49 protein-coding genes, 7 tRNA genes and 1 other RNA gene (2 of these 57 only partly in view) are annotated in these 57,671 nt (G+C 34.2%); 44 read left to right on the top strand and 13 right to left on the bottom strand.

Translation table 11 applies throughout. From position 1 onward, the window contains the following. Together MKS83_RS10740 and MKS83_RS10735 are read left to right on the top strand one after the other, a co-directional pair. Positions 1–3,106, top strand: the 3' portion of a protein-coding gene (locus MKS83_RS10740) for a GEVED domain-containing protein (protein WP_240583157.1). 1,391 nt of this gene lie to the left of the window's left edge; 3,106 of the gene's 4,497 nt are visible here — the last part of the coding sequence; its start codon lies beyond the left edge, outside the window; it ends in the stop codon at positions 3,104–3,106. A 509-nt stretch (positions 3,107–3,615) separates the two neighbouring features. Continuing rightward, the gene (locus MKS83_RS10735) at positions 3,616–7,578 is read left to right on the top strand and encodes a fibronectin type III domain-containing protein (protein WP_240583156.1); all 3,963 of its coding nucleotides are present in this window, start codon (positions 3,616–3,618) and stop codon (positions 7,576–7,578) included. 116 nt (positions 7,579–7,694) lie between these two features. On the opposite strand, the gene coaE is transcribed toward MKS83_RS10735, so the two are convergent. The 4 genes from coaE to ruvB are packed head-to-tail and all read right to left on the bottom strand — an operon-like array spanning position 7,695 to position 10,863. After that, a complete protein-coding gene (gene coaE / locus MKS83_RS10730) occupies positions 7,695–8,327 on the bottom strand; it encodes a dephospho-CoA kinase (RefSeq protein ID WP_240583155.1) in 633 nt (210 codons plus the stop codon). Positions 8,328–8,336: 9 nt separating this feature from the next. Then, a complete protein-coding gene (locus MKS83_RS10725; protein WP_240583154.1) occupies positions 8,337–9,203 on the bottom strand; it encodes an MBL fold metallo-hydrolase in 867 nt (288 codons plus the stop codon). Between the two features lie 13 nt (positions 9,204–9,216). Further along, positions 9,217–9,837 carry an FMN-binding negative transcriptional regulator gene (locus MKS83_RS10720; RefSeq protein WP_240583153.1) on the bottom strand — a complete coding sequence of 207 codons (621 nt, stop codon included), beginning with the start codon at positions 9,835–9,837 and terminating at the stop codon, positions 9,217–9,219. A 3-nt stretch (positions 9,838–9,840) separates the two neighbouring features. Next, positions 9,841–10,863 carry a Holliday junction branch migration DNA helicase RuvB gene (gene ruvB / locus MKS83_RS10715; RefSeq protein ID WP_240583152.1) on the bottom strand — a complete coding sequence of 341 codons (1,023 nt, stop codon included), beginning with the start codon at positions 10,861–10,863 and terminating at the stop codon, positions 9,841–9,843. 174 nt (positions 10,864–11,037) lie between these two features. On the opposite strand from ruvB, the gene MKS83_RS10710 reads away from it, so the two are divergent. From MKS83_RS10710 to MKS83_RS10695, 4 genes are all read left to right on the top strand, one after another. Then, positions 11,038–11,403 carry a four helix bundle protein gene (locus MKS83_RS10710; protein WP_240583151.1) on the top strand — a complete coding sequence of 122 codons (366 nt, stop codon included), beginning with the start codon at positions 11,038–11,040 and terminating at the stop codon, positions 11,401–11,403. Between the two features lie 29 nt (positions 11,404–11,432). Next, positions 11,433–12,656 (top strand): imidazolonepropionase, encoded by a 1,224-nt coding sequence (hutI, locus tag MKS83_RS10705; RefSeq protein ID WP_240583150.1) that lies wholly within the window; start codon positions 11,433–11,435, stop codon positions 12,654–12,656. Between the two features lie 24 nt (positions 12,657–12,680). Next, positions 12,681–13,601, top strand: coding sequence for a formimidoylglutamase (hutG, locus tag MKS83_RS10700; protein WP_240583149.1), 921 nt, complete (start codon positions 12,681–12,683; stop codon positions 13,599–13,601). 138 nt (positions 13,602–13,739) lie between these two features. Continuing rightward, positions 13,740–15,032 (top strand): aldehyde dehydrogenase family protein, encoded by a 1,293-nt coding sequence (locus tag MKS83_RS10695; RefSeq protein WP_240583148.1) that lies wholly within the window; start codon positions 13,740–13,742, stop codon positions 15,030–15,032. A 74-nt stretch (positions 15,033–15,106) separates the two neighbouring features. Here the strand turns inward: MKS83_RS10695 and pyk are convergent, their stop codons facing one another. Genes pyk through MKS83_RS10670 form a run of 5 tightly spaced genes read right to left on the bottom strand, consistent with a single transcriptional unit; the run spans position 15,107 to position 19,287 of the window. Beyond that, positions 15,107–16,552 (bottom strand): pyruvate kinase, encoded by a 1,446-nt coding sequence (gene pyk, locus MKS83_RS10690; RefSeq protein ID WP_100376799.1) that lies wholly within the window; start codon positions 16,550–16,552, stop codon positions 15,107–15,109. Then, positions 16,545–17,018 carry an IPExxxVDY family protein gene (locus tag MKS83_RS10685; RefSeq protein WP_100376798.1) on the bottom strand — a complete coding sequence of 158 codons (474 nt, stop codon included), beginning with the start codon at positions 17,016–17,018 and terminating at the stop codon, positions 16,545–16,547. The genes pyk and MKS83_RS10685 overlap by 8 nt, the downstream gene beginning before the upstream one ends. Continuing rightward, positions 16,996–17,760, bottom strand: a complete 765-nt coding sequence (gene rnc, locus MKS83_RS10680; RefSeq protein WP_240583147.1) for a ribonuclease III — start codon at positions 17,758–17,760, stop codon at positions 16,996–16,998. The genes MKS83_RS10685 and rnc overlap by 23 nt, the downstream gene beginning before the upstream one ends. 9 nt (positions 17,761–17,769) lie before the next feature. Beyond that, positions 17,770–19,014: a beta-ketoacyl-ACP synthase II gene (fabF, locus tag MKS83_RS10675; RefSeq protein ID WP_240583146.1), complete on the bottom strand. Its 1,245-nt coding sequence runs from the start codon at positions 19,012–19,014 to the stop codon at positions 17,770–17,772. Between the two features lie 33 nt (positions 19,015–19,047). Next, positions 19,048–19,287 carry an acyl carrier protein gene (locus MKS83_RS10670; RefSeq protein WP_002976354.1) on the bottom strand — a complete coding sequence of 80 codons (240 nt, stop codon included), beginning with the start codon at positions 19,285–19,287 and terminating at the stop codon, positions 19,048–19,050. A 330-nt stretch (positions 19,288–19,617) separates the two neighbouring features. On the opposite strand from MKS83_RS10670, the gene MKS83_RS10665 reads away from it, so the two are divergent. The 15 genes from MKS83_RS10665 (at position 19,618) to MKS83_RS10595 (ending at position 34,135) form a co-directional block, all read left to right on the top strand. Further along, positions 19,618–20,505 carry an oxidoreductase gene (locus MKS83_RS10665; RefSeq protein WP_240583145.1) on the top strand — a complete coding sequence of 296 codons (888 nt, stop codon included), beginning with the start codon at positions 19,618–19,620 and terminating at the stop codon, positions 20,503–20,505. 56 nt (positions 20,506–20,561) lie between these two features. Next, positions 20,562–21,074: a hypothetical protein gene (locus MKS83_RS10660; protein WP_240583144.1), complete on the top strand. Its 513-nt coding sequence runs from the start codon at positions 20,562–20,564 to the stop codon at positions 21,072–21,074. Between the two features lie 14 nt (positions 21,075–21,088). Continuing rightward, the gene (locus MKS83_RS10655; protein ID WP_240583143.1) at positions 21,089–21,367 is read left to right on the top strand and encodes a helix-turn-helix domain-containing protein; all 279 of its coding nucleotides are present in this window, start codon (positions 21,089–21,091) and stop codon (positions 21,365–21,367) included. A gap of 14 nt (positions 21,368–21,381) precedes the next feature. Further along, on the top strand, positions 21,382–21,867 hold the full coding sequence (locus tag MKS83_RS10650) for a thermonuclease family protein (RefSeq protein WP_240583142.1): 486 nt from the start codon (positions 21,382–21,384) through the stop codon (positions 21,865–21,867). Positions 21,868–22,039: 172 nt separating this feature from the next. Next, positions 22,040–23,281 carry a tyrosine-type recombinase/integrase gene (locus MKS83_RS10645; RefSeq protein WP_240583141.1) on the top strand — a complete coding sequence of 414 codons (1,242 nt, stop codon included), beginning with the start codon at positions 22,040–22,042 and terminating at the stop codon, positions 23,279–23,281. 10 nt (positions 23,282–23,291) lie between these two features. Beyond that, a complete protein-coding gene (locus MKS83_RS10640; RefSeq protein WP_240583140.1) occupies positions 23,292–24,026 on the top strand; it encodes a hypothetical protein in 735 nt (244 codons plus the stop codon). 89 nt (positions 24,027–24,115) lie between these two features. Then, positions 24,116–24,871, top strand: coding sequence for a DUF2321 domain-containing protein (locus MKS83_RS10635; RefSeq protein ID WP_240583139.1), 756 nt, complete (start codon positions 24,116–24,118; stop codon positions 24,869–24,871). Positions 24,872–25,014: 143 nt separating this feature from the next. Next, the gene (locus MKS83_RS10630) at positions 25,015–25,755 is read left to right on the top strand and encodes a hypothetical protein (protein WP_240583138.1); all 741 of its coding nucleotides are present in this window, start codon (positions 25,015–25,017) and stop codon (positions 25,753–25,755) included. A 195-nt stretch (positions 25,756–25,950) separates the two neighbouring features. After that, a complete protein-coding gene (locus tag MKS83_RS10625) occupies positions 25,951–26,229 on the top strand; it encodes a helix-turn-helix domain-containing protein (RefSeq protein WP_240583137.1) in 279 nt (92 codons plus the stop codon). A gap of 71 nt (positions 26,230–26,300) precedes the next feature. After that, positions 26,301–27,539, top strand: a complete 1,239-nt coding sequence (locus tag MKS83_RS10620; protein ID WP_240583136.1) for a primase-helicase family protein — start codon at positions 26,301–26,303, stop codon at positions 27,537–27,539. A gap of 265 nt (positions 27,540–27,804) precedes the next feature. Then, complete coding sequence (locus MKS83_RS10615) at positions 27,805–28,788, top strand: toprim domain-containing protein (protein WP_240583135.1); 984 nt, start codon at positions 27,805–27,807, stop codon at positions 28,786–28,788. Positions 28,789–29,063: 275 nt separating this feature from the next. Continuing rightward, positions 29,064–30,224, top strand: coding sequence for a plasmid recombination protein (locus MKS83_RS10610; protein ID WP_240583134.1), 1,161 nt, complete (start codon positions 29,064–29,066; stop codon positions 30,222–30,224). 282 nt (positions 30,225–30,506) lie between these two features. Further along, positions 30,507–31,313, top strand: a complete 807-nt coding sequence (locus MKS83_RS10605) for a hypothetical protein (RefSeq protein WP_240583133.1) — start codon at positions 30,507–30,509, stop codon at positions 31,311–31,313. Continuing rightward, entirely contained in the window at positions 31,313–33,136 is a 1,824-nt protein-coding gene (locus MKS83_RS10600; RefSeq protein WP_240583132.1) for a DUF262 domain-containing protein, read from the top strand. The genes MKS83_RS10605 and MKS83_RS10600 overlap by 1 nt, the downstream gene beginning before the upstream one ends. Before the next feature lie 177 nt (positions 33,137–33,313). Further along, the gene (locus tag MKS83_RS10595; protein ID WP_240583131.1) at positions 33,314–34,135 is read left to right on the top strand and encodes a hypothetical protein; all 822 of its coding nucleotides are present in this window, start codon (positions 33,314–33,316) and stop codon (positions 34,133–34,135) included. Between the two features lie 248 nt (positions 34,136–34,383). On the opposite strand, the gene MKS83_RS10590 is transcribed toward MKS83_RS10595, so the two are convergent. Both MKS83_RS10590 and MKS83_RS10585 read right to left on the bottom strand, forming a co-directional pair. Then, positions 34,384–35,478, bottom strand: coding sequence for a hypothetical protein (locus MKS83_RS10590; protein WP_240583130.1), 1,095 nt, complete (start codon positions 35,476–35,478; stop codon positions 34,384–34,386). A 1-nt stretch (position 35,479) separates the two neighbouring features. Then, on the bottom strand, positions 35,480–36,295 hold the full coding sequence (locus tag MKS83_RS10585; RefSeq protein WP_240583129.1) for an RNA polymerase sigma factor: 816 nt from the start codon (positions 36,293–36,295) through the stop codon (positions 35,480–35,482). Positions 36,296–36,674: 379 nt separating this feature from the next. Between MKS83_RS10585 and MKS83_RS10580 the strand changes: the two genes are divergently transcribed. From MKS83_RS10580 to MKS83_RS10545, 8 genes are all read left to right on the top strand, one after another. Next, positions 36,675–36,908: a helix-turn-helix domain-containing protein gene (locus MKS83_RS10580; protein WP_065720411.1), complete on the top strand. Its 234-nt coding sequence runs from the start codon at positions 36,675–36,677 to the stop codon at positions 36,906–36,908. Positions 36,909–37,200: 292 nt separating this feature from the next. Next, positions 37,201–38,058, top strand: a complete 858-nt coding sequence (locus tag MKS83_RS10575) for an ATP-binding protein (protein WP_240583128.1) — start codon at positions 37,201–37,203, stop codon at positions 38,056–38,058. Between the two features lie 3 nt (positions 38,059–38,061). Next, positions 38,062–38,409 (top strand): STAS-like domain-containing protein, encoded by a 348-nt coding sequence (locus MKS83_RS10570; RefSeq protein WP_065720409.1) that lies wholly within the window; start codon positions 38,062–38,064, stop codon positions 38,407–38,409. A 5-nt stretch (positions 38,410–38,414) separates the two neighbouring features. Further along, positions 38,415–38,933, top strand: coding sequence for a type II toxin-antitoxin system VapC family toxin (locus MKS83_RS10565; protein ID WP_240583127.1), 519 nt, complete (start codon positions 38,415–38,417; stop codon positions 38,931–38,933). Positions 38,934–39,105: 172 nt separating this feature from the next. Further along, positions 39,106–40,158, top strand: a complete 1,053-nt coding sequence (locus MKS83_RS10560) for a ComEC/Rec2 family competence protein (protein WP_240583126.1) — start codon at positions 39,106–39,108, stop codon at positions 40,156–40,158. A gap of 2 nt (positions 40,159–40,160) precedes the next feature. Continuing rightward, a complete protein-coding gene (locus tag MKS83_RS10555) occupies positions 40,161–41,432 on the top strand; it encodes an ABC-three component system protein (protein ID WP_240583125.1) in 1,272 nt (423 codons plus the stop codon). Continuing rightward, positions 41,419–41,976, top strand: a complete 558-nt coding sequence (locus MKS83_RS10550) for an ABC-three component system middle component 1 (RefSeq protein ID WP_240583124.1) — start codon at positions 41,419–41,421, stop codon at positions 41,974–41,976. Before MKS83_RS10555 ends, MKS83_RS10550 begins: the two co-directional genes overlap by 14 nt. After that, positions 41,966–45,103, top strand: a complete 3,138-nt coding sequence (locus MKS83_RS10545; protein ID WP_240583123.1) for an AAA family ATPase — start codon at positions 41,966–41,968, stop codon at positions 45,101–45,103. The genes MKS83_RS10550 and MKS83_RS10545 overlap by 11 nt, the downstream gene beginning before the upstream one ends. Positions 45,104–45,227: 124 nt before the next feature. On the opposite strand, the gene ssrA is transcribed toward MKS83_RS10545, so the two are convergent. After that, positions 45,228–45,629, bottom strand: a transfer-messenger RNA (tmRNA) gene (gene ssrA, locus MKS83_RS10540). Between the two features lie 245 nt (positions 45,630–45,874). On the opposite strand from ssrA, the gene rpsU reads away from it, so the two are divergent. The 15 genes from rpsU (at position 45,875) to MKS83_RS10465 (ending at position 56,481) form a co-directional block, all read left to right on the top strand. Then, positions 45,875–46,072 (top strand): 30S ribosomal protein S21, encoded by a 198-nt coding sequence (gene rpsU, locus MKS83_RS10535; RefSeq protein ID WP_062697349.1) that lies wholly within the window; start codon positions 45,875–45,877, stop codon positions 46,070–46,072. A gap of 82 nt (positions 46,073–46,154) precedes the next feature. Continuing rightward, the gene (locus MKS83_RS10530; protein WP_240583184.1) at positions 46,155–47,042 is read left to right on the top strand and encodes a tyrosine-type recombinase/integrase; all 888 of its coding nucleotides are present in this window, start codon (positions 46,155–46,157) and stop codon (positions 47,040–47,042) included. Beyond that, complete coding sequence (locus MKS83_RS10525) at positions 47,039–47,329, top strand: HPF/RaiA family ribosome-associated protein (RefSeq protein WP_100376782.1); 291 nt, start codon at positions 47,039–47,041, stop codon at positions 47,327–47,329. The genes MKS83_RS10530 and MKS83_RS10525 overlap by 4 nt, the downstream gene beginning before the upstream one ends. Positions 47,330–47,440: 111 nt before the next feature. Next, positions 47,441–47,514 (top strand) — tRNA-Thr (locus MKS83_RS10520). 20 nt (positions 47,515–47,534) lie between these two features. Further along, positions 47,535–47,615, top strand: a tRNA-Tyr gene (locus MKS83_RS10515). Between the two features lie 85 nt (positions 47,616–47,700). After that, positions 47,701–47,773, top strand: a tRNA-Gly gene (locus tag MKS83_RS10510). 90 nt (positions 47,774–47,863) lie between these two features. Next, positions 47,864–47,937 (top strand) — tRNA-Thr (locus tag MKS83_RS10505). A 20-nt stretch (positions 47,938–47,957) separates the two neighbouring features. Beyond that, positions 47,958–48,038 (top strand) — tRNA-Tyr (locus MKS83_RS10500). Between the two features lie 85 nt (positions 48,039–48,123). Beyond that, positions 48,124–48,196 (top strand) — tRNA-Gly (locus tag MKS83_RS10495). Between the two features lie 40 nt (positions 48,197–48,236). After that, positions 48,237–48,308, top strand: a tRNA-Thr gene (locus tag MKS83_RS10490). A gap of 283 nt (positions 48,309–48,591) precedes the next feature. Beyond that, on the top strand, positions 48,592–49,272 hold the full coding sequence (locus tag MKS83_RS10485; RefSeq protein ID WP_240583122.1) for a response regulator transcription factor: 681 nt from the start codon (positions 48,592–48,594) through the stop codon (positions 49,270–49,272). A gap of 1 nt (position 49,273) precedes the next feature. Beyond that, a complete protein-coding gene (locus MKS83_RS10480) occupies positions 49,274–50,638 on the top strand; it encodes an ATP-binding protein (RefSeq protein WP_240583121.1) in 1,365 nt (454 codons plus the stop codon). A gap of 159 nt (positions 50,639–50,797) precedes the next feature. Beyond that, positions 50,798–52,039 carry a TolC family protein gene (locus tag MKS83_RS10475; RefSeq protein ID WP_240583120.1) on the top strand — a complete coding sequence of 414 codons (1,242 nt, stop codon included), beginning with the start codon at positions 50,798–50,800 and terminating at the stop codon, positions 52,037–52,039. Positions 52,040–52,042: 3 nt separating this feature from the next. Then, positions 52,043–53,128, top strand: a complete 1,086-nt coding sequence (locus MKS83_RS10470) for an efflux RND transporter periplasmic adaptor subunit (RefSeq protein ID WP_240583119.1) — start codon at positions 52,043–52,045, stop codon at positions 53,126–53,128. Positions 53,129–53,382: 254 nt separating this feature from the next. Further along, positions 53,383–56,481 carry an efflux RND transporter permease subunit gene (locus MKS83_RS10465; protein ID WP_240583118.1) on the top strand — a complete coding sequence of 1,033 codons (3,099 nt, stop codon included), beginning with the start codon at positions 53,383–53,385 and terminating at the stop codon, positions 56,479–56,481. 83 nt (positions 56,482–56,564) lie between these two features. Here the strand turns inward: MKS83_RS10465 and MKS83_RS10460 are convergent, their stop codons facing one another. Further along, a protein-coding gene (locus MKS83_RS10460; protein ID WP_240583117.1) for a DUF4394 domain-containing protein crosses the window boundary here: on the bottom strand, positions 56,565–57,671 show its 3' portion. 396 nt of this gene lie beyond the right edge of the window; only the last 1,107 of its 1,503 coding nucleotides appear in the window; the start codon falls outside the window, past its right edge — the gene reads right to left on this strand; its stop codon occupies positions 56,565–56,567.

The following is a 57,671-nucleotide window of genomic DNA, read 5'->3' as shown; positions in this document are numbered from 1 at the left end:
GCCATCAGCATTAACTCTTACTTCTGCTACGACGTCTTCTGCATCAATAAGCTGGACGGCTTCTACAACGAATCCTCTAGGTTATGAAATTTATTATAATACAACAGGTATTGCACCGGGAGCAGCAACTACTCCTCAGATTACAGGAGTAACAGGTACAACTGCTACAATTCCTGGTTTAACAATTAATACCACTTATTATATATGGGTACGAGCAAGATGTAGTTCTACAGATGCAAGCCCTTGGTCTGGACCAATTACTGTATTTACTAATTATTGTGCTCCAACAGGAGGAAGTAGTTCAACAACATACTATTTAAACAATATTACGACTACAGGAGGATGGACAAACCTTGGATATACGGCATCATCTTATACGGCTTATGTTAATTCTAATATGTCTTTCCTTAGTTCTCCGGGAAATAGTGTTGTGATGAACTTGGCGACTTCTGGTGGTTCTACATATTACTATTATGTTTGGATTGACTGGAATAATGACATGGACTTTAATGATCCGGGAGAAACTATCCTGGCAACAACTTCTTATGCGTCTACAGGAACTGCAACAATTAATATTCCTGCAGCACAAGCGTTAGGAAATTATAGGGTAAGAGCTTCTTCATCTTTTATTGGAGCAGTTACTCCTTGTGGACCTGCACCATACGGAAATTATGTAGACTTTACCTTGGCTGTAGTTGCGCCACCAACATGTTTACCACCAACAGGTTTAGCAGTAAGCGGTTTAACGGGTAATGGGGCAATTATAAGCTGGGCAACTCCAGCAACGCCACCGGCAAACGGATATGCATATTATGTTTCTACAACTCCAACGCAGCCGGCAACCCCTACAGGGACAACAACGGCAACATCAGTGAACCTTGCACCGACTTTAGCTCCGAACACAACCTATTACTGGTGGGTAAAAGCTATTTGCTCCCCTACAGATAACAGTTATGTAGCTCAGGGGCCAAACTTTATGACTACGCAGATTCCGGCTCAGCTTCCTTATATTCAGAGTTTTGAAGCTGCAAATGATTTAGGATTATTGAACGGAACACAAGCTAATAAATGGTTCTATGGCTCTGCAACCGGAAATACTGGAAAATCCATCTATATTTCTAATGATAATGGAGTAACAAATGCTTATACAATTTCTTCTGCGGCAAGTACGGTACAGGCTTATAGAGATATACAGATTCCGGCAGGAACCAGCCTTGCTACCTTCTCTTTTGACTGGAAAGCACAGGGTGAAAGTATTTATGATTACTTAAGAGTATGGTTGGTGCCATCCAACTTTATGCCTACACCGGGAACTCAGATTACAACTGGTGCTGGAAGAGTGCAGGTAGGACAGTATAATTTAAATGGAACGACTTGGCAGTCTTACTCCAATGCAAATTTAAATTTAACCAGCTTTGCAGGAAGTGTAATGCGTTTGGTATTCGAATGGAGAAATGATGGTACCGGAGGAGCTCAGCCACCGGCAGCTGTTGACAATATTGTATTGAGAGTTTGTAGTACAGCTACTCCTGTCGTTACAGTAACTCCGGCTTCTATTACACATAATTCAGCGACGATTACCTGGCCACAGGATATCGGAGGAGCTTCTTATAAAGTAAGATACAGACCGGTAGGTTCTACACAATGGTTACCAACAGCAGGTCCAATTGATATAGCTGCAGTAACGGGAACTACACAGACGTTTACGTTAAACCCGCCAACTTATCCATTAACTCCGGCAACGGATTATGAAGTAGAAGTAGCGGCTGTGTGTAATACCGTGAACGTAGGAACATATTCACATAATGTGTTTACCACAAGATGTGACCCAACTCCACCGAATGTAACGTTTACTAATATTACAGCTACTACAGCAGTTGTGAACTGGTCACCATTGGCAGCAAGTGCTACCTATCAGTTGCAATGGAGAAAAGTAGGAGATCCTACATGGATTGGACCAATTAATTTACCAAACCCTCCGGCGAATAGCTTCTCACTTCCTTCAACAGGATATACTCTAACACCGTATACCCAGTATGAAGTACAGGTAAGAAATATATGTGTAAATTCAACAACACCTAACCCATGGTCAAGCTTGGCAAGATTTACTACGGAGAGAACTTGTGAGATTCCGCCACCAGGATTAACAATTCTGGAATTGAAACCAACAAGTGCTAAGGTTCAGTGGGATCCTTATGTAGGTCCGGATGCAACAGGTAAATATATTTTAAGATACAGAAAAGTGGGAATCCCAGGATGGACTACTGTTCAGGTGTCGAATAATATATATACTCTTACCGGTTTAACGGAGCTGACTAAGTATGAAATGGAGGTAGCTAACGTTTGTAGTGGTACTCCTGGTAATTTTACTTTACCATACTATTTTACCACTCCAACAGTAATTTATTGCCAGATGGGAGCGTTGAATACCTCAGGAGAATATATCTCTAAAGTGACAGTGGTTCCTAATGGAAAACCGCAGATGGTCAATACTTCTGTAGGATCGAAGTATACTGATTATACGGCTGTAGTACCTGCGCAAATTGAATTGATTCAGGGATCAACCAATAACCAGTTAACAATTGATAAAGTAGTAAGTGGGGACGCAGGTGTTGTGGCATGGATTGATTTCGACAGAAACGGAGAATTTGACATCAATGAAAGAATCTTGGTATCTAATCCAAGTACTGCAGCAACAGCAACGACGACATTCAGTGTACCATCCGATGCTTTTGTAAGCAATGTAGATTACATGTATGTAGTGATGAGAGTTGCCTTAATGAAAGGAGGAATTCCGGTAAACTGTACTAACTTCGACAGTGGAGAAGTGGAAGATTACTCGATAAGAATCTCTAAGAAACCTGCAAATAGTTTATTGAATCAAGATGATATCTTAATTTATCCTAACCCTGTAAGTACAGTATTGAATGTTAAGAATATCAGCAAGAGAGCTAACTATAAGATTTATAGTTCTGCAGGTCAACTAATCACGAGTGGAATCATCTTAAACAACAAAGTAGATGTTCATACGTTGATTAATGGAGTTTATATGATCGATATTCAGGATGGTTCAACTTCGGTACAGAAGAAATTCATCAAAGAATAAGAATTACTAATTGATTACTTTTTAAATAGAATAAGCTCTCAGAAATGGGAGCTTATTTTTTTATTATAAATATATAAGCGGTTGTAATATTTAAGAATGAATTTTATGCTTGATGATATTAAAATTTGATAGAGGTAAAAATGAAGTTTTCGAGAAGAATTATTTTTTTTGTTTCCATATGACCGATTTAATAGATATTTGATAGTTAAAGGTTGTTGTTTTTAAAATTTAAATCTTTTTTTTTGTTTTTATTTATTTCCAATAAAAAATGAGAATTTGTGTTATTTATTTAAAATAAATAAGTGTAAGGTATTTGTGAGATAAAAGTATTAGTTTTGCAACCAATTTAAAATAATACAGCCTATGATAAAAATTTTTACATTTTACTATTTTCTATAATAACTAATGGTTTTAAACGTTAAAGATATTTTTAGGACCATCCATTTAATTCTAATTTAATTTATGTATAATTCTCAAAATCCTAATAATGGATTTAATATTTTGATGATATGAAGAAGATTTTACTACTTTTTTCATTTGTAATTGCATTTCTCGTGAATGCACAAGTGAGTTCTTACAGTTTTGTGAAGTCCTCAGGAGTTTATACCCCGATAACGGGAGCAACATTAATAGCTGCTGCTACTAGTTCAAATTCTCTTGATGATAATATTTATCCTGTAACCCTTCCATTTCAATTTTCATTTAATGGTGTTAATTACTCATCATTAAATGTTTCAACAAACGGTTTTTTAACTTTTGGAACAACGGCTCCGTCAACGTCTGAATATTCACCTATTTCCGGTACAACAGCCTATTCTGGTGCTATTTCTGCATTTGGTGGAGACCTTAATTCAGTGTTCAATCTTGGTGGTACTACAGGTAGCATCAGCTGGGGAGTTGTGGGAACAGCTCCAAACAGAGAAATAGTGGTACAATGGGCTGACTTCAGACCTGCTTATACCACTTCTACTACAAATGCTTATTCTTTTTCTTTTCAAATACGATTAAGAGAAACTACGAATACAATTGCTGTGGTTTATAAGAACGGGTCTTATCTTGTAGGAAGTACATCTATTAGTGGGAGCAGACAAATTGGTTTAAGAGGTACAACCAATGCTGATTTTAATAACAGAACTAATTCAAGCTCAGTTCTTTTCACAAACTCTACTGCTGGTACTGCAAATAGTAATACTCAGGCATATAATACGACTGCTGCTACACCAGGGATGCCAACTGCCGGATTGACCTATACATGGACTCCGCCAACCTGTTTTGCACCTACGAATTTAACGTCATCAGCAATAACGTCTACAAGTGGATCAGTTAGCTGGACGGCTCCTTCATCGGCTCCAGGAAGTGGATATGATATTTATTATACCACTTCTACAACAGCACCAACATCTGCAACGGTACCATCACAGACAGTACCAACAGGAACTTCCGTAACACTTTCACCTTTATCTCCCAATACAACATATTATGTATGGGTAAGATCAAGATGTAGTGGAACAGATCAAAGTGGATGGACGTCTATATCTTTTACAACACCATGTGCAGCGATCACAGCTTTACCATGGACTGAAAATTTTGATTCCATGTCAAGTATTGGTTCAGGAATTGTTCCTTCTTGCTGGAAACAAGTTACAGGTACTAATGCGTGGACTTCTTCCAATACGGGCTCTACGACATATAATACACCTAGATCTACTCCTAATTATATGAGGATTACGTATGGTAATACTACTCCAAGCCAGTTATGGACACCTGGATTTGCATTAACAGCAGGTACTGCCTATGAGTTTTCATTCTATTATAACACAGGAGGGCAAGGCTCTTCTTACCAAGGATTTACTGGTAATGTATTGGTAAATTCTGCCACTTCTACTACAGGGGCTACCAATTTAGGGACATTTATCACGGCTACACAAGATACACCGGGGTATGTCAAGTATAAAGTATACTATACTCCAGCTACATCCGGAACGTATTATTTTGCTGCAAATGTATCTGCAACGAGTGCTCCTTGGTATTTGGGGCTTGACGACTTCAAATTGAGAGTTGCTCCTACGTGTATTGAACCGATAGGAGTAACAGTAGTTGGTTCAACATCTTCTACGGCTACAATTTCTTGGACACCTCCTGCTACTGCACCTGCTGGCGGATACCAAATATATTACAGTACTATAACTACACCACCTGCAACACCTAATATTACAGGTATCCCAAGTGGAAGTACAGGGTATACAATTCCGGGACTTGCACAAAGTACTACCTATTATATATGGGTAAAAGCATTGTGTAGCTCTACAGATCAAAGTGATTTGTCAGACGCGGTTTCTGTTATGACGACACAGATACCTGCAACTCTTCCTTATATTCAGAATTTTGAAACAGCGAATGATTTAGGATTGATTAATGCGACCCAAACCAATAAATGGTTCTATGGTTCTGCAACCGGAAATATCGGAAAGTCCATCTATATTACAAATGATAACGGGGTAACAAATGCTTATACTACTGGTACCGGAAGTGTTGTACAAGCGTATAGAGATATACAGATTCCTGCTGGAACTACTTTGGCTTCTTTCTCTTTTGATTGGAAAGGACAGGGTGAAAGTATTTATGATTACTTAAGAGTATGGTTGGTGCCGTCCAATTTTATGCCTACGCCGGGAGCTCAGATTACAGCTGCAACCGGAACACCTGGAGCGCCGGGAAGAGTTCAGGTAGGACAGTATAACTTAAATGGAACTTGGAGTAATTATTCCAATCCAAACCTGAATCTTACCAATTATGCAGGTACTACTATGCGTTTGGTATTCGAATGGAGAAATGATACTTCAGGAGGAACACAGCCACCGATTGCGGTTGATAATATTGTATTGAGAGTTTGTAGTACAGCTACTCCTGTCGTTACAGTAGTTCCAACTTCTATTACACATAATTCAGTTCAGATTACCTGGCCACAGGATGTCGGAGGTGCTTCTTACAAAGTAAGATACCGTCCGGTTAATTCTGGTCAATGGTTGCCAATAACAGGTCCGATTGATGTAGCTGCTATAACAGGAACAACGCAAACATTTACATTAAACCCACCAACTTATCCATTAACTCCGGCAACGGATTATGAAATAGAAGTGGCGGCTGTTTGTAATACCGTGAACGTAGGAACATATTCACATAATGTGTTTACTACATTATGCGATCCGACTCCACCGAATGTAACCTTTACCAATATTACAGCTACTTCGGCAGTTGTGAACTGGTCACCATTGGCAGCAAGTGCAACTTATCAGTTACAATGGAGAAAAGTTGGAGATCCTACATGGTCATCTACGATCAATTTGCCTAATCCGCCAACTACTACTTATTTGCTTTCAGGTTTAACACCATATACACAGTATGAAGTTCAGGTAAGAAATATGTGTGTTAATTCAACAACACCTAACCCATGGTCAAGCTTAGCAAGATTTACTACGGAGAGAACTTGTGAGATTGCACCTCCGGGATTGACTATTCTTGAGCTAAAACCAACAAGTGCTAAAGTTCAGTGGGATCCTTATGTAGGTCCGGATGCAACAGGTAAATATATTTTAAGATACAGAAAAGTGGGAATCCCAGGATGGACTACTGTTCAGGTGTCGAACAATATCTATACTCTTACCGGTTTAACGGAACTGACGAAGTATGAAATGGAGGTAGCTAACGTTTGTAGTGGTACTCCGGGTAACTTCACTTTACCATATTACTTTACAACCCCAACAGTGATTTATTGTCAGATGGGAGCAGTGAATACTTCAGGTGAATATATCTCTAAAGTGACAGTGGTTCCTAATGGAAAACCGCAGATGATAAAAGCTTCTGCAGGTTCAACATATACCGATTATACGACCGATCCTCTTGCTCAGATCGAATTGATCCAAGGTTCAGTGAACAACCAGTTAACGATTGATAAAGTAGTAAGTGCAGATGCAGGTGTTGTGGCATGGATCGATTTCGACAGAAACGGAGAATTTGATATCAATGAAAGAATTTTGGTATCTAATCCAAGTACTGCAGCAACAGCAACTACGACATTCAGTGTACCATCAGATGCTTTTGTAAGCAATGTAGATTACATGTATGTAGTGATGAGAGTAGCATTAATGAAAGGAGGAATTCCGGTAAACTGTACCAACTTTGACAGTGGAGAAGTGGAAGATTACACGGTGAGAATCTCTAAGAAACCGGCTACAAACTTACTGAATCAGAATGATATCTTAATTTACCCTAACCCTGTAAGTACAGTATTGAATGTTAAGAATATCAGCAAGAGAGCTAACTATAAGATTTATAGTGCAGCAGGTCAGTTAATCGCGAGTGGAATTATCTTAAACAACAAAGTAGATGTTCATACGTTGATTAATGGGGTTTATATGATCGATATTCAGGATGGTTCAACTTCGGTACAGAAGAAATTCATCAAGGAATAAAAATCATACAACGATTACTTTTTAAAATAGAATCAGCTCTCAGAAATGAGAGCTGATTTTTTTATATTATTATAAAAGAAATAAAAAGCTCGCTGAAAATTCCAACGAGCTGTATTTTATTCAATACTAAAAATAATTTTTTCGGTTTGTTCTTTTAGATCCTCCAAATTTGTATTGTTGTAGATGACATAATCTGCCAATTTTATTTTATCTTTTTCAGGCATCTGCTTTTCCATAACAGCTTCTACTTCCCGGTAGGTTTTGTTGTCTCTGTCCATTACTCTTTTGGCTCTGATATTATCTTCGGCAGTTACCAAGACAGACTGATAACATTGTCTGTTGAGTTTCAGTTCAAATAATAAGGCTGTCTCTTTAAAAACCAGATATTTGGTCTGCTTCTTTACCCATTCTTCAAAATCAATCCGGACAGCAGGATGAATAATTTCATTTAAGCTTTGAAGCAAATCTTTATTATTAAAAACTTTTTCAGCAACAAACTTTCTGTTATAGACACCATTTTCATAAGCTTCATTACCTAAAAGTTCGATGATTTTACCTTTCAGTTCATCATTGTCATTTACGATATCTTTTGCTCTGTCATCCGAGTAATATACAGGAAATCCAAATTCTTCAATAAATTTTGCAACCGTAGTTTTTCCGGAACCTATTCCTCCTGTTAAACCAATTATTTTTGAGGCAGATAACGGTTCTGGTTCTGCTTTCTGAGTTTCTGATTGTAATTCTTCCATACTTAAAAATTAATATCCGAAAACATCATTAAAACTAAACGTCTCATCCAATCTTACTCCTTTTTCAGTCATTTTAAGACTGGCTAATTCATTGTGTGCATCATGTTCAAAGAACAACAGGTATTCATTATCTACACACTGCTTCAGGAATTTTCCTTTTTCTTCCAATGTCAAAAGAGGTCTTGTATCATATCCCATTACATATACCTGATTGATATGTCCTACCGTAGGAATCAAATCGGCAGCAAAAACTATTGTTTTATCCTGGTATTGAATGACAGGTAGCATTTGTTTCTCTGTGTGCCCATCAACAAATATAACATCCATCTTCAAATCGGGTGCGAAGCCGTAATTTCCGGTTGTTGGAAGCGGTAAAAAGTTTAATTGTCCGCTTTCCTGCATTGGGATAATATTTTCCTTTAGAAAACTTGCTTTTTCTCTTGCGTTAGGCTCTGTTGCCCATTGCCAGTGGTTTTCGTTAGTCCAGAACTGTGCGTTTTTGAAAGCCGGTCTGTAACCCGTTCTGTCATCGTTCCATTCAATAGCTCCACCACAATGGTCAAAATGAAGGTGAGTTAAGAAAACATCGGTGATATCTTCTCTTACGAAACCATATTTTTTTAAATTTTTATCTAAATTATCATCTCCCCAAAGAGAATAATGTCCAAAGAATTTATCATCTTGTTTATTTCCAAGACCGCAATCAATTAAAATTAATTTCTTTCCGTCTTCCACAAGAAGTGAGCGCGTTCCAAGCTCGATCAGGTTTTTTTCGTCTGCAGGATTCGTCTTTTCCCACAAACTCTTTGGGACGACTCCAAACATGGCACCGCCATCCAATTTAAATTTTCCACACTGTATTGGATATAGTTTCATATAATATTAAGTTTTATAATGTATTATTTTTTAACAGTTTCATTTTCTCAGCAATCTTTTTTCCATTTTCATCGCTGTTTTCAAGATTTGAAATGATATTTTTAAAATCGTTCTCTTTTCTGTTTTGAGAAAGCTTCTGTTTAATGAAAATTTCAGTAGGAATAATTTTTAATCCGAAAGCTCCTTTCATCTCTTTCTCAACAAATTCCTTTCCCATATTTTCCACCATCATCGGACACCGCTGAAACTTCTCATATTTGGAAGTCAGTTTATCCAGATGATGATACAATTCTTCAGGATTCATCAGTTCCACTTTTCCATAGATCTGCACCGCTTCATAATTCCAGGTCGAAACATTCACATGGTCGTACCAGCTGCTTGAAATATATGTATGGGCTCCTAAAAAATCACAAAGAACTTCATCTCCGTTTTTTAGTGTTTTCGCTTGCGGATTAGCTTTTGAAATATGAGTTTCAATATAAACATTTTCTGTGTCATCTTCGTTTAGCATCATCATCGAATGGGTGGCACGAATTTTATCTACGGAAGAAATTAATAAAGCAAAAGAATGTTCTCTGATGATTTCTTTCATCAGGTTGTAATCTTCGCTTTTGTATAATTTAGGTATAAACATTATCTAAAATAATTCCCCGGGATTTTTAGGTCTTGCAATATTTAAATGTTTATATGCTTTCTCAGTCACTTCGCGGCCTCTCGGAGTTCTAATGATAAATCCCTCCTGAATTAAAAACGGTTCATAAACCTCTTCCAATGTTTCAGGATTTTCGGCAATAGATGTTGCCAGTGCTGAAATTCCTACCGGTTTTCCTTTGAAATTCTCAATCATCACACGCATAATCTTATTATCCATTTCATCCAATCCGAATTCATCTACATTTAATGAATCAAGAGCGTATTTGGTGATGTTAATTTCAATTTCACCATTACCTTTTATCTCTGCAAAATCCCGGACTCTTCTCAATAGAGCATTGGCAATTCTCGGAGTTCCGCGGCTTCTTCTTGCAATTTCGATGGCTGCATCTTCATAAATTTTCACACCTAAAACCCTTGCACTTCTGATGATAATCATTGATAAAAGTTCGATCGTGTAATATTCAAGCCTGCTTTGAATCCCGAATCTGGCAAGCATCGGTTTTGTCAGCATTCCACTTCTTGTCGTTGCTCCAACTAAAGTAAAAGGATTCAGGCCAATCTGAACACTTCTCGCGTTCGGACCGGTTTCCAGCATAATATCTATTTTATAATCTTCCATCGCGGAATATAAGTATTCTTCTACGACAGGAGACAGGCGATGAATTTCATCAATGAAAAGAACGTCGTTTTCCTCTAGGTTTGTCAAGAGTCCGGCTAAACTTCCCGGCTTATCCAGAACTGGTCCGGATGTAATTTTACAATTTACACCCAATTCGTTGGCAATAATATTCGCTAAAGTGGTTTTACCCAAACCGGGAGGACCATGCAATAAAACATGGTCAAGAGCGCCACCACGCTTCTTGGCGGCAGTCACGAAGACTTCAAGATTTTCCAAAGTTTTCCTCTGTCCCGCAAAATCTTTAAAGCTTTGAGGACGAATCTGTTCTTCCTGCATCAGCTCTTCACGGGAGTAGTTGTCTTTGTCTGGATGTAAAAAATCAGGCATTAATTCAATTTCATTTACCGTAAAGATAGGAAAATTGAGGTTAAGATGAAGACTGAGTTGAGATTAATTTCAGGCTGAGGTTGAGGTTTAGGCTGAGATTGTAAACCTGTCTGTTTATCACTTACAGGATTGATATATTTTAAGTACTTTTGAGAGGAAAATTATTAATAACAAATGATAAAAGATTTTACTGAAATGTCCGTTTGGCAAAAGGCAATGGATATTGCTGAAAAATGTTTCAATATATCTGAGAGCTTACCTAAAAAAGAAGATTATGCGCTCACTTCACAATTAAGAAGATCTGCGGAAAGTATTTCAGCCAATATTGCTGAAGGTTTTGGGAGAAGAACAACAAAAGATAAAAGTAGATTTTATGATATTTCCAGAGGATCTGCATTTGAAACAAAAAGCCATTTAATATATGGAAACAGGGTAAAATATTTTTCAGAAAATGAGTGTTTAGAAATACAGAATTTGATTGGTGAAGTTATTCACGATTTAAATAAAATAACAAGTCGTTTAAATACCATCCAGCCTTAATATAAACCTCAACCTTAACCTTAAAACTAATGAAACTTATTGGTCCTTTTAAGCAGGTTATAACACTTGCGAATCTTCCTTTAAGAGGAAAGCTTTCTGATGAGCAACTTGAAATTATTACTGATGGAGGTATTTTAGTCAATAATGACAAAATCCGGCAACTTGGAAATTTTGAAACATTAAAATCTGAAAATCAAAATATAGAGATTGAAACTGTAGAGGGTGAACAGATCGTTCTTCCCGCTTTTGTAGATTCTCACACTCATATTTGCTTTGGTGGAAACCGTGCGAATGATTTTGCAATGCGTAATGCGGGGAAAACTTATCTTGAGATTGCAGAAAGTGGAGGTGGAATCTGGAGCTCTGTTCAGCATACAAGAAATGCTTCAGAAGAAGAATTATTAATAACTTTACTGGAGAGAATTGATTTTCTGGTTTCTCTGGGAATCACAACCATTGAAGTAAAAAGTGGTTACGGTTTAGACGTAGAAAATGAATTGAAAATGCTTCGAATCATTAAAAAAGCTCAGGAAAAAACAAAAGCTACTTTGGTTCCTACCTGTCTTTCTGCACATCTTAAACCAAGAGATTTTGAAGGAAGCAACAAAGAATATTTACAATATATCTTAACTGAGATTTTACCTAAAGTAAAAGAAGAAAATCTGGCAAAACGTGTGGATATTTTCATTGAAAAGTCTGCATTCCAACCTGAAGAAAGTAAAGAATTTTTGCTTAAAACGAAAGACTTAGGTTTTCAAATTACCGTTCATGCAGATCAGTTCACACCTGGAAGTTCAAGAATTGCGGTGGAAGTGGGAGCAAAATCTGCAGATCATTTGGAAGCAACGATTGATGAAGATATTGAATTTTTAGCACAATCAGAAACTGTGGCAACGGCTTTACCGGGAGCAAGTTTAGGATTAGGAGAAAAATTTACTCCGGCAAGAAAATTATTGGATGCAGGAGCAATTTTAGCCATCGCAAGTGACTGGAATCCTGGCTCTGCTCCGATGGGAAACCTGATTACACAAGCTTCCATTTTAGCAACATTTGAAAAACTGACAACAGCAGAAGTTTTGGCTGGAATTACTTTCCGTTCGGCATTTGCGCTTGGTTTGGAAGACCGGGGAAAATTAGCTGAAGGTTTGAAAGCAAATTTCGTAACTTTTAAAACCAATAATTTCCAAAATATTCTTTATAATCAGGGAAGCTTAAAAGTTGAAAGTGTTTACATTGACGGACAAAAAGTTTAGATTAAATACAAAATTATCAAGGTAATGAACAAAATCTGGCAGGGTAGATTAGACGGTGAAGAGCTTCTTTATCACAGACTATTTCAAAGAGTAAAAGAAGAAACGAATTATGATATGATTTCAACGAATGATTTCGTTTTACACGGATTTGCTGTAGATGAAGGGGTTCGGAGGAATAAAGGAAGACAGGGCGCAAAAGATGCTCCATGCATTATAAGGAAAAATATGTCCAACTTTCCGGTGATTCTTCCTGATTTTTCGTTGTTGGATTTTGGTAATGTTACCTGTGAAGATGGGAAATTAGAAAATGCTCAAAATAGCCTTGCCAAAAACGTTTCCAAAGTTTTATTAAAAGGAGGAAAGTCAATGGTTTTAGGAGGTGGTCATGAAGTGACTTATGCTCATTATTTAGGGGTTAAAACAGCTTTTCCTGAACAGAAAATAGGAATTATTAATATTGATGCCCATTTTGATAACAGACAGCCGGAAAATGGAGTAGGAGCAAGCTCAGGGACGGGATTTTGGCAAATTGCTCAGGAAGGAGAAATTCATTCCTTGCATATCGGTATTCAAAGAAATTCCAATACATTAAAATTATTCGATACGGCACACCAGTACGGAATGAAATACATTCTGGCAGATGAGCTGTTTTTTGAAAACTTACCGTCCATTTATCAAAGAATAGACGAACTTTTGGAAAGTGTAGATTATGTTTACCTAACGATATGTATGGATGTTTTTAATGCTTCCATTGCTCCGGGAGTTTCGGCTTCAGCTTATAATGGAATTTTTGCAGATGCTACATTTATGCATTTTTACAGACACATTTTAAAAAGTAAAAAACTCTTGGCGCTGGACGTGGCAGAAGTTAATCCGTTATTTGATATTCAGGAAAGAACAGCAAGACTGGCGGCATGTCTTATGAATGAGTGGTTTATGATATAAACGGTTAATCATATTTTTCCGATAGAGAAAATCTCTATTTTATTTATCCTTAAGGAACAAAATTTGTTGCTTTCATGGTGCTTTGAGAAAGAGCGCTAATAAATTCATTCAGTTGAATTTAAAAACAGAAATTAAAGTATGGAACAATTAATTGAAAATAAACTTATTACAGCAGATAAGGTATTTTCTGAATGGAAAAAAGTACCATTCGAAGAGAAACAAAAGCTCATTGCAAAAGCTGCAGAAATTTTAAAAAATAATGCTGAAAGATATGGTAAAATCATTACCACGGAGATGAATAAGCCAATTTCACAGTCGATTGCAGAAGTTGAGAAATCTGCTTTAATGATGAATTATTATGCGGATGCTGAAAATATTTTAAAACCAGAAAAAGTAGATTCCGAATATAAATACTCTGAAATTCATTACGTTCCGAAAGGAGTAATCTTAGGAGTAATGCCTTGGAATTTTCCTTTCTGGCAGGTATTAAGGTTTGCTATTCCTGCAATTTTGGCGGGAAATACAGTTGTTCTTAAACACGCGTCCATTTGCTTCGGAAGCGGAAATACAATTGAAGATATGTTTTTAGAAGCGGGCTTTCCGAAAGGTATTTTTCAAAATCTGGAAGTAGGGCATAAAGAAGTAAAAGAAATTCTAGAGTACAATACTGTAAAAGGAGTAAGCTTAACAGGAAGTGGAAGAGCTGGTGGAGAAGTAGCCTCAATTGCAGGACTTAATATTAAAAAATCTCTTCTTGAGCTGGGCGGTAGCGATGCTTTTATTGTTTTGGATGATGCCGATTTGGATAAAGCTGCCAAAGTAGGAGCACAGGCAAGACTTCAAAACTGTGGCCAAACCTGTGTAGCAGCGAAAAGATTTATTATTGATGAGAAGATAGAAGATACTTTTCTTCCGAAGTTTATTGAAGAATATAAAAAATTTGTCCCGGCAGATCCAATGGATAAGGAAACCAAAATTTCAGGTATGGCTAGACCTGATTTAGCAGATGATCTTGAAAAGCAGTTTCAAAAGGCTTTGGAGAACGGAGCGGAAATTATCATCCCATTGGAAAGGATTTCAGATATTGAATTCAATCCTGGATTAATCCGGGTGAAAGTGGATAATCCAATTTTGCAGGAAGAACTTTTCGGGCCACTTGGAATGGTGATGATTGCTAAAAATGACGAGGAAGCTTTACAGATGGCGAATGATATTCCTTTCGGGCTTTCAAACTCTGTCTGGACAGCTGATAAAGACCGTCAGTTATTCTTTATCGAAAACCTTGAATCCGGAACCGTAAATATCAACAGAATGACGAGTTCTGATCCACGTTTTCCTTTTGGGGGAACAAAAACTTCAGGTTATGGTACGGAGCTTTCTTTGCTGGCTTTAAAAGAATTTGTGACGGCAAAGACGATTGTTGGAAATTAATTATATACAATTTTACTTAAAATAAAAGACTCTCAATATTTTGAGAGTCTTTTATTTTATTTTTATATTTTTGATTAAACCGTTGTTAATCTCAACGTATTCGTTTTTCCGCCTTCGTACGATGGAGTAGCGTTGATGTTGATTACAAAATCTCCGGTTTCGATATAACCGTGGTTGTGAGTCAGCATATTTACCTGGATAATCGTTTCATCCGTAGGTTTCTTCATATCATAGTAATAAGCATGAACTCCCCAAAGCAGGTTAAGCATGGTAATTACTCTTTTATTTCCACTGTAAACGATAATATGTGAATTTGGTCTGTGCGCTGCAAGCTGGAAAGCTGTATATCCTGAATGCGTTAATGTAACGATTGCAGAAACATTAGTCGTTTTTGCAATTCTTACGGCTGCAAGACAAACTCTGTTGGTAATGAACCTTTCATCGATGCAGTTGTAGTCTTTTTCAATCGGCTCGTTTTTATGTTGGTAAAAATGTGTCATTTCAATGTTCTTCACAATTTTAGCCATATTTTCAACCACTTGAACAGGATATCTACCCACGGAAGTTTCTCCGGAAAGCATTACTGCATCAGCTCCATCCAATACAGAATTGGCAACGTCATTTACCTCTGCTCTTGTTGGAGTTAAGCTGTTAATCATGGTTTCCATCATCTGAGTAGCAATGATTACCGGCTTAGAATAGAATCTTGCTTTCTCTACCAATGTTTTCTGAATAGCAGGAACTTCTTCCATTGGAACTTCTACCCCTAAGTCACCACGAGCAACCATTAATCCATCGCATTCCAATAGGATTTCATCAATATTTTTTACGCCTTCAGGCTTCTCAATTTTCGCGATAATCGGAGTTTTGAATTTACCTTTAGGGTGTTTATCGATTAATTCTTTGAGATCGATAATATCCTGTGCATGACGCACGAAAGAAAGAGCAACCCAGTCTACTTCCTGATCAAGCATGAAATTAGCGTCCTGAATATCTTTTTCCGTTAAAGCAGGAAGAGAAACGTTTGTATTCGGAAGATTTACTCCTTTTTTAGAGCTTAAAGGTCCCCCTTGAATCGTTTTTGCTTTTACCGTATCAGTCAGGTTAGTTTCAGTAACTTCCAAAACCAGTTTACCATCATCGATCAGAATTCTTTCCCCAACCTTTACATCCTGTGGAAACTGTTGGTAAGTCATATATACTTTTGTAGAATCTCCTTCAATTTTTTCATTAGTGAAAGTAAGAATGTCTCCAGGATTTAGATAAGAACCCTCTTTTACTACACCTACTCTCAATTTTGGACCTTGCAAATCCCCCAAAATACCTACAGAGTACCCATATTCTTTATTAAGCTCTCTGATTATTTTGATATTTGCTTTAACTAGATCGTAGTCTGCGTGTGAAAAATTGATTCTAAAAATATCAACTCCCGCTTTCATTAATCCTAACATTACTTCCTTCGACGATGAAGCCGGTCCAAGTGTTGCGATAATTTTGGTCTTCTTTAAATACTTATTCATAATACTGGATAATTTGATATAGTTCTTCCTCAGAACTCAATGTGTAATCTTGAATTGGAAATACAAGATTTTCAGGGAGCAAAATTACGGAAAAATCAGGAAACTGTTCCGAACTATGCAGAATATATTCTACATCTACCTGATTATTTAATAAAAATTTAATGTTTTCTTCTTCTGAGAAGAGTTCTGTTTGTATTTTTTTTTGCTTACTTTCTGAAGATTTATTCGAAATGAAAGTAAAACATGTTTTTGTAAACTTGTGATAAGCTTCAAATCTTGGAAAATAATAATCATAATAATCACCGTGAAAGACCATATCTTGCTTTCTGGAGAATGTTAAATTGTTATTTTGATTTATTTTGTAAAAAAACTCATGAGCAGGTATATTTTTTGCTAATCTTACCAATCCTATGGCAATATCTTCAAATTCTATATCGTCTAGATCATAAAGTTTTTGGATTTCCAAGTATATTTTCTTTTTTGTTTAAAATATAAAATGCTCTCTGTGCTGCTTTTTCTTCTGCTTTCTTTTTGGAGGTTTCTGTAGCGTTGGCTATTTTTTCTTCTCCTAACCAGACATGACAACGAAAAACAACAGCTTTATTTACCTGAATTTCTTCGCAGGTCTCATATTTTATATTTACTTTTTTCTTCTGGCTCCATTCCAGCAAAAGACCTTTATAGCTTACAATTTTATTCTCAAGTTTATTGATCTCAGATGGTGTTAAAAGTCTTTCCAAAATGATTTTCTTACAGGTGTCATATTGAAAATCCAGATAAACGGCTCCTATTAAGGCTTCAAATAAATTTCCGGAGATATTTTCCCCTAAAGCCACAGAATTTTGCTTTTGCAGAAGATCTGTCAGTCTTAAATCTTCTCCGAGCTTATTAAGGTTTTTCCTGTTGACAATCTTAGATTTCATTTGGGTCAGATATCCTTCATTAGCCTTAGGATAGGTCTGAAACAAATGACAGGAGATAATTGTACCCAAAACAGAATCTCCCAAAAATTCAAGTCTTTCGTAATTACTGCTGTCTTGATTTTTAGAAGAGCTTTTTAAAGAGAAAGCTTCACGGTAGAGCGCAACATTTTGCACCTCGGTACCCAACATTTTATTAAGTTCAGTACTGAGGAAATAATCTCTCTCCGTTAATTTTCTTTTTCTTTGTTTGAGAAGGAATTTAGAAAAGTATTTCTGTAACTCCATTCAGTAAAATTAGATTTTCTTAAATAGAACGCAAGCGTTATGCCCACCAAACCCAAAAGTATTACTCATGGCTACTTTTACATCTTTCTTCACAGCTTCATTGAACGTAAAGTTCAGTCTACTGTCGATATTTTCATCATCAGTAAAATGGTTGATGGTAGGAGGAACAATACCATGAATAATAGTTCCTAACGCAGCGATAGCTTCAATAACTCCGGCAGCACCCAATAAGTGACCCGTCATTGATTTTGTAGAATTAATCTGAATGTCGAATGCATGCTCTCCTAATAATTTTGAAATTGCGTTAGATTCTGCAATATCTCCTAATGGAGTAGATGTACCATGCATATTGATGTGATCTACTTCATCAGCAGTTAAGCCTGCATCTTCCAGGCAATTTTTCATTACCAGATAAGCTCCTAAACCTTCAGGATGAGGCGCTGTCATGTGATGTGCATCTGCACTAAGACCTCCTCCTTTTAATTCTGCATAAATTGTGGCACCACGTTTTACGGCGTGCTCATATTCCTCAAGAACGATACATCCTGCTCCTTCTCCTAATACAAATCCGTCTCTGTCTTTGTCAAAAGGTCTTGAAGCTGTTTTGGGATCGTCATTTCTTGTAGAAAGTGCCATCATTGCGTTGAATCCACCTACACCACTTGCTGTAACGGCAGCTTCAGAGCCTCCGCACACAATTACATCTGCTTTTCCCAGCTGGATCAGCATTTTGGAATCAATTAAAGCATTTGCTGAAGACGCGCAAGCAGAAACAGTAGTATAGTTCGGCCCGTGGAATCCGTATTCAATGGAAATATGACCAGGAGTGATATCTGCAATCATTTTAGGGATAAAGAAAGGATTGAATCTCGGAATTTCCGTGTTTGCCCATCCCAGAACTTCAGTTTCAAAAGTTTCTAAACCTCCGATTCCTGATCCCCAGATTACACCGACTCTGTTTTTATCTACATTGTCTTCAATAATTCTTGAGTGCTCAACAGCTTCTTTAGCAGCAACCAGCCCAAGTTGTGTATTTCTATCCATTTTTTTAGCTTCTTTCTTGTCGAAATGGTCTAATGGATTGAAATTTTTTACTTCGCAAGCGAATTTTGTTTTAAAGTTTGTGGCATCAAAAAGAGTAATCGGAGCGGCACCGCTCTCACCTTTTACAAGATTTTCCCAGTATTCTTTTGCATTATTTCCAATCGGTGTTATTGCTCCAAACCCGGTTACAACTACTCTTTTTAATTCCATAAACTTTGTTAATTTCTTTTTTGTTGAAGAATATTATTTATTTACTACTTCTTCGATATAAGCGATAGCGTGTCCTACAGTAGTAATTTTTTCAGCTTGATCATCAGGGATTTGAATGTTGAATTCTTTTTCAAATTCCATGATTAGTTCAACTGTATCCAATGAATCAGCTCCTAAATCGTTAGTGAAGCTAGCTTCAGGAGTTACTTCTGTTTCTTCAACGTCAAGCTTATCAGCGATGATAGCTTTTACTCTTGATGCAATGTCTGACATAGTAAATTATTTTTTTTAATTGTTAGATGGTGCAAATATATAAAATTCTTTACGATAAAACATTTTTTTAGTCTTTTTTGTGGCTTGTAGGTGCTTATTTTATCGTTGAGTAGTTTAGTGTTTTAGTTTTCAGGAGTTTATATTTTTAACATTTTATATGCTGCTTTGGGTTTCATTAAAATAAATTTTGAAGTCGTCATATATCCTATTATATTAATGATCTGAGTTGATATAAAATGAGTTTTTTAACAAAGTGAATTTGAGCTTTTTAACAAACCTTATACAATCATTATTGGCGGAAATTTGTATCAAATAAAAATCAGTATTACAATGAAAAAAGTTTGGTTTATTACGGGAAGCTCAAAAGGTTTAGGAAAAAATCTTGTTGAAGCAGTATTATTAAAAGGAGATTACGTTGTGGCTACAGCCAGAAATCCTCAACATTTAAAAGAACTGACTGAACAATATCCTGGGCAGCTGTTGCCACTGGAGTTGGATGTTCAGAATAAAGAACGGATTTATGCTACAGTTGAAGAAGCAGTGAGTCATTTTGGTAAAATAGATGTTCTGGTAAATAATGCCGGTTTCGGAATTACAGGAGCGGCAGAAGCTTTTACGAATGAACAGGTAAGAAATCAATTGGAGGTTAATTTATATGCGCCAATTGAAGTTACCAGAGCTGTTTTGCCTTATATGAGAAAAGAACGTTCGGGAAATATTCTGCAGATCAGTTCTATTGGAGGTAGAGTAGGGAATGCGGGACTTTCAATTTATCAGGCAGCGAAATTTGGTTTGGTTGGGTTTTCTGAATCTTTGAGTAAGGAAATTGCACCTTTGGGAATAAAGGTAACCTGTATTCAGCCTGGTGGTTTCCGTACAGAATGGGCAGGTTCCTCAATGAGTTTTGCAAAAGATATTGAAGGGTATGAAGAAACAGTAGGAGGAGTGAAACAATATTTTACTTCGGGTGAATTTCTGCCAATGGGAGATCCTGCGAAAGCTGCTAAAGTAATGATTGATGTTGTAGAAAATGAAAACCCTCCATTACATCTGGTGTTGGGGAGTGAAGCGGCGGCTATTTTAAGAGCAACTGACGAAAAGAGAAAAGAAGAATTCGAAAAATGGATAGATGTGACGATATCTACCGATTCTGATGATGCAGTTAATATTTTTGACACAGAATATGGAAAACAATATTTGGCTCACAAAAGGAATTAGTCTGGAATAACAAATGAGGCTGTATTTTGCAATCTCATTTAATATCTTTGCATATCATGATGTCTAAAAGAGAAGATTTTGGAAGTATTGTGTTTTCTTGTTATACTCAGTTGAGTCGACAGGGAGAACATTTTGTGTCTGATCATGTATTGAGCTATCAGATCTCAGGCGACTTGATTTTAAATGACGGATTACATGATTATTCCGCTAAGGATGGTTCAATTCGTTTTCTGAGAAGAAATCAGCTGTTGAAATTTACCAAACAACCTCCTCCCGATGGAGAATTTAAGTCCTTGTCCATTTATTTAAACCAACAAGTTCTTAAGGATTTTAGTATTGAATATAATTTAATATCGGAAAAGAAGGAGTATAATAAACCATTATGTCTGCTTAATGACAGTGTGCAATTTCAAAATTATATGAACTCACTATTGTTTTATTATGATTCAGGAAAACTTTCTGATGCGAGACTGGTAGATTTAAAAATAAAAGAAGCGCTAATTTACTGCTCGAGAAAGCGTCCGAATTACAAAATATTTTATTTGATTTCAATGAACCCGGTAAAATAAACATTGAGGTCTTTATGAATAAAAATTTCCATTTTAATGTCAATTTAGACCGCTTTGCATACCTTACCGGCCGAAGTTTGGTGACTTTTAAACGGGACTTTGAAAAGATTTTCGGAATTACTCCCGGAAAATGGTTGATTCAGAAAAGATTGCAGGAAGCTCATTGTCTGATTTTAGAAAAAGGGAAAATGGTTTCTGAGATATATTTGGACCTCGGTTTTGAAGATCTTTCTCATTTTTCATTTGCTTTTAAAAAACATTATGGCTCATCACCCAGTAAAATAATAATATAGGTACCTTATATATAATGAAGTTGAAATTTGTCTGTGTAATTCTGCTTTTAAGTGGCCTTTTACTGTTCTCTCAATCGAAAGGTAAAGTTATTAAAGTGAAAGATGGCGATACTGTGGTTGTTCTTTTAGGAAATAATCGGCAGGAAACATTGCGTCTGGCAGAAGTGGATTGTCCTGAAAACGGCCAGGCTTTTGGTAAAAATGCAAAACAGTTTACCAGCTCTCAGGTTTTTGGTAAAAAAGTAATGTTTTACAGAACAGGAAAAGACCGGTACAAACGAACGGTTGCCAAAATATTCTATGATAAAGATAAATATTTGTCTGCTGAGATTATAAAATCAGGTTGGGGATGGTGGTATTTTAAAGCATCAAAAAATATAGAATTAAAGAACTATGAATTAGAAGCTAAAAATTCAAAAATTGGATTGTGGAAAGGCAGCAACGCAATTTCCCCATGGGACTACCGAAAGAATAAGAAAAAGAAAAAAGAGGTTTTGTAATTACAAAACCTCTTTTTTTGTGGAGTTGGAGGTTTTTGAACCTATTATATTTTAACATAACTCAAAATATGTAATGTATCTATTTATCAGTATTTTAACTATATTTGCATAAATTAATATACTTAGTTTTTATGTCTAAATATAGAAGAAGTAGCACCTAAACTGGCACCTGATGAATTATACTTTCAAGCTCAAGCAACCCAATGGTACAAAGGAATCTCTGATTTATTTCCGTTCTTTTTTCAACAATGAAAATAAGAATTTCATCTATTCTACGGGTGAGAAAATAAAACCAAGCGAATGGGATTTTGAAGGCAGACAACCAAATGACCTAAACGGAAGGACTAAAAGGGCAGAAATTCATCGAAGCGTCAAAATGCAATTAGATCGGTATAGCAGTTTCTTTACAGAGATCGTTAATAGGTATAAGAACATAAATGAAGAACTTACCGTCGATATTCTTAAACAAAGATTTGATGAAAAGTTCAAAAAAATTACTGTTAAAAGTGATTTCTTTAGAATTTATCAGGAGTTTTTAGATGAGAAAGAAAATGACTATACTGGGAATTCAATTTCAAATTCTACTTTAAAGCGTTACAAATGCAATAAGAATCTACTCGAAGATTTTGAAAGCAATTGTAAAGTTAAGATTACTCTGGGAAAATTTGATGATAAACTTTACAATAGGTTTTTAAAGTATTGTATTGAGGAAAAAAAGCATTCTGCAAATACATTACACAGAAATGTTGGTCTGCTCAAAACTTTTCTTCTTTGGGCTCTCAATAAAAAATATACATATAATAACAATTTTATAACCTTCAAAAAACCTGCGAAATTCACAACTGATGAAATAGCTTTAAATTATGAACAAGTTGAACTGATATACAATTATGACTTCAGTGATAACAAAAGATTGGAAAGGGTACGTGACCTTTTTGTTTTTGGATGCACTACAGGAATGAGGTTTGGCAATTACAGCACGATTTCAAGAAGTGATGTTGATGGTAATTTCATACGAGTTATTGATTTAAAAAGTAAATCTAAAAACTTAGCAATTCCTTTAAACAGTATTTCTAAATCAATACTCGAAAAGTATGATTATAACCTACCTAGTATTACAAATCAGAAGATGAATGAGTATATTAAGGAGGTTTTTAAAAAGCTGGAATTTACTGATGAAATAAAGAAGACTATGAAGTATGGTGATGAATTGGTAGACCAGAAAGCTGAGTTTTGGACAAGGATTTCCTCGCATACTGCAAGGAGAAGTTTCATCACGATAATGAAGAACAAACGAGTTCCAGATAAAGTAATTATGAGTTACACAGGTCATACTAGTTTAGAAGTCTTTAATGCTTATTATAGACCAAGCGAAGATGATAAGATCAACTATATGAATGAAGTTTTTAAATAATCATTATATTATGGATCAAAAAAGAGTTTACGGACGTTGGAATTTTTGGGAAGAATTTGTAAGCTATCCAATGATGATTTATTTCTGGATTAGAAGGCCAAAAATTCCCGAACGTTTGCGAAGTAGAATTGAAAAAGCCCGACAAAAATCCTCTAAAATTGTTCTCGATGAAAAGTTGAGAAATGAATTTTTGATTAGATATGAAAAGTTAGACAATTTCTTCAGTTTTCATTTCAAAGATATTGATGAATCAAGAAATCACAATTTTGAAGAAAAGATCCAATACTGTTTGGATCAATATAAAAAAGAATCAAACAGCCTGTTAAGTTCAAGTAATCTGATGAAATTGCAGGGCAATTTTTTAAATGGCGCAGAAACTACACTTTTTCTATATTTCGTCTTAAAACATAAAACAAATAGAGAAATTAGTTTATCTGATATTATGATTGGTGATAACAGTTCAAAAATTTTCCTCGCTTTTTTAAAAGACAAAAAGTTCATTGATGAAAATCACAATCTGCTGGTAGATCAAAAATCTTCATTTATAAGAATTCACCGTTTTCTAAAAGACAATCACATAATCAATCCAGATTTTCAAGACACCACAATTATTGAGGCGATGGAAAATGAATATAATACCAATTTTGATAAAGGAACATTTTCACGGGCAATAACTGTGAAACCTAGTGATTTTGAAGAAAATATCTATCAAGAGTTATCTAAGATTTTCAATATTAAATTTTAAGCACTTCCTATAACCTATCCCAAAATTACTTTCGGCAAATTGCTTATATTTGATTTTAGCTGCAATTAAACAAACACATTAAAGAAAAAATGGGACACTACGATGCATATTTAGTATGTGAAAATGGACACGGAGTTAATGACTCTTTTTACAAGAATCCAGAATTTAATAAGAATTTCTGTACAACTTGTGGTGCTAAAACATTAAAAAATTGCCCAAACTGCGGTAACGAAATTCAAGGCGATTATCATATTGAAGGAGTTATTGATTTAACAGCAGGCCCGACGCCTGTCCCAGACATATGTAAATATTGTGGTACAGACTTTCCTTGGAAGTCTAAAAGGGCAAAAATAGCAGAGAATGTAAAATCAACCAATAAAGACGATATATTTATATTGGAAACAATAATGGACAAGTTCCATCTTGTTGTTAAACAAATAAGACAGCGATATAATGACCGTACTACATTAGACGTTGAAGATGAATATGATGTTCAAGACTTGTTGCATTCACTTTTGAAAATATACTATGACGATATACGAACTGAAGAATGGAATCCTAGCTATGCAGGAAGTAGCACGCGGTCGGACTTTTTACTTAAAAATGAAAAAATCGTTATTGAGGTCAAAAAGACAAGAAACACTTTAAGAGCAAAACAATTAGGAGAACAACTAATTATTGACATTGCAAAATATAAAACGCACCCCGATTGCAACCTACTGTTTTGTTTTGTTTATGATCCCGATGGCTATATCAATAATCCTATCGGAATAGAAAACGACTTAAAGCAAGACAGGAAGGACGAAATGCAAGTCAAAGTAAAAATTATTCCGAAGGGACATTAGATAATTTGCGGTTAATCATCTCTTGTGTAAGTTATTTCTAAACATTGTCTTTGTTGACTATAATAATCTAAGTTTCGTTATCTGAAACCCGTCTTGAAGAAAGTATCCAAATCAATGTTCCGAATTAATAAAAAATTATATCTATGAAGAAATGTTCTTATTGTGGAAAAGAATCTAAATTAACTAAAGAACATATTTGGCCAAAATGTATTATTAAAAGAGCTCCTGAGCTAAATATGAAATACCTAGAAAGTCAAAAGAAAGTATTTTCCCGAGAATTAGTTATTTCTGATGTTTGTTCTGATTGCAATAACACTAAACTGTCATATCTAGATGCATATATTTGTCAGTTATATGATAGATACTTCAAATTTTTTAAAGACAAGAGAGAAACTTTTGAGTTTGAATGTGACTATGATTTATTGCTTAGAAGTCTTTTAAAAATAACTTACAACTCTTCTAGAACTATTGTAAAATCAAATAATTTCTTTCAAAAATACAAAGATTATATCCTTGAAGGAGGAAGGACTAGAGAAGATATAATAGTAAAACTTGATATAGTTATACCGGCAATTATTGATGGAAATAAAGTTTATCCAAAATCTACGAGATGTGGAACTTTAGATATAGGAATAACTTCCGAGAATTTTATAATGCGAACAGTTGCTATAAATTCATACTATTTTTCAATTCTTTTTTCGAAAGAAGAACAAATTCCGAATACATTTTTACCTGAACTAAATAATATTTTACAACGTATTCCTGGCTCAATAATCAATCCGTATGATTCTATTACAGTTATCAAGCATTTTTCAAATGAAAATACAATATCTGTACACGAAGGTTTAATAAATAAAATATCAGAAGCAAAAAAAGATAAATAAATTCAAATTATCTATTTACTTACAGGAGTTTATAATTTATTGAAATCTTAAATTATAACATATAGTACATTATTCTAATTCTGTGTTTAGATTAAATTACTTAATATCAGCTATTAAACTTTACGTAATTGAGTAAAATTGCATCATTAGTTATTTCAATCATTCAATTTTGTCTGCAAATAAATATCACAGATTATGCAGACAACAAATCCATTCCAAACCATTCTCGACGAATTAGGAGAAGTTAAAGACTTACTCTATTCCCTAAAAAAAGAACCTGAAATCGAGCTAAAAAAGAAGTTGTATTCTATCAAGGAGTGTTCAGAAATTCTAAAACTTGATTACCAGACCGTACGCTCACACATTTTAAAAGGTAACATCAAAGCAGAACAAATCGGAAGATTCTACAGGATCAATCATTTTGATCTGATGGATGCTTTAAACGAAGTCAAATCGCTTAAGTATAGAAGATAGATAAGACTTTATTTATCAAGCATTCTAATTCACCTTTCTGTACTTCCTGTACAGAATCAAACCTTAAAAATATGAGCGAAAAAATCCCATACCTCCGAGTAGGCACGACCTATTATAAAACCATTGAAAAACCATTGATCTCCGGAGACAAGATCTCAATTTTGGTACGATGGAACCGTGAAACGATTATTAGCGACCACGGAAAAATCTACGTTTCAAAAGTTTCAAAGTATGATGGCTTCTGCTGTATTCCTTCTCATCTTAACTATAAGCAGATCATCGACAGATTCTACAATATGTACAATGAAATTCCTTATCAACCAATCAATGAAAGTATAAGTCCTGAATCTTTAGAAAACAAAATTCCATTCTCCCTCAAATTTATGGAGCATATTTTCGGACAGCAATTGGAGTTAGGTTTAGATTACATAAAGATATTGTTTGAACTTCCAACGCAGATGCTTCCGATTCTTTGCTTGGTAAGTAAAGAAAGATCTACTGGAAAATCAACTTTTATCAAATGGCTTAAATCCATTTTTGGATTAAATATGACGTATATTAAAGGAGATTCATTCAGTAGTCAATTCAATTCAGATTGGACTTCGATGTTGATAGTAGCTATCGACGAAGTATTCTTTGATAAAAAAGAGATCACGGAACGCTTAAAATATCTTTCTACGACCGACAAAGACAAAAAGGAGGCAAAGGGTAAAGACCGTGAAGAAGTTGAATTTTTTGGCAAATTTATTCTCTGTTCCAATAATGAAGATAACTTTATTCAGATCGATGAAAATGAGATCAGATTTTGGATCATCAAAGTAAAATCGATCAAAAGCGAAAACACCGAATTTCTAAAAAATCTCAACAAAGAGATCCCGTATTTTCTTCGATACTTAATTCAAAGACCTTTTCGCAGTCATAAGCAGACAAGGATGTGGTTCACAGAATCCCAGATCAGAACAAAGGCTCTACAAAGATTGGTTTGGAAGAACAACAATAAACTGGAATCTAAGATCATCGAACTTTTATATGAGTTTTTCGAAAGTACCGAAGACAGCAAAATCCATTGTATTCCTCAGGATATTTTCAATATGCTCGGCAAGATGTTCAGCAAACAATACTGGACTGTCAACGATGTCCGGAAAATACTGAAAGAAAACTGGAAACTTGAACCTCAAAGTAATTCTTTGTCCTATATCAAATACGACCTCGATTATGGTTTAAGCTTTTTTCAACAGAACAAAACAGGACGGTATTTTACAATAGAAAGGAATTTTATTCTTCAAAAATTTGATGAAATGATGAATTAATCGATAATGAAAATAAAATCAATTAGTTACATATCATCAAAAGTCTCATCAAATTTTCAAACCTTGATTTTTGATGAGATGATGATGAGGAGAATATTTCCACTTTGATGAGGTGATGAGACTTTGATGAGACTTTAAGGTATTGTTATTCAATTCTTTATGTGGCTTTCTCATCAATTCATCAAAAATTCAAAATTAAACTTGTCCCCCTGAACTGACAGGACACCTACCATTTATTGCTAAAAAAACATTAAAAATTACAAAAATGAACTGCAAACAATTCAACAGCATATCGTTGGAAGAAGTCCTCCTTTCTCTCGGACACCTTCCCACGAAACAAAATGAAAAAGAAGCTTGGTATCTCAACCCCTTTGCCAGCGAATCCCAAGCCTCTTTTAAATTGGATAAGAGAATTAATGTCTGGTATCTTCACTCAGAAGGTGTCGGCGGAAACAATACCGACTTTATGAAGAAGTATTTGAAGACTTCGGTCAATGAAGTTCTGGACTGGGCAAAAAAACAAAATTTTTCTTCTTTTCATCAGCAAATACATATTAAAAAATCGGAACCAAATTACACAATTGAGGAAATAATCGATCTCAAGAATCCCAACCTGAAAAATTATTTGCAGGAACGTGGATTAAGTGCTAAAATCTATGATTATATAAAAGAAGTACGATTTACCATCGGAAGTAAGAAACTCTACGCCATTGGTTTTGAGAACTTATCTGGCGGTTTTGAGTTGCGTAATGCTTTTTACAAAGGTTCATTGTTGAAAAAGGATGTATCAATACTTAATCTCAATAGTAAAGTACAGGATATATCAAATTTTCAAGATAAAAATATTAAAGCTGTAGCAGTTTTTGAAGGCTTTCTAGATGCCTTGTCTTTTATAGAAATGCAGAAATCATTCACAGGGGATATTCTCGTAATGAATTCCATTGCTCTTTTAAATAAGTCGATAGAACATTTGAAAAACTACTCTGATATTAATCTGTTTCTCGACAATGATACCGCTGGAATAAAATGTAAATCTCAGATCATAAAATTATTTCCGGAAGCAAAAGATCATTGCGGAATTTATTCCAACCATAAAGACCTCAACGAATTTTTGATACATCGAATAAAAAATTATGCAGTTAATAAATCAAGAAAGCAATCTGAAAAATTTCCTCAACCTGATAAATTAGAAGAGATAAAGCAGGAAACGGAAATTAGAAACTCAAATAGTTTTAAAATGAAACGTTGATAAAGCGTGCTGTATATTTTTACCAACTACCCGCAGAAGTTAGGAGCGCATTCGCAACTTTGAAGGTCGTTCCTCCCAACAAAGTTTCAAATACGCTCTGCGAGGCTTTATCCTGATTAAAATAGCTTAAGGTTGACTACTACCAACCTGTATAAAAAATAATCAGGTCTATTATAAAGGTGCGTAAAATATGCACAGGTAAAATTAATTACTGTATACTTTTTATACAACAGTTTTGATTGGAAACATATAGCAAACTTAAAAGATGAAAACTAATGAAGACTTCAATTAATTTCAAAGCAGTCAAATCGGATTCTGAAACTCATAATTTCAGGAAAAAAACTTTTGATTATATCCGTAAAGATCTGACGCCAAAGAATGAATATTGGATGGAGCAGAAAATAGCTCAACGAATCCAAAATATCGAAGCATATTGCAAAGAAAAGTCCGGAAGGAAATTGCAGAAGAATGCAATGCCAGTTCGGGAAGCTGTTGTTGTTATCAAAGAAAACACAACGATGTTGGAACTTCAAAACTTGGCAAAGAGATTGGAAGAAGAATTGAAAATTCGTGTTTTTCAAATTGCTATTCATAAAGACGAAGGTCATATAGATAAAGACACAAAAGAATGGAAACCAAATTACCACGCTCATTTAGTAGCTGACTGGCAAGATTTAGGAACTGGTAAAACACTTAAGCATCAATCTTACCATTACTCAAAAATGCAGGATCTGACAGCAGAATGCCTAAATATGGAAAGAGGGATTTCAGGTTCAAGAGGAAGATTGGAAGCAATTGAGTTTAAGATTCAGCAGAAAGAAGAAGATCTCAAAGTTTTGGAAGAAAGATTCAATACATTGAAATCTGAAATGAGTTCGACTAAATCGGAGGAGCTGGTTGTAAAGGAAAATGATTTTCTAGGTTTTCAAAAGATTAAGACTGACAAAACAATTGCGAATTATGAAAAAGCATTTCGAAGCTACAGAAGTATAATTCAAAAAAATAAAACAGAATTGGAATGTAAGTCCAAGCAGATTATAGAACTCAGTATAAAAGTTGATAACTTAAATAAAGAAGTTCAATCATTCAAAAATAAATATTCGCTACTATTGACTGAGCCAAATATTTTTGCTTCAGAAAAGAAAAAATATCTCGACAATGTTATGAATGTTCTTGAAAAGGAAATCAAATTTAGCCGATATAGATTTCCAAAAGTTGATAGATCTGATAGAGAAACTTTGATCTCAGAAATGGGTAAGATTGCAGAAAAGGTCAGTGAAGAAAATCATATTCCTTTTTCAGCTTTTAATGAGATCTTCAAAGATTCAGAAAACAGTGTTAGATTTTTATCCTTATTGCGTTTTGGAAATGAAAATCTAAATTATAATAATGAAGATTTTCCAATTCAGAAAAAGAAGCAGGGAAGAAAGTTTTAAAGTAATAGTATGAAATGAAATTTTTCCGCACAAAAATTTTCATTTTTTTATCAAAAATATCGTGATTGAACCTTAAGTGAAACTTTAAAGCTCATTTTATTATCGGTGATTATTTGTGTTTTATGAGTTATCAAAAAAAACAAAATATTCATCAATAAAAACTGAATTAAATAGCAAAAAACGAAACTATTTACTGTAAAATTGTCAAAATATATTTACATTAGCAATTGAAATTAGTAAACAATTTCAACATAAATAGACGTAAAAGAATAAATACAATTAATGGCAAATAATTTTGTAGACCACAAAGACAGATGGTTACTCATTGCGAATGGAGAGTTTGAATATCCAATTTTATTTATAAAATCTTGGTTGCCATTTAATGCTTGGTATTGTAACAATTACCCCCATCACAAAAATAAAGATCGTCCAATTTTAGAGGAAATGAAATCGGACAATAATTTATTCAAAACAAGAATAATCGCTTTGCTGCAAAATAGCGATGAAGATTCAACAATTTTTCAAAGTAACTTAGTTAAACTTCATAATTATTTAGAAAGTTATAAAGTGCCCAACGCTTTAGAAAACATTAGCTTTAAATCTTTAAACTACAGAGTTAATCCTAAAACTTCTTTTGTAAAAGCATATAGAAATCACAATTATAAAGTCGAAAATATTACTCCAACACCACCAAACAATTACCGTATTAGAATTGACATACTTAATGCAGGAGGGAGTAATATTTTTTTATATAATCATACAAAATATGATAAAACACACTTAACTTCTGATATTAATTTCATAGCACTGTCACAACAAAAAAAAGATGTTATTCTTGAAGGATTTGCAGCAATTAATCCTAAATTAAAAGAATCCTTAGTTGTTAATAAAAAAAATGAATCTCTAGATACGATATCTCAAGTTTTATTTACAAATGATACCCTTTTATTATCGAACGCAATTATAGAAATTCTTTATAATATTCGTTGTATTCTTTTTCACGGTGAAATACAACCGAGTAAAGATAATTTAAAAATTTATGAACCAGCTTTTTATATGTTAAAACAATTAATAAAATCTCTAGACTAATGAGTTTAAGTAACAATATACAAGCAAATGCTAGAAAACTTTTTGAATTGCTACAAAACAAATACATTGTAGATTACTTTCAAAGAGAATATAAATGGGAGTATAAACATATTGAGCAATTATTAGTTGATTTAGAGGCCTCTTTTTTGTCAAACTACGATAATGGAGATACGATTCAAGACATCAATAGTAAATATAATTCTTATTACTTAGGACCAGTTGTAATTTGCGAGAAAGGAAGTATTCGTTCTATTGTTGACGGTCAGCAAAGATTAACATCAATAACATTACTATTAATTTATTTAAATAATCTTCAAAAAGAAAGTAATGATCCTGAAGATATAATTCCTTTGATTTATTCAAAAAAAGGTGGTCGGAAGACTTATAATATAGAAGTTCCTGATAGAACAAAAATTTTAGAAGCACTGTTTAATAGCGAAGAATATGATTTAAGTGCTGAGACTGACGAATCAATCAGGAATATGTATGAGAGATACACAGACATTTCAAATATCTTCTCTGAAGAACTGAAAAATGAAAAGTTGCCTTTATTTATTGAGTGGCTGAAGGAAAAAGTAGTTTTTGTAGAAATATTAGCTTATAGTGATGAAAATGCTTATACAATCTTTGAAACAATGAACGATAGAGGATTAAACCTTACTCCTACTGAAATGTTAAAAGGTTATTTATTAACACACTTAAAAGATCCAATTAAGATTGATGAACTAAATATAATTTGGAAAGAAAAGATATCGAATCTTCATAAATACTCAACCCAAGAAGATTTAGAGTTTATTAGGGCGTGGTTAAGAAGTCAATATGCAGACACTATTAGAAGTGGTTCAAGGGGTGCAGAGAATGAAGATTTTGAAAAGATAGGAACAAGATTTCATACATGGGTGAAAGATAATCATAAAAAAATTGGCTTATCTAACGCCGACCAGTTCTACTATTTTATAAAGGGTGACTTTGAATTTTATTCTACTTTGTACGAAAAAATCAAAACTTATGAAAACAATTATACAGAAGGAGTTGAAAGATTATATTTAACATCTTATTGGGGCATAGCTTCATCATTAAGTTATCCTTTATTGATGTCCTCTGTAAATAAACTTGATAATGAGGAAATCATACAAGAAAAATTAAAAGCTGTTTCAACATTCATTGATATTTTAATTGTTACAAGAGCAATAAATTATAAAGGTAGTTCTCAATCATTTTTAAGATACATAATTTACACATTAGTTAAAGATATTAGAAATAAGTCAGTTGACGAATTAAGAACAATTTTAAAGGAAAGACTTTCATCAAGTAAAGAGAGCATAAATGAAGTCGATAAGTTTTTCTTCAATAATGGGAACAGAAAATTCATTCATTATTTATTTGCTCGTTGTACATTATATATAGAAAATAAAATTTACTCTAACCAAAAGATTGAAATGAATGATTTAATGGCGACTAGAAAATATAATAGATTTGTACTTACTCCTATTATTTCGGAATATAACAAATATAGTAGTCATTTTGAAAATGAAGAAACATATTATGCAACCGAAAAAAAATTAGGGAATTTTATTTTAATTCCTAATCCCGTGTCTATTGAGTTTATGCCGGATAAAAAAATCAGTAAAGTTAATGTACTTAAGAAAGAATTAAGGCTGTCTAAATGCTTGACTAATAGTTATTATACTAATATCAATGACCAAGATTTTTTAATTCAAAAAGGTTTCAAAGCATTATCAAATTTTAAGGAAGGAATTGATGATAGAACTAATGCGATCAATAATTTGATTAAAGAAATTTGGAGCATTGAGAATATTTAAAAAAATTCTGCGTCCAAGAGCATTATATCAAAATGGCAGGTTTAATGCTCGATTGGATATTCAGTTTTTAAACCAAGTTTAGTGATAAAATATAATTAACTACTTTATAGCTTGATACTTACCTAAGATGTAAACATTAAAGTCATTCCATAGATACAAATCAACTATCGACAGAATATGATAACAAAATTAATGGTTATACAGAAAATAAATGATGATGGAAAACTAGAAGTGTTTCAAATCTCATCAGAAAATTTTCAGTGGACTTTTGAAAATAGAAGGACGAAGGTGCAAGCCGACAAAGAGTATTTCCCTTTTACACTATTTGGAGATATAAATATTTTCCAACGTCAATCCGGAGCTGAAACAAGAATTTATGTAAAGGGAAACGAAATTTCATTCTGTGATGACTATGGTGTTCCTAGTGGTACAGTTGTTGGCATTTTATTTCCAAAAAACTACATTCCAGATATTATTAAATTTAAAGACAAACCATTTATTCCTGTAGGATTTGCAGGACAGGCGATCACAAAACCACCTGGACAAATTCAAATATTATATAACTACCTTGAAAAAAGATGTGCAGTAATATTTAACATACACGAGAATATTGTTTTTGGATTTAAATGCATTGCTAAACTTGTTAGTAGCGAAGAATATCCACGCAACGAGAATATAATTGCTGATGACTTATTCGACATATCGTTAAGCAGAAATTTTTTAAATGTTGATGCGATTACAAATGACGACTTAAAGCTAATAAATGAGTCATTAAACCAAGCCGACCTTGAAGAAATACATAAAACTTTAAATGAGCTTTTAAAGTCTGTAAAGTTTGGAGACAAGGAAAAAAGCAAGTCATTATTAAATAAGGCTGGAGTATTATTACTTAACGGGACAAGTGTTGCAAGTAGTCTGACGACAATTGCTGACAGTTATAAGACAGGGGGAACTGCTCAACAATTTATTGGACGAGTTATAGAATATGTTTCACTTTAGAGAAGAGGAGCCAAAAGCTAACAATTGTAACCATCTAACAACCTTATTTTTCTCAATATAAAAAAATTATATGGAATCTTTTATAATGTTTAAGCGAGGTTTTTAATTTGGAGCGAATCCCATTCTTAGAATATTGAGACTCCTAATTCTAATTGAAAAAGAACCCACGCCGTTGTATATACTTCTAAAGTATTTAGTGAGTGTTCAAGACCTCACCCTGCGGGTGTACAAGCACCCTCTTTATTTTTTTATCCAATAATCAACTCAATACCTGCTTTTTCAGCTTTGTATTTTATTTTGGTCTGCAATTCATAATAACTCCAGTTGCGAAGCACAAACTCCTGTTCCTTTGCAATTCCAATTTTGTCTTCCTGATCTTTGAGAATCAATGTGCCCGCTTGTTGTTTGATACAGAAATCGATAAGTTTTCGGCTATACAGGTGAAGCCGATGACTTACATACCTGCTTTCCAGATTCTCTGTTTTATACAATGCTTTCTGTTTCCTTTTTGCTCCATTTCCCGAACGGGCATAAGCTATTCCTTCTTGAATCCTTTTTTGACTTGCCTGAATTGCAAGCCTGCGATACAAAAACTCTTCTTTTGATCCGATATTGATTCGCACATTATTAGCTTTTGCAACTATTGGATGTTCCAGAGATAGTGAAGCTTCCGCAATGATTTCGGGTTTTAAAAGATGTTCTTCCTTTTCAAATTCAAAAACTGCAAGCCAGAAGATTTTCCTGTCTTTCAATTGGATCTGTGAGTTGCAAAGCTTTATCTCTTCTTTTAGCAGGCGTTCCATAATCACTCGCTTATCAGTGTAGTCTTTTCCTAAGTACGTTTTGACAGGTATCGCAAACATATTGAAGCAAAAAGATTTCATTTCTTCGTCGTATCTCATTTTGCTGATGCATTTAACAGGAAGTGGGATTGGAATGTCTCTTTTATAATTTCTCAATGATTTTGTTCCCTGCCAATAATCGGCTTTATTTTTAGAGAAGGTTGATTGAATAGTATTGTTAAGGCTTCCCAGAATATCTGTCGGGATTTCCCCTTTGAATCGGTCAAACACCATTCGTGCTGTAGTGCCAGTTTTTGAACGGTCAAACATTCCCATCTGATCTTTTTTTTCATCAGCTAACTTGTATTGGATTTCTTCTGTGAGGTAAAAGAAGTCCTTGATCATTTCCTGTACATACAGATGGGAAGCGATTAAGTTTGCCGCTCGGAAACAACGGTTCTGATACCGATAAAGTTTTTCCCACATTTCATTTTTTTGATCCGATGGAACATCGATCAACAACTGAATTTTTCGGGTAAGTGTCATCGTAGATTTTTCCATATCAAATATGTATTTCAGGTTTGTTTCGATTCTGCAAATATTGATAAGCATAAAGAAACTCCCGATGGACTTCCTTCTCAGAAAGTTTGAGTTCTCGTGCAATCATTGCAAATGAAGATTTCTGTTCAAATCTTCTGTTGATAATTTCAATTTGTTGACTGCTGAGTTCAACTTGGTGAAACTCATGTTTCTGAGATTTAATCGGTGACTCTTCAAGAGAATTTCTCTTTAAGATTTTCCTTAAATCATCTATTGCTCTACTTACCTCATTGCTTATATCTTTAACATTACTTCCCATTGCTTCTGCAATGGGTTTGTACTGAAAGCCATATTGAAGGCATAGCTCGATCAAGTGTTTTCTTTTGGGATTTATTACCTTTAATACCTTATTGACTTCATCAAAATCTTTTTGATCGGATTCCTGACGAAGAAGATGTTCTTTGTCTTGCAGAGGATCATATCCGACAAGATAATCTTGATAGTTTTCAAAACTTTCAAGTGAAGCCGTTAAGCGAGCGAATTTATTTTTCGGAGCAGTGAAATAAGATATGCAGTCTCTTTTCAGAACAAACTGCAAAAAGCCAAGGATATGATTTGGAGATTCAATGGAATCACGATGTAGCCAGAGCTTAAGAAATGTATCCTGCACAAGGGTTTCCACCACAAAATCATCATCGAGCATTTGTTTTCCAATCCAGAAAAGGAGTCTTTTATACCGAAAATGAATATGTTCTAATGAGGCGGGATTGCCTTTTTTCAGCAGTTCATATAACTGATGATCGTTGAGCTTTCGGGGTAAGGAGTTTGTTCTTTTCATAAGCAGTGAATTAGATTTGACTATCCATTGAAGAACTGCTTCGATTAACAAGATGAATTCGCTATATCATTGAAAATTACTCACTCACTACATTTTGCCCAAAAGAAAGGCGTGGAACTCATCTTACCGACCGGTGGTACTGGCATACCAAGCAACGATAAGTGAGCCCACGCCGAAGTCGTGGGCACATTTACTTATCCTCTCGTTGCTTTTTGAAAAGTGCCAGTTTTCCAGTCGAGAATCTAAGCAATAGCTTCTATATTTCTTTGAACTATCGCAAAATTACTTTTATAAATAATTTATTCCAAATATAATGAAAATAATTTAATTACGGTCGAACGACCGTAAAATTTTCACCGTAAAATATTTCTTTTGTTGTATGATCGATATAAACGAGAAAATCTGTTCGTATATAACTAAAAATTGGTTGATTCCTTGGCTTAAAGAAAATAAGTCGCAGAACTCGTTTGCTAAAAATCACGATATAGAAGAAAGTACCGTAAGGAAAATCAAGAGCGATAGTACCTATAGAATTCCTGTTGAAACACTTTATAGAATTTGTAAAGCAAGAAAACTTACTCTTGAACAATTTTTTAACCTCATTAATGAGTAATATACCAACGATAATTTGTGTTTTTCATTTTGGGAAAAGATGTATTATTATTCTACCTGATTAATTTCCTATTTTAGATACTATTTATTGAATCGCTTGCTTCTTATTAAAAAAGTAAAGAAGAAACTTCAAGGACGGAAGCGAAATTATAATTGAAAGTTTTTCTATTTCTTTGGTGGTAAAGCGAATTTTAGACAAGATCTTTTTTTTATAGAAAAATAAATAATGAAGAATTGGCACTTTTCGATAAAAAAGATATTTTTTAAATATCTTTGAGTACTTATTTGATAATATGAATACACTGAATTCAATTAATAATACATATAAAAGTTATCAGGATATTATTTCATTTTATGAAGACAATAAAAATGAAATTTTTGATGATATTCATCTAAACATAACATTTTTTTTTGCTGCAAATATGAGTGCCACATTAGGTGCGGTTTTGGATCTATTTATTGAAAACCTTAATGATATTCAATTTGATTATATTACTCCCCAAATAGAAGAAATCTTAAGTAAAAATGATTTTCTTACATATTTTGGCAAGGAAAGAATCTATGATAGTAATCATACCACTATAAAGTATCAAAAGCTAAAACCTTCTGATGGTAAGTATTTTAAAAAATATGTAATAGAGGAACTAATAGGTAGAACCGAACTTCCAACTATGTCTGATGCTTTGAAAGAAAAAATAGTTGAAGCTATCTATGAAATATTTGTCAATGCTCAAATTCATAGTGATACAAAATTTATTTATACTTGTGGACAGTTTTTTCCTAAGAAAAACAGAATTGAATTTACGATTGTAGACACTGGTATAGGTTTTAAAGAAAAGATAAACCAAAGATTTAACTCCAATCTTGAAGCATATCAGGCAATAGAGTGGGCGGTAAGGGATAAGAATACTACTAAAGAAGGTATTACAGGAGGAATTGGACTTGCAGTTTTAAAAGAGTTTATTGAAAAAAATAAAGGGAAAATGCAAATTGTTAGTGGGGACGGATTTTATCAGTTTGATAGTTTGGGTATTAAAACAAAAGTATTTGAAGGCTCATTTCCGGGAACAATTGTAAATTTGCAATTCTGTACAGATGATTTTAGTAATTATTCTTTGGTGGAAGAGATAGATATAAACGATATATTTTAAAAAATGGAAAGTACGACAGTTAGTATAGTTAATACAATTGGTGACGTCTATGGTGTGGAAGCGGAAGATGGTCAAAAAGTTTTTAATCTTATCAAGAAAGCGTTTGATAACAAGTATAAGGTTATTTTGTCTTTCTTGAATGTTGAAATGCTTACTACTGCTTTTCTTAATACTGCAGTCGGACAGTTGTATAAAGATTATCCCGAAGATGTTATCAAAAAATATTTATCGGTAAGTGATATTTCCGATTCAGGAAAAGTATCTCTCAAACGTGTGGTGGATACAGCTAAAATATATTACAAAGACCCTGGTGCTTTGCAAAGAAGCATTAATGACATATTAGAAGACTAATAATTATGGCTAATTATAAATTACAAGATGTCACACTTCTCCAAGGGCGAAAAATCTTTATTGATGCCAATGTATTGATTTATCTTTTTTGGCCGACAGGTTCGCATCATTTTGAGCAAAATTATGCAAGAGTTTTCAGAACTTTATTAAGACAAGGAAACGTACTGTATATAGATTTTCTGGTTATTTCAGAGGTTATCAATAGGGTATTGAGAATTGAGCATTCAAAATTAAATCCCGGAATAAGCTTTAAAACTTTCCGGGATAGTCAGGATGGCAAAGATGCTTTGGATGATATACATACGATAATAAAAGGCAATATCCTTAATCGTTTCGATATCGAAGGAAAGATTTTTAGTAACCAAGAGATTGAGTACTTGATGGTAACAAACGATTTGGATTTTGTTGATAAGGCTACGGTATCTTTATGCTCAGAAAAGTCTATGGTTCTTCTCACTAATGACAGAGATTTCAAAAACTCAGGTTTGGATATTCTCACTGGTAATCCTCATATTTTCAATTAATTATTTCTAACAAAAAATATTCTTATAAAAATCCCTTTATGGGATTTTTTAGCTTGTAATTGAATTAAAAATGTTGCAAATTGAGTAATTTTATGGAGACTTTTTGATATTTGAAAGTTTTTTACGGTTTTCCGTAAATTAATATGATAAAATATTTTTAAATTTCCAAACTATGAAAATTCAATTTTTACAAGCGTTTAATGGTGATTCTATATGGATTTCCTTCACAGATGCTGGAGGTAATAAAAACATTCTGATAGACGGAGGTACATCTACCACTTATTCTTATACGGATAAAAATAAAAAACATAAGGACGGTGCATTAAAACTTTTGATAGAATCCTTAAAAGAAAAAAAAGAAATTCTGGATTTGGTGATTCTTACACATATTGATGATGACCATATTGATGGTTTTTTAAAATGGTTTGGTAAGGACAAAGATGCCATTCAACATATAAAAGAAGTTTGGTTCAATTCCGGTAGAGCAATTAAAAAATATCTCAATGATGTTAAATCTGAAGTTGATTCTTTAAAATTCAAAGAAACTACAATGCTGACTAGTGTAAAACAGGGTGTTGATTTTGAAAATTATATCAGAGATAGAGGTGTTTGGAATGAAAGAGTAACTGCTCAAAAGGATATACTCAACTGGAATGATATTTCCTTTCAAATTTTGTCTCCAGGTAAAGAAAAGCTTGGTAAACTACTTAAGGAATGGCATAAAAAGAAACCTGAATCCTTGCTGGATACTTCCAAAAAAACTGACTATTCAAAAACATTGAAGCAACTAATAGAAGAAGATAGTTTTGAAGAAGATGATGACCCTTATAATGGCAGTTCGATAGCATTTATCCTAAAAAGAGATGAGGAAAATTTTCTGCTTTTAGGAGATTCTCATCCATCGGAAGTTCTGACAGAGCTGGATTGTTTAGGATATGACGAAAACAATAAGCTATCAGTAGATATGATAAAACTATCACATCACGGTAGTAAAAAAAATAATCCAATTGAAATCTTCAAAATAGTTGATGCCGATAAATATATAATAAGCACAAATGGAGATACTCACAACCATCCGGATAAATCTACTATTGCGAGAATCGTAGCTGTAAATCCTGAAGCTAAAATATACTTTAATTATCCCAATCTTATTTCAAAAATAATCTTGGGACAAGATAGAATTGATTTTCCAAATGTTAAATATTTAGGTACAGATTCATTTTAGTTATGAGAGATAGTTTACAGTTTTTCACGGTAAAAGTAGCCGATGGAAGTGGTTGTCTGTTTCAGCCAATCGACACCGAATATAGTTATGTTTTAACAGCTAAACATGTTGTTGATGGTCATAATAATATTGAAATTGTAAGGCAATACATTAATGAAAATGGGCAAGTAGAAAACGAAAGTTTAGAAATTATTGGAAATCCTTTTTTACATATTGACCCTAACAAAGATGCATCCATTATAAAAGTTAAAAAAGTAGATAATATTGACGGTCTTTTAAGAGCGGATTTAGATTTAATAGAAAAAGAAAATTGGTATTTATGCGGACATCCCGAAACTCGTGTAAATGGGAACTTCTCGTATAGAAAAAATAGACTTAAGATTGAAAATCCTGTTGAACTTTACATTGAAGCTGAAATTGAGAAAGCGGTCACACATTCAGAAATTGTAGGACAGTCTGGTGGTGGAATTATCAAATCTGAGAATTCTTGTTTTCTTCTCGCAGGAATACAGAAGAAAATGGCGGTTGAAGATGATGTAGAGTCTATTTCCAGAATTCATTTTTCTCCCTTATCATTTTTTGATGAGATTGTAGAAGAAAATAAGGATGTATTATCTCCTCTTTTTCCTCCATATATAGGAGCATTTAGAACTCTCATTAAGGAAATTTTTCCTTTTCCGAATTTATTACTGAAGCAAGAGTTAATAAGAAATACATTGACTACTATTTCAGAGAATATCTGCAATGGAATAACACCGGAAGAAATAATTACTAAGTATGGAAGTAGATTTTTAATAGAAGGTACATCTTCTCACATTCTATATCATAAATCTTTGTGGAAATCCTTATTAGAATTTTTTACTATTCTTACATTATATGAAGAACCAATTGACTACAATGATTTGTCAAGTGTTCATAAAAAACGGAAAATGTTCATAGCAGATACTGATAATTGGACAAAAAAATTGGAAGAGATTTATAAATCAGATTTATCCGAAATAGAGAAAGGAGGAGCAATTGTAGTTTGTGCGACTAATGAATCACAAACAAATAAACTTGAAATATCATCGGCAGAACTTGCTATTATAGATATCTCTGTACCCATTGATAAGATGAATATTAGTAATACTGTAGAAAATCCTTTCAATGATTTGAGGCTTGTTAACATTTTTAAATTTCAAGATTGTATAATCAATAGTGGCGTTCAATTAGCAAGCATTACAGGAGTAAATTCTAAAACAAAGATTAAAGAATTAACAGATGGAATCATTTGATAAAATAGACTATAACCAAGATATTATAGCTCAGATTAAAAATAATTTTGATGTTCAAGAGGCTATTGTTAGAAATTTGACATTTGGAAGTAATATTCCAGTTATCTTGGTTCAATTCAAAAGCTTGGAGAATTTAGAAAAGCATTGGAAAGAGTTGAATAGTCTGGTAACTGCTGAATACCTTATTAAATTGGATAACGATTTTTCCAAATGGAATTCTTATATCTTTTTTGTTACAGAAGATGTTCCGAAACCTCTAAAATATGAGATTGAAAATAATAAATTCAGCACGAGGAAAATTGTCATTGAAATGGAAACTCCGCTAATTAATGATGATGTAATCAACAATATTATTTCAGAACACATTGTAAATGATGATATTCAGTTTGAAGTAGAATCCATAGATGTTGGTGAATTTTTTAAGAACGATTTGGTAGGTAATATTTTTGATGATTTCATAAAAGATAATCCCAAAAAAGCTGATGACAATACTTTGATAGAACTATTAACCAAAATTGAAACAGGATTAGACAATGAAAATTAAAAAAGTAGAGATTCAGGCTTTCAGAGCTTATGATAAAGCAGAGAACAGCACATTTGATTTTGGAATCAGCGGAGACAAATATGCTGATTTTGTATCATTGTATGCGCCCAATGGGTTTGGTAAAACATCCTTTTATGATGCTGTAGAATATAGCTATACAAATAATATAGATAGATTACTGAAAAATAAAAATAAGGATGTCGCAAAATCTGAAAAGAACATCAACAAAAGTGAAAAGCAATATATACTAAGAAATCGTCTTTCTGATGCAAATTTAGAAAGTTATGTTAAACTTACGACCACCTCTAATGTTTTTAATAAAAAAATACCCGCTCCAAGAAAGAATGCTGCTGATTATAAATTTGACGAAAATGAAACCGAACGTGGATATTTTAGAGAGGTCATTCTTTCTCAAGATTGGATAAGTAGCTTTCTCAGAGAAGACAAACCGGATGAGAGATTTACAAAATTCATAGACTTTTTTGGAGATAAGGATTTGGATAATTATCGCAAGTCTTTGGATGAATTAATAACAAAAAATGAAAAACTTCTAAAATCTCTGCAGAATGATTTAAAAGGAATTCTACCTAAACTAAAATATGATTCAGATATTGAGATATTGTCCAAAATCAATGAAAAAATAAATCTATTAAATGAGTTGGGCAATCACTTCAGAATTGTGGATACTTATACCTCCGGTAAAGATATCTTAGAGTTGTCCAACACGATTTCTGAAAGGAAAAATGATTTAAACCATAATATCAGTAGGTTAAGAGAAGTATTTACTGAGCTTGAACTTCTTATTTCCGGGAATGAAAGAATTGTAAGTTTCAGGGTTTTTAGAGACTATATAAAAGAGCAAACGAATCTTACAGAAAGATTGTCGGCTTTAGCTATAATCAGAACAAAATTTATAAACCTTAAACAGAAGAAAGACCAGATAGAATCTATACAGAATAAGAATAAGGAACTTGATTCTGAAAAAAATCAAAAAGATGGTATAGTAAAAATCTTTCCGGATTATACAAAAATTATTATCCAGATACAGCAAAAGGAAAAAGAGATTTCAGATTTAAAAATAGCAAAAGAAAGTTCTTTGAAAGAAATATCAGAAACTGAGTCTACTTTGAATGAAAATACAGCAAAAACAGATAATTTTCAGAACCTATTGAATGAGGTTGAGAAAAAAATCGAGCAACTACCTGAAATAGTAAAAATTATAGAGAGTAGCCAGAATAATATCACCAAAGTCAATGATGATATAGAACAAAATAATGAAAAATTAGAAAAAGAGAAAAATAAGCTTAAAAGTATTTCCAATAGAATTGAAGAGCTAAAAAAAGCTATTTTAGAAATTAGTAACAAAAATTATCCGTCACAATTTGAAAGTACATTTGAGAAATATAAACTTTATATCGAAAAGATATTAAATTCTGAAAAATCATTAGAGGAAAAAAGCAAACAGTTACAGTCTCTAAACTTTCAAATAGAAGATCAAAAAAGTTTTCAGAAAGATTTGGAATTATTTGTTTCAAAAGGATTATCTATCATCCATGAACAGAGAACAAGTTCGTGCCCGTTATGTAACCAAGACTATAAAACATATAACGATTTGGCCAATGCTGTGTCAAGTAATAAGCTTTTATCACAAAGGATGTCTGAACTTTTAAATGAAAAAAATGAAATTGAAAAATCTCATCAGGAACTGCTAGAAGAGCTGTCAAAAAATGTACAAGAGCTTGTTGTAATAATAGGCAAAGATATTTCAACAGATGAATTGGCTGAAAAGGATTCCCGAGAAAACATTTTGAATATTAATAAAACTCTTACTGAACTTCAGAATAAATTACTAAATGAAACGAGAATTTTGTCTTCTCAAAGATTATTATTGCAAAATAAATCCAAAGAAGAATATGAAACTTGGGCAAAAGAAATCATCAATTCTTATAGAGCTGAATTGGAAGAGTTAAAATCAATAATTCAGGCATTAAACGATAAACTTTTAAAAGGCAGAGAGCAACAGCAAATAATCATTAAGAAATTAGAAGCAGAAGAATCAGGGCTTCAAATATTGGAAAACTCAGATATTTTAAAAGAAATAAGTGATTTTTTCTTGAAAAATTATCCGAATCAGAAAATAGATTCCAAGCAGTTGGTTACCGATTTGGAAAATATTAATGCTGATATTCAAAAGAACCTCAATAGCATAAAAGATTTATCAGATACAATAAAGATATTAGAGACTGAACTTCAGGAATCCAAAGAGGAAAGCGTTACAAACGAAATCACTCAAATCAATGGAACCTTAATTCGGATTTCTGCCAGTATTGATATTTATAAACTGAATGCCGGGAAATATATTAATTATGATATTGATAAAATGGATGAAGATGTTTTTAATGACTCCATTGCGAAATCCAAAGAGGAAAACGAGAAAAAGATATCTGATTATAATGAGGAAATAAAACAATTAGAACTTTTATCAGAACTGAAGGATAATGTTCTTCCTTATTTGGAATTCGAAGAAAATAAGAAAATTGAGAACAATATCAAAAGTAATATTGAAAAAAAGAAAAAGGTTACTAAATTATTAAAGGGAGAAATAGAAAAAGTAAATTCCCATATCGAAAAGCAGATAAAATCTTTCTTCTATGAAGACCTTATCAATGATTTGTATAAAAGAATTGACCCTCATCCCGAATATACAAAAGTGAAATTTATTCCAGATTTTAAAGATGCCAAACCAAAGCTAAACGTATGTGTCTATGGAAAGAATAATTCTGACGATTTTATTATTCCTAATTTATACTTTAGTCAGGCTCAGCTTAATATTTTAAGTCTTTGTATTTTTCTAGCAAAAGCTCTTAATGCAAAAGATGATGACGGCAATTCTATAGACTGTATATTTGTAGACGACCCAATTCAGTCAATGGACAGTATAAATATTCTGTCTACGATTGATTTGCTACGAAGTATTGTTGTTAACCACGAAAAGCAGATAATACTTTCCACTCATGACGAAAATTTTCATAATCTATTAAAGAAGAAAATACCATCTGCCTTGTTCAAATCAAAGTTTATGGAATTAGAAACTTTTGGAAAGGTGAGACAATCTTCAGTGGGGTGATATATTCGTTAATTTGATTATTTTGTATAGAGCAGTATTGTAAGATATTAAAGTATATAATTATAGCACCTCAAGTAGCATCTTGAAATAAAAAACCCTGTAAATCAGTAATTTATAGGGTTTTAAGTGGAGTTGGAGGGATTCGAACCCTCGTCCAAACAAGCAATACATAAGCTTTCTACATGCTTATTCTGCTATTGGTTTTCGACTGAAAACAGAGAGCAGACACCCAACTTTCAGCTTATCTTCTGAGATTTTCGAGTTTTAGCCGAAGCATCTAAAACCTTATTTCCGCATTCCTATATCCCAGGATCAAACGCCGCAGAACAGAGCATTTGTGGAATATCTTGCTCCCTTACTAAAGTCTTCGGGGAAACGCTTGATCTACTATACTTCGATATTAAGCTGCAAGAGCGAACTCTTCGTTGCCAGTTAAAATTTTGTAGCAAGGGATTATAGAGATCGCGCTACGGTTCTCTGCATGCTTATTTATCCATTGGTCTTGCTGTCGAAACCAGTCAACCCCGAATAAAGTGAATGCAAAGATAATTAATTTTTAAATACTATTAATATTTGTTGGCAGCTTTTAATTCAAATGATAAAATGGAAATTTAATATAATAATTATATGAGAGGATTTAAATTTTTAAGTAGATGGCATTAATAAAGGTTTATTTTGATATTTTGAAATTAATATTAATTATATGAGGTTGATTATTTTGTAGTTTAATAAAAAATGTATACTTTTGCAATCCAAAATGAGATGTAATATATGTTAATAATTCCAGTAAAAGACGGAGAGTCTATCGACAGAGCATTAAAAAAATATAAAAGAAAATTTGATAAAACTGGTACAGTTCGTCAACTAAGAGCTAGACAACAGTTTATTAAGCCTTCTGTAACTTTAAGACAAGCTAGATTGAAAGCTGCTCACAAGCAAAGAAATCTTAGCAAGGAAGAACAAGCTTAAGATATTTTCTTAAACACATATTAAATTCACTCTTTAAATACTTATATTTGAAGAGTGAATTTTTTGTTTTTATACTTCAATGATGCTGGATAAATTTTTAGACTATTTACAATTCGAAAAGAGGTATTCTCCTCACACGATTACAAGCTATAAAAAAGACCTGGAAGACTTTTCTCATTTCTATCTTAAAACAGAATCTTCCGACAATATTTCCAAAGCAGACAAAAAAATCATTAGAAACTTTATCGTAGAACTAAGCGAGAATGGTATTTCCAAGAGAAGTATCAATAGAAAGCTCTCTTCATTACGTAGCTTCTATCTTTTTCTTCTTAAGATAGGTGAAATTAAAGTTTCTCCTACGGAAAGTGTTTCTTCCCTCAAATTTTATGCAGAAAAGCAAATTCCCGTCTCTAAAGAGGAAATGCAGATTCTTAGTGATAATGTATTTGATCAAATGAATGATATTTTGGAAAAATGTATCATGGAAGTATTATATCAGACAGGAATTCGTAAGGCAGAGCTTTGTGGTATGGTATTTGAAAATGTTAACTTAGACGGAAACGAATTGAAAATAATCGGAAAAGGTAATAAAGAAAGGGTAATTCCTATTTCCGGAGAGTTGTCAAATTTGTTGAAAAGTTACTTAGATATCCGTAAACCATTGACTGAATATGAGCGCTATTTTTTTGTCAATAAGAAAGGCAAAAAACTCTCTGAAAAATTTGTTTATGTGGTAGTTAATAAGTACCTTAGTCTTATAACAACAAAAGAAAAAAGAAGTCCTCATATCCTTCGTCATAGCTTTGCTACACACGTTTTGGACAATGGGGCGGAGATCTCCAAAGTAAAAAAAATATTAGGTCATTCCAGTCTTGCCAGTACTCAGGTCTATACGAATGCTAATATTGAACAATTGAAAAAAGTGTTTAATCAGGCTCATCCTCGAGCATCAAAAAAAGAAGAATTATGAAGATCACAGTACAATCAATTGGTTTAACTCCTCACGAACCACTAGAATCACACATTGACAAAAAAGTAAGCAAACTTGATACATTTTATGATAAAATTCAAGAATGTAAAGTATTCTTAAAAGTAGAGAATAATGCTGATAAAGCTAATAAAACTGCCGAGATTATTCTGGCGGTTCCGGGAGATGATATTGTAGTAAAAAAGACAACTACCACTTTTGAAGAAAGTTTAGACCTGTGCGTTGATACTGCTAAAAAGCTATTAATCAAGAAAAAAGAAATGGCATAGAAAAAAAGTTAAAAAAAAGTCATTAAAAAATTTGAGAATTCAAAAAATCCGTTCTATATTTGCACTCGCAAAAAGGGAACAGCGATCTTTTGAATTCTTTTTTATTAAAATGCTTCCATAGCTCAGTTGGCCAGAGCACGTGATTTGTAATCTCGGGGTCGTGGGTTCGAATCCCTCTGGAAGCTCTATTTTAATATAAACATGAGGGGAGATTCCAGAGTGGCTAAATGGGACTGACTGTAACTCAGTTGCTTCGGCTTCGTAGGTTCGAATCCTGCTCTCCCCACATTTTATATTAGAAAAAAAGTTGCATAACTAAAGGATTTTTCCTAAGTTTGCACAGCGTTACCAATAGTTTTGGAAACAAAATTGCGGAAGTAGCTCAGTTGGTAGAGCGTCAGCCTTCCAAGCTGAATGTCGCGGGTTCGACCCCCGTCTTCCGCTCAAATATCACACTTGTATTAGCGTGATTTTTTTTACTACTGAAATGATGTAGAGTAGAGTTTCTCACACGTTCAGTCCATTTATTAAAATGCTTCCATAGCTCAGTTGGCCAGAGCACGTGATTTGTAATCTCGGGGTCGTGGGTTCGAATCCCTCTGGAAGCTCTATTTTAATATAAACATGAGGGGAGATTCCAGAGTGGCTAAATGGGACTGACTGTAACTCAGTTGCTTCGGCTTCGTAGGTTCGAATCCTGCTCTCCCCACATTTTATATTAGAAAAAAAGTTGCATAACTAAAGGATTTTTCCTAAGTTTGCACAGCGTTACCAATAGTTTTGGAAACAAAATTGCGGAAGTAGCTCAGTTGGTAGAGCGTCAGCCTTCCAAGCTGAATGTCGCGGGTTCGACCCCCGTCTTCCGCTCAATAAAATCACGCTATTCAGTGTGATTTTTTTAATTAATGCCGACTTAGCTCAGCGGTAGAGTGCTTCCTTGGTAAGGAAGAGGTCACGGGTTCAAGTCCCGTAGTTGGCTCTCGTTTAATCCCGATTTCTTCGGGATATTTTTTTTGCCTGAATTTTTGTATATTTTTTGAAATTATAAATATTCCCAAGAGAGGAAATTAAGCTCTAGTGTAGAATAATGGTTAAACACCCATACTAAAGTTCAATTGTTTTTCATAATATTCATTCTGATGTTCATTTAATTTTTTAATAAAAAGTTTCCACCTTAAAATTTAATTAAAGTATCTGCTTATCCCCACAACTGCATTTACTATCATAAAAATTTTTGTTACATTCGTATAAAATATAGTTTGATGAATATTCTTTTATTGGAAGACGATCTTATTCTTTCGGCAGAGCTTTGTAAATTCCTGGAATCGAATAATTTTACATGTGATAAAATCTATGATGGGGAAACCTTTATCCGTCAGATAAAGAATAATACCTATGATCTGTATTTGCTGGATATCAACGTTCCGAAAATCAATGGGCTGGATGTTTGTCAAACCATTCGTTCTTTTGATAAAAATACTCCGATTATTATTATTTCAGCATATGGCGATCTGTCAGATAAAAAAGATGCGTTCACCAGATTGGCGGATGATTATTTGGTAAAACCTTTCCAGTTTGAGGAATTATTATTGAGGATTAATTCATTACTGAGAAGAAAAGCTCCTTCTGAAACGACCGATCAGGATATTATCAGGATAGATGATTTAATTGTTAATAAAACCGAACAAAAAGTGTATCGTGGCGGAAATGAAATCAGCCTTACCCTGAAAGAATTTCAATTGTTAGTTTATCTTGCAGAAGCGCAGGGGAGAACAGTTTCAAAACAACAGATTACAGAACATGTGTGGGAACACAACTTTAATACGAATACCAATACAGTAGAAGTTTACATCAACTTTTTAAGAAAGAAGATCGATAAAGATTTTAAAATTAAACTTATTCATACGCGTTCCGGTTTCGGATACTATTTAAGTCCATTATAAAATGTCTTTAAAAAGGAAGATAGCACTCAATCTCAGTATTGCCTTTTCATTGCTTTTTGGTATTGTAATGGCAGTTATTTATATGTCCTTTAATGATTTCAGAAGGGATGAATTTAAAGAAAGGTTCAGGCAGAGATTAGAGTTTACTTCACATTTTATTGCCAAATCAAAGGATTTTGAAGAAGAGGCTCCTATTTTTTTTAATGAGAATTCGGATAATATTCTTTTAAACGAAACTATTTTAATTTTTAACGGCCAAAAGGAATTAATTTACAGCACCATCAAAGATCGAAATGTTACCTGGGATAATGCTTTGCTGAAAGAACTTGATGAAAAGAAAATTATTTATTCCGAAAAAACTGTTCCTGAAATCTATGCGGCTCTCAAAACGATCAATGGCGAAAATTACTATATTCTTACCAGCGCATTCGATACCAACGGAAATTCTAAACTGGCATACCTGAAGTACCTTTTGATTACGGCTTATGTAATGAGTACATTGCTCATCGGTTTTTTCAGTTATTATTTTATGGGGCAGTTCTTAAAGCCTTTAGAAGATCTGAACAAAGAAATTTCGGAGGTTACCGCCCATAAACTGACTACTCAAATCCCTGTTCGCGAATCTAATGATGAAATTAATGTACTGGCACAGTCTTTCAACACCATGATCACACGACTGGATGATGTTTTTCAGTCACAAAAAGATTTTACAGCGAGTGCTTCCCATGAAATCCGGACACCGATTACAAGAATGGCTTTTCAGCTGGAGAATTTAATTAAGTTTGAGCAGCATTCTCCGGAAACCTTATCTTCCTTAAAGCAAATTCAGCGTGATGTTTACCAATTGTCGGATTTAACCAATTCGCTTTTGTTATTAACCAAATTCGATAAAGAAAATATCCAGAGTATTTATGAAGAAGTAAGAATAGATGAAGTAATCTTTGAATCTTTTGAAGCAGTAGAGAAAAGTTATCCCAAACTTAAAATGGATTTCCTTATTTCTGAAGATACTTCTGAAGACGCTCTTTTGACAATAAAAGGAGTACAATCTTTACTGGATATTGTATTTATTAATTTATTCAAAAACGCAGCAGTCTATTCCGATGATGTGGAAGTTGATGTTTTAATTACCGAAACTAATGAAAATCTTGTAGTTGATGTAATTTCACATGGAAATACGATTCCTGCGGAAGAACAGTCAAAATTATTTGAAGCTTTCAAACGTGGGAAAAACTCTCAGAATATCTCCGGTTCAGGTCTCGGTTTAAGAATTGTTAAGAGAATTCTGGAGTATCACAATGCTCAAATTGTTTATATATCTCCAGGAGAATTATTAAATAAATTCAGTGTTATTTTCCATAAATAATTTTCACAATAATTTTTTTCATTTGATAAAAAATCAAACTCTTTTTTATAATAATCATTCAAAAAATGAGTATTAATCAGGAATTTTAATTTTTTTTTAAGGATTCTTTAAGAGCTTTTTAATAGCAGAAAGGCAATTTTGTATCATAAAATCAATAAAATGAACAAATTTTCAGGACTGTTCATCGTCATTTCCTCATTCATGGCGGCACAACAGAAAATGTCTCTTCAGGATTGCGAAAAAGCTTTCCAGGAGAACAATTTACAACTGCTTGCGGAACAGTATAACATTAACATGGCTGATGCAGACATTTTGCAGGCCAAAATCTGGGAACTTCCGCAATTGAGCGGACAAATCAATGCATATAATCCTGAAGACCGAAAAGTTTTTGATGTCGGTCGCGCGAAAGGAGCGCAGGTAACGCAGTTGATCTACATGGGAGGCAAGAAAAAAAATGAAATTGCTTTCGCCAAATCCAATAAAGAATTGGCACAGCTGCAGTTTTCCCAACTTCTGGTAGATTTGAGGTCTCAGCTTCGTTCCACCTATTTCGATCTTTATTACGAAAAATTAAAATTGGAAAATACCAATAGGCAGCTCGGTTATATGAACGACCTGTTGGCGGCTTATAAAGTGCAGTCTGCAAAAGGCAATGTCTCTCTGAAAGATGAGGTGAGGCTGCAGAGTATCGTGATTCAGCTGAATAATGATAAGATAGGTATTAATAAAAATATTCTTGAGTTTGAGCAGACTTTAAAAGTCCTGACAGGCGTTACGGATGATATCGAGCCTGAACTTTCAGACTCGGAAGCGATAGATATTCTTGCAGCTCAGCCTTTTGGAGACGAAACAGAATTACAGAAAAAAGCATTGGAAAACAATGCAGATTATCAATATAATTTAAAATTAATAGACAACGGTAAGCTGTATGCTCAATGGCAGAAATCACTGAATGTTCCGGATCTTAACCTTGGTGCAGGATGGGATCAGAACGGAGGAACTTTTAAAAATGAAGTGAATCTTTTGGTGGGGATTCCTTTACCATTATGGAAATCCAATAAAGGAAATGTTGAGAAAGCCAATTTTGCCATTCAGCAAAACCAGAAAAATGCGGATTTCCAGAAATTAAATCTTGAGACTAAAGTTCAGGCGGCTTACAAAACCTGGAAATCACAATATGACCAGCTGGCGCAAATTAAATCTGATGATCTTAATAATATGGAACTGGTATACAACGGAATGCTGAACAATTTCAGAAAAGGGAATGTGAGCCTTATCGAATTTACTGATTTCATGGACAGCTACAGAGAAACAGCTCTTCAGATCTACGATATGAAGAACGGAATCATACAGTCTGCGGAACAATTGAATCAACTAGTACAAACGAAAATCTTCTATTAAACAATGAAAAATTATATAATTCCGGTAATGATAGCTTTGTCAGTTTTATCTTGCTCCAAAAAAGAGGAAACGCCAAAGCAACAGGCAAAAAAAGGTTTTGAACTGAGCAATACCATGCTTCAATCGATTTCTTTAGCTAAAGCTGAAAAAAGATATATAGAAGACGACTATAATTTCTACGGAAAAATCTCGGCAGACAAAAACAGCTATATCGATGTTTATCCCTTGGTTGGAGGGAATGTTTTGAGTGTAAATGCTGAATTGGGAGATCACGTGACGAAAGGTCAGGTTCTGGCGACGATCAGAAGTACTGAGTTGGCGGAAGTTCAGAAAGATGTAAGCGATGCCAAAACCGATTTGGTAGTGGCACAGAATAACCTTCGAGTTGCTAAGGAAATGTATGAAGGAAAACTGAATACCGAGAGAGATGTACTGGAAGCAAAAAGCCAGCTCCAAAAAGCACAGGATCAGTTGCAGAGAGCAAGCGCAGTAAGTACGGTTTATAATGTGAAGAAAGGGAATATTTACAGTGTTCTTGCGCCGATCAGCGGATATATCGTTCAGAAAAATATTAACAAAGATATGCAACTGCGAAGCGACAGAAGTGATAATATTTTCGATGTGGCAAATACCACCAATGTTTGGGCAATTATGAACGTGAATGAGTCGGATATTGATAAAATCAGCCTTGGAATGAAAGCGCAGGTTTCCACATTATCTTATCCGGATAAAGTTTTTGACGGAAAAATTGATAAGATTTTTAAGATCATCGATCCTGAAACCAATGCCATGCAGGCTAGAGTAGTACTGAATAATCAGAACGGATTGCTGATCCCCGAAAGTAAAGCCACAATAAAAGTGACAAGCTCGGAAAATAGTATGGCGCTTACTGTTCCCTCAAAAGCAGTGATTTTTGATGATAACAGAAGCTTTGTAGTGGTCTATAAATCCAGAACTGATGTTAAGGTTAAAGAAGTAAAAGTTCTGAAGCAGGTTGGTGATATTACCTATATTTCAGAAGGTTTGTCTGAAGGAGAACAGGTAATTACCAACAATCAACTGTTGATCTACCGCTCTCTGAATAGTTAAGTTTTATTGTAAACCATTAAGATTTGAATTAACAAATTAAGTTGAATTAAGAAATATCTAAAGATATTTTTAACATTGAGCCTTATCAATTTGCTTGCAAATCATTAATAATTCTAATAGCTTAAATGCTCTTAATGGTTCAAAAGCAAAATTCTTTGCTGAGTGAAAAGCCTTTTCGAACAAAAATACGCAGAAATAATCACCAAAAATCTTTGTGGACTTTGCGTTAAAACAACATCATCAAAAAATCCATCATGAATAAATTCATTAAAAATATAATTGCTTTTTCGTTAAAGAATAAAGCGTTTACCTTTATTTGGGTCGCGGTTTTGGCGGTTGCAGGATTTATAAGTTTCAAAAATATGCCTATTGAAGCTTTTCCGGACGTTACCAATACCCAGATTGTTATCATTACTCAATGGAACGGGCGAAGTGCGGAGGAAGTAGAGCGCTTCGTGACCACTCCCATCGAATTGGCAATGAGCCCCGTTCAGAAAAAAACGAGTGTAAGAAGCACCACGATGTTTGGACTTTCCATTGTTAAAATCCTTTTTGATGACGGAGTGGATGACACTTTTGCCCGAAATCAGGTGAACAATCAATTACGGACAGTAAGTCTTCCGGATGAGGTAGATCCGGAAGTTCAGCCTCCTTACGGACCAACCGGAGAAATTTTCCGATATACTTTGGAGAGTAAGAAGAAAGATTCACGTGAATTATTAACCTTGCAAAACTGGGTAATTGATCGTGCTTTACGGGGTGTTCCGGGAGTTGCCGACATCAACGTATTCGGTGGCCAGGATAAAGTTTTTGAATTGAGTATTGATCCGAGAGCTTTGGATAAATACAATCTGACGCCGCTTCAGGTGTATGATGCTGTCACAAAAAGCAATTTAAATGTTGGTGGAGATGTGATCGAAAAAAACGGACAGGCTTATGTAGTTAGGGGGATCGGTCTGGTAAAATCCGTCGCTGATATCGGAAATATCACAATACAAAACGACAGCGGAAACCCGGTCCTGGTAAAAAATGTGGCCGAAGTTCACGAAAGTTCGATGCCTAGAGTAGGGCAGGCCGGATTGAATAATCACGAAGATACCGTTGAGGGAATCGTTGTCATGAGAAAAGGTGAAAATCCTCGTGAAGTGTTGGTAGGAGTAAAAGCTAAAATTAAAGAGCTCAACGAAAAGATTTTACCAAAAGATGTAAAAATGGTCACTTTCTATGACCGTGATAATCTGATGGATTTCACCACACATACCGTAATGCACAACCTTATTGAAGGAATTGTTTTGGTGACCGTGATCGTTTTGATCTTCATGGCTGACTGGAGAACGACTTTAATTGTTTCAATCATTATTCCGTTATCTCTGTTATTTGCATTTTTATGTTTAAAACTAGCGGGAATGAGCGCCAACTTATTGTCTCTTGGTGCGGTAGATTTCGGAATCATCATTGATGGAGCCGTCGTCATGGTAGAAGGACTCTTTGTAATGCTCGATCATAAAGCTCATAAATATGGAGAAGAACGATTCAATAAATTAGCCAAAGGAGGCTGGATCAAACAGACCGGAACCGGATTGGGAAAAGCGATCTTCTTTTCAAAATTAATTATCATTACGTCATTAATTCCTATCTTCTCATTCCAGAAGGTTGAAGGGAAAATGTTCTCACCATTGGCTTTTACCTTAGGTTTTGCTTTGATGGGGGCTTTGATTTTCACCTTGACATTGGTTCCTGTTCTTTCACATATTCTTTTAAATAAGAATGTTAAAGAAAAAAATAATCCGTTCGTTAACTTCTGGGACAGGATTGTTTTAAAAAGCTTTAATTATACCTTTAAACATAAAAGAATGAGCTTGATCGTTGCCATTTCATTTTTGGCAGTAACCTTATTCTCAGGGAAATTCTTAGGAACGGAATTTTTGCCCCAGTTAAATGAAGGTTCACTCTGGATTACTGCAGAAATGCCGATGAGTTCATCCTTAAAAGAATCCTTAAAAACAGCAGATCTTCTTAAAAAGGATATTATGAGTTTTCCTGAGGTGACTGATGTTCTTGCGCAAACAGGACGAAGTAATGACGGAACTGACCCGAATGGTTTCGGATTTGTGCAGTTTGCGGTAAATCTTAAGCCTAAAGAAGAATGGAAAAGAAAAATCACTTATGAAGAGCTGATCGAAGAAATTGATAAAAAGCTAAGAAACTATCAGGGAATTACTTTTAACTATTCCCAGCCGATTTCCGACAACGTTGCCGAAGCGGTGGCAGGTTTCAAAGCAGAAAACGGAATTAAAATTTATGGTGACAATTTGGAAACACTGGACAGATTGGCTGAAGAAGTTTTAAAACAGATTAAAGATGTAGACGGTGTAAAAGATCCGGGAATCATTAAAAATATTGGTCAGCCGGAAGTAAGTGTTGTTCTTGATAGGGATAAAATGGCGGCTTACGGAGTAATGCCTGCAGACGCACAGGCGGTTTTGGAAATGGCTTTCGGAGGGAAAACGGCTTCAGAAATGTTCGATGGTGAGAGAAAGTTTCCCATCCGTCTTCGTTACTCACAGGAGTACAGAAAAGATGAAAATGATATTGCGGCATTAATGGTTCCTACGCAGGATGGTTCAAAAATTCCTTTAAAGGAGATCAGCAGTATTGTAAAAGATAACGGGGCTGCATTTATTTATCGTGATGATATTAAACGATATATCGGGGTAAAATTTTCTATCCGTGACCGTGATTTGGGAAGTACAATTGCGGATGCTCAGAAAAAGGTTGCTAAGATTGAGCTTCCAGATGGCTATTCAATAGGATGGACGGGACAGTTTGAAAATCAGCAGAGAGCTTCGAAGCGTTTAACGCAGGTGGTTCCGATCAGTATTTTAGGAATTTTCTTCCTGCTATTCATCCTTTTCGGAAATATGAAGGATTCCCTTTTGGTATTGGCCAATGTACCATTTGCTTTAATTGGCGGGATTATCGCGCTTCATATAACAGGAATTAATTTTGGAATCTCTGCCGGAGTAGGGATGATCGCTCTTCTCGGGATCTGTATCCAAAACGGGGTGATTCTGATTACGGAATTTCACCAGAATGTTAAGAATGGGCTGAGTCTTGATGAATCTATATTGAACGGAGTAAAATCCAGGACACGTCCCGTAATCATGACAGCTTTAATGGCATCAATCGGATTAATGCCGGCAGCATTATCCACAGGAATTGGCTCTGAATCTCAAAAGCCATTGGCAATTGTAATTATTGGCGGATTAATCACAGCAACAGTTTTAACCTTATTGATTTTTCCAATTATTTTCTGGATCTTCAACAGAACAAAAAAATCGCAGCAAATCTAACTATTCTTTCATTTATATTATATTGACCAAAGGGCGGAAAACAAAGTTTTCCGCCCTTCTTATTGAAATAAAATATTATGAGTTTAGAATCCTAATCCCACTGTGAAACCTCTCACGGTATTCGGAAAATCAGAAACTGATGTTGCTGCTCCCGTTGAAGTATTAATGCTGTAAATTTTTGTTGTGGTTCCTACTGTTGCAAGCAAATAAGCTTTTTGGCTCATGCTTCCGATGTCGAAACCATTAGCGTTGGTAATATTGATGCCCAAAGAGCCTGTTTCTACCAAAGTTCCGTTATTGGGTGGGTTTTGTTGATATAATTTATCGGTATTATGATCAATTACAAACAACGTTGTTGAAGTAGCTCCTGCAAAATTGTTGGTGTAAGCTGCTGCTCCGATCATAGGGCTCCCCGGATTAAGAATGCCATCTACTGCGGTAATTCCGCCTGTTACGGGATCCAGGCGTAAATTCTGCCCATTGTTGCTGACAACTCTTATTTTATCCACTGTAGGATTGAAGTCAAATCCGAAATCTGTTCCTGCCAATAACGTTGCAAAAGGCGAAGTTCCTACGGCTGTTGCAGCTCCGGTTCCTAAATTAATTGTATATAGTCTGCTTGAGCTTCCTAAAGCGTGAAGCTGTCCGTTGGCAGGTCTGAAATCTATTCCCAGAATATTTTCACCGCTTTGAAGTCCTGAAATTGCCTTTGAAACAGGCATCGGATTATTAGGATTGAAGATCTGCAGATTATTCGAATTATCCACTGCATAAGCAACAGGTTCTGTAGGAATAGCAAGATCAATGATTGGCTGCTGCAGCATTCCGACAGCGGTGGCTTTACCATTGTTCAGATCTAAAATGTGTAAGTTATTATTTAAAGCTAATAAGGCCACACTATTGTCATATTTAATATCAAAAGCTGCCTGTCCTGTAAAAGTAGTTCCCAGGCTTCCCACTTCTACTAATGTCCCGTTGTTGGGAGGATCTTGCTTAAATAATTTTCCTGAAGCCATATCAATATCATACAAAACAGTACTTGAAGCTCCGGATTTGCTGTTGGTGTAAGCTATTCCTGCTACAGAAGGAGTTCCGCCTCCATTGATATTCATGTCGGTAGCAGCAACTGCTCCTGTTTCGGGATGCAGTCTTAAGTTTTGCCCTGTATTGCTTACCAGACGAATTCTGTC

This window comes from Chryseobacterium sp. Y16C (assembly GCF_022488405.1).
GTDB classification, from domain to species: domain Bacteria; phylum Bacteroidota; class Bacteroidia; order Flavobacteriales; family Weeksellaceae; genus Chryseobacterium; species Chryseobacterium geocarposphaerae.
The sequence above is the reverse complement of the archived record's forward strand: the minus strand, read 5'-3'. Positions and strand labels throughout refer to the sequence as shown.

What these genes read in the sequence shown, in the direction of transcription:
- MKS83_RS10735 (WP_240583156.1), top strand. Translation starts at nt 3,616, where the DNA reads ATGAAGAAGATTTTACTACTTTTTTCATTTGTAATTGCATTTCTCGTG.
- coaE (WP_240583155.1), bottom strand. Translation starts at nt 8,327, where the DNA reads ATGGAAGAATTACAATCAGAAACTCAGAAAGCAGAACCAGAACCGTTA.
- MKS83_RS10725 (WP_240583154.1), bottom strand. Translation starts at nt 9,203, where the DNA reads ATGAAACTATATCCAATACAGTGTGGAAAATTTAAATTGGATGGCGGT.
- MKS83_RS10720 (WP_240583153.1), bottom strand. Translation starts at nt 9,837, where the DNA reads ATGTTTATACCTAAATTATACAAAAGCGAAGATTACAACCTGATGAAA.
- ruvB (WP_240583152.1), bottom strand. Translation starts at nt 10,863, where the DNA reads ATGCCTGATTTTTTACATCCAGACAAAGACAACTACTCCCGTGAAGAG.
- MKS83_RS10710 (WP_240583151.1), top strand. Translation starts at nt 11,038, where the DNA reads ATGATAAAAGATTTTACTGAAATGTCCGTTTGGCAAAAGGCAATGGAT.
- hutI (WP_240583150.1), top strand. Translation starts at nt 11,433, where the DNA reads ATGAAACTTATTGGTCCTTTTAAGCAGGTTATAACACTTGCGAATCTT.
- hutG (WP_240583149.1), top strand. Translation starts at nt 12,681, where the DNA reads ATGAACAAAATCTGGCAGGGTAGATTAGACGGTGAAGAGCTTCTTTAT.
- MKS83_RS10695 (WP_240583148.1), top strand. Translation starts at nt 13,740, where the DNA reads ATGGAACAATTAATTGAAAATAAACTTATTACAGCAGATAAGGTATTT.
- pyk (WP_100376799.1), bottom strand. Translation starts at nt 16,552, where the DNA reads ATGAATAAGTATTTAAAGAAGACCAAAATTATCGCAACACTTGGACCG.
- rnc (WP_240583147.1), bottom strand. Translation starts at nt 17,760, where the DNA reads ATGGAGTTACAGAAATACTTTTCTAAATTCCTTCTCAAACAAAGAAAA.
- fabF (WP_240583146.1), bottom strand. Translation starts at nt 19,014, where the DNA reads ATGGAATTAAAAAGAGTAGTTGTAACCGGGTTTGGAGCAATAACACCG.
- MKS83_RS10670 (WP_002976354.1), bottom strand. Translation starts at nt 19,287, where the DNA reads ATGTCAGACATTGCATCAAGAGTAAAAGCTATCATCGCTGATAAGCTT.
- MKS83_RS10665 (WP_240583145.1), top strand. Translation starts at nt 19,618, where the DNA reads ATGAAAAAAGTTTGGTTTATTACGGGAAGCTCAAAAGGTTTAGGAAAA.
- MKS83_RS10660 (WP_240583144.1), top strand. Translation starts at nt 20,562, where the DNA reads ATGATGTCTAAAAGAGAAGATTTTGGAAGTATTGTGTTTTCTTGTTAT.
- MKS83_RS10655 (WP_240583143.1), top strand. Translation starts at nt 21,089, where the DNA reads ATGAATAAAAATTTCCATTTTAATGTCAATTTAGACCGCTTTGCATAC.
- MKS83_RS10650 (WP_240583142.1), top strand. Translation starts at nt 21,382, where the DNA reads ATGAAGTTGAAATTTGTCTGTGTAATTCTGCTTTTAAGTGGCCTTTTA.
- MKS83_RS10645 (WP_240583141.1), top strand. Translation starts at nt 22,040, where the DNA reads ATGAATTATACTTTCAAGCTCAAGCAACCCAATGGTACAAAGGAATCT.
- MKS83_RS10640 (WP_240583140.1), top strand. Translation starts at nt 23,292, where the DNA reads ATGGATCAAAAAAGAGTTTACGGACGTTGGAATTTTTGGGAAGAATTT.
- MKS83_RS10635 (WP_240583139.1), top strand. Translation starts at nt 24,116, where the DNA reads ATGGGACACTACGATGCATATTTAGTATGTGAAAATGGACACGGAGTT.
- MKS83_RS10630 (WP_240583138.1), top strand. Translation starts at nt 25,015, where the DNA reads ATGAAGAAATGTTCTTATTGTGGAAAAGAATCTAAATTAACTAAAGAA.
- MKS83_RS10625 (WP_240583137.1), top strand. Translation starts at nt 25,951, where the DNA reads ATGCAGACAACAAATCCATTCCAAACCATTCTCGACGAATTAGGAGAA.
- MKS83_RS10620 (WP_240583136.1), top strand. Translation starts at nt 26,301, where the DNA reads ATGAGCGAAAAAATCCCATACCTCCGAGTAGGCACGACCTATTATAAA.
- MKS83_RS10615 (WP_240583135.1), top strand. Translation starts at nt 27,805, where the DNA reads ATGAACTGCAAACAATTCAACAGCATATCGTTGGAAGAAGTCCTCCTT.
- MKS83_RS10610 (WP_240583134.1), top strand. Translation starts at nt 29,064, where the DNA reads ATGAAGACTTCAATTAATTTCAAAGCAGTCAAATCGGATTCTGAAACT.
- MKS83_RS10605 (WP_240583133.1), top strand. Translation starts at nt 30,507, where the DNA reads ATGGCAAATAATTTTGTAGACCACAAAGACAGATGGTTACTCATTGCG.
- MKS83_RS10600 (WP_240583132.1), top strand. Translation starts at nt 31,313, where the DNA reads ATGAGTTTAAGTAACAATATACAAGCAAATGCTAGAAAACTTTTTGAA.
- MKS83_RS10595 (WP_240583131.1), top strand. Translation starts at nt 33,314, where the DNA reads ATGATAACAAAATTAATGGTTATACAGAAAATAAATGATGATGGAAAA.
- MKS83_RS10590 (WP_240583130.1), bottom strand. Translation starts at nt 35,478, where the DNA reads ATGGAAAAATCTACGATGACACTTACCCGAAAAATTCAGTTGTTGATC.
- MKS83_RS10585 (WP_240583129.1), bottom strand. Translation starts at nt 36,295, where the DNA reads ATGAAAAGAACAAACTCCTTACCCCGAAAGCTCAACGATCATCAGTTA.
- MKS83_RS10580 (WP_065720411.1), top strand. Translation starts at nt 36,675, where the DNA reads ATGATCGATATAAACGAGAAAATCTGTTCGTATATAACTAAAAATTGG.
- MKS83_RS10575 (WP_240583128.1), top strand. Translation starts at nt 37,201, where the DNA reads ATGAATACACTGAATTCAATTAATAATACATATAAAAGTTATCAGGAT.
- MKS83_RS10570 (WP_065720409.1), top strand. Translation starts at nt 38,062, where the DNA reads ATGGAAAGTACGACAGTTAGTATAGTTAATACAATTGGTGACGTCTAT.
- MKS83_RS10565 (WP_240583127.1), top strand. Translation starts at nt 38,415, where the DNA reads ATGGCTAATTATAAATTACAAGATGTCACACTTCTCCAAGGGCGAAAA.
- MKS83_RS10560 (WP_240583126.1), top strand. Translation starts at nt 39,106, where the DNA reads ATGAAAATTCAATTTTTACAAGCGTTTAATGGTGATTCTATATGGATT.
- MKS83_RS10555 (WP_240583125.1), top strand. Translation starts at nt 40,161, where the DNA reads ATGAGAGATAGTTTACAGTTTTTCACGGTAAAAGTAGCCGATGGAAGT.
- MKS83_RS10550 (WP_240583124.1), top strand. Translation starts at nt 41,419, where the DNA reads ATGGAATCATTTGATAAAATAGACTATAACCAAGATATTATAGCTCAG.
- MKS83_RS10545 (WP_240583123.1), top strand. Translation starts at nt 41,966, where the DNA reads ATGAAAATTAAAAAAGTAGAGATTCAGGCTTTCAGAGCTTATGATAAA.
- rpsU (WP_062697349.1), top strand. Translation starts at nt 45,875, where the DNA reads ATGTTAATAATTCCAGTAAAAGACGGAGAGTCTATCGACAGAGCATTA.
- MKS83_RS10530 (WP_240583184.1), top strand. Translation starts at nt 46,155, where the DNA reads ATGCTGGATAAATTTTTAGACTATTTACAATTCGAAAAGAGGTATTCT.
- MKS83_RS10525 (WP_100376782.1), top strand. Translation starts at nt 47,039, where the DNA reads ATGAAGATCACAGTACAATCAATTGGTTTAACTCCTCACGAACCACTA.
- MKS83_RS10485 (WP_240583122.1), top strand. Translation starts at nt 48,592, where the DNA reads ATGAATATTCTTTTATTGGAAGACGATCTTATTCTTTCGGCAGAGCTT.
- MKS83_RS10480 (WP_240583121.1), top strand. Translation starts at nt 49,274, where the DNA reads ATGTCTTTAAAAAGGAAGATAGCACTCAATCTCAGTATTGCCTTTTCA.
- MKS83_RS10475 (WP_240583120.1), top strand. Translation starts at nt 50,798, where the DNA reads ATGAACAAATTTTCAGGACTGTTCATCGTCATTTCCTCATTCATGGCG.
- MKS83_RS10470 (WP_240583119.1), top strand. Translation starts at nt 52,043, where the DNA reads ATGAAAAATTATATAATTCCGGTAATGATAGCTTTGTCAGTTTTATCT.
- MKS83_RS10465 (WP_240583118.1), top strand. Translation starts at nt 53,383, where the DNA reads ATGAATAAATTCATTAAAAATATAATTGCTTTTTCGTTAAAGAATAAA.